Origin of the sequence: Lachnospira hominis (ex Hitch et al. 2025) (assembly GCF_040096395.1) — a bacterium.
Classification (GTDB): Bacteria; Bacillota; Clostridia; order Lachnospirales; family Lachnospiraceae; genus Lachnospira; species Lachnospira hominis.
Genome location: NZ_JBBMES010000004.1, coordinates 172310 through 222418, shown reverse-complemented (window position 1 = coordinate 222418; position 50109 = coordinate 172310). Strand labels below are relative to the sequence as shown.

Genomic DNA, 50109 nt, shown 5'->3' with positions numbered 1-50109 from the left:
TAACCGAAGAGGTTAGGTTTGTAATGAAACGCAACGAGATAGAACGAGAGTTATCTTTAAAGGTAATCGGATGAAAAAAGATATATTTAATGTGCAGTTTTGAGGGAGCAATCCTTTGATAATATTGTTATTAAACCTGTGGTTATTCCATAGGTTTTTTTTATTTGTCTGATTCAGATAAGCTGTTATATATTGAAATTTATAGTCCGAAAGGTGATAGTGATTTAAAAAGTGAAATATTTCACATTATACAATATAAAATATTGATAAAACGCTTGCGTATATTCTATAAAAAGAGTAAAATTATAAATAAGATAATAAATGTGAATATTTAAATAAAGTGGCAGGTGATTTATATGAGAATGTATGATTTGATTTTAAAGAAGAGAGAGGGTGGATGTCTTACTGAATCTGAGATTAATTACATTGTTAAAGGATATACACAGGGGAGTATTCCGGATTACCAAATGTCAGCATTTCTTATGGCCGTTTATTTTAAAGGCCTTTCAGATGAAGAAACTTTTGCATTGACTAAGGCAATGACAGATAGCGGTGAGAAACTGGATTTATCCTGTATACCGGGAGTTAAAGCTGATAAACACAGTACCGGTGGTGTGGGAGATAAAACTACACTTGTGTTGGCACCAATGATAGCATCACTTGGCATTAATATGGCGAAGATGAGCGGGAGAGGATTGGGCAACACAGGCGGTACAATTGATAAACTGGAATCTTTTCCGGGCTTTAATACATCATTGACTAATGAACAATTTATAGAAAATATAAAACATATCGGTATTGCAGTTAATGGACCGACGCTAAGTCTTGCTCCTGCTGATAAGAAAATTTATGCATTGAGGGACGTTACGGCAACTGTAGAAAATGTTTCACTTATTGCAAGCAGTATTATGAGTAAAAAACTTGCAGCTGGTGCAGATATAATTGTACTTGATGTTAAGTCTGGAAGTGGAGCTTTCATGAAAAACGAACATGATGCATTACAACTTGCACATGAGATGGTAAAGATAGGAAAAGCATCAAATAAGCAAACGATTGCGGTTATATCTGATATGAATCAGCCATTAGGATATAATATTGGAAATGCGTTGGAGGTTGTTGAAGCTATTGAAACATTAAAGGGAAAAGGACCAGCTGATTTGCATAATCTTTGCATTGCACTTGGAACACAGATTTTAGAGGCAGCCGGAAAAGCATCGGATGCCGCACAGGCCAAAGATATGCTTGAATCATCACTGACGAATGGCACTGCATATTCAAAATTTAAGGAATTTATCAAGACCCAGGGTGGAGATATAAGTAATATTGACAACCCGATGAAACTTGTAAATGCAAGTTATATTGTGCCTGTAATATCAAATTCTGAGGGGTATGTTGAATCAATCGAATGTGAACAGATAGGAAGAGCATCTATGATTCTTGGTGCAGGAAGAAAGGATAAAGACAGTCCTGTTGATTTATCTGCAGGAATAGTTCTTCATAAAAAAACAGGTGATTTTGTCAATAAAAATGAAGAAATTGCAACTATATATTTTAATAAAAAAGAAGTAAAAAATGATGTTATTAATATTATTTTGAATTCATATAAAATAGTGGATAAAAAGTGTGAAAAACCTGAACTTATTAAGCAGATTATTAAGTAGAATTAGTCTTAATTATACGTTTAATTATGTTGAAATAGTTGTAAAAACTTGTTATAATAAATTAATGAAATGAACGTGAATCGGAGGATTTTAGATATGGAAACTAACATATTAATGGAAAGCGGAACAAATGAATTAGAAGTTTTGGAATTTACAGTTGGCAATAATCATTACGGTATTAATGTAGCGAAGATAAAGGAGATAGTTCCATTTCATGTCGTAACACCTGTACCTAATTCACATCCTAATGTTGAAGGTATTTTTATGCCAAGAGATATGATGATTACAGTTGTAGACCTTGCTAAAGTTATTAATGCAAAGCCTTCGCCAGATATAAAAAAAGATATGTTTATTATAACTAATTTCAATCAGTTGAATGTAGCATTTCACGTTCATACAGTTATTGGTATTCACAGAGTATCATGGGCTGATATAATTACACCGGATAGTACAGTAAGTTCTCAGGACAGTGGTATTGCGACAGGTGTAGTTAAGATTGATAATCAGCTTATTATTATATTGGACTTTGAGAAGATAGTATCAGATATTAGTCCGGAAACTGGTCTTAAAGTATCAGATATAGAAGAATATGAAGGAAGAGAGAGAAGTCAGGCTCATGTTATTTCAGTTGAAGATTCTCCACTTCTTGGTGCAATGATAGGCAATTCTCTTAAAAAGTCTGGTTATGTTAATCTTACAAGATTTGCTAATGGACAAGAAGCATGGGATTACCTTCAGGAAGTTAAGTCAGGTGCAGTACCTAACGATATTGCATGTATAATAACAGATATTGAGATGCCTCAGATGGATGGACATCATCTTACAAAATTAATAAAAACAGATGAGCAGTTAAAGAATATTCCTGTTATTATATTCTCATCTCTTATCAATGAACAGATGAGAGCAAAAGGTGAATTGCTTGGTGCAAATGCACAGTTATCAAAACCTGAAATAGGACAGCTTGTTGGTGAGATTGATAAGCTGATTAATGCTCAGAAATAATAAAAGATATTAGTATTTTATATGCTGTCACATTACTGGTGGCAGCATATTGTATATAAAAAATTGGAGATATAAGTTTGAAAGATTTTAATATAGAAGATTTTATTAATGATTATAATGAAGCACAGATGGTTGTAATAGGAATTGGTTCGCAGCTTACAAGTGATAAGTATGGTGAAATATCTGCAATGAATGAGATAATAACTTTTTTTAATAATTATTTAGATAAAAAGAATTATTTTATTATTACAACAAATAAAGAAAATATTTTTGAAAATACAGAAGTTAATCCTAAAAGAGTATGTGCTCCATTTGCTGACAATGAAGAAAACGGACAGAAACAGTGGGATTTATATAATAAATGGCTGTCGGCAACATTAAATAAGGAACTGCTTATAATTGAACTCGGTGAGGATTTTAATCATCCGAATGTTTTCAGATGGCCATTTGAGAAAATTGTTTTTATTAATCAAAAAAGTAAAATGTATAGAATTAATGATGAATTTTACCAGCTTCCTGAAAATATAGGGGAGAGGGCATGTGGCATTAATAAGAATGCAAAGGATTTTGTTGAAGAATTACGAGATATGCTTTTAAAGTAATTTATTGTTAATTTGATTATTGTATGATACAATTTTAATGTTTAAAATGGCAGTATTTATAGAATGAGGAGAAAATAAATGAGCTTAGATGAAAAACCGGATTTTTCTGAACCAGAACTTTCAGAAGATGATATGAAAAGGCTTTCACAGATGGGGCTTGATAATATTATAGAGCAGGTCACAACAGATACATCATCAGTTGATGATTTGTTTGATGACACGAAGGAAGAAAAAGACAACATTAATAATCAGAATAATAAAGAGAAATCTGACGAAAAAAAAGCTGATGTCAATATGGCTGTTGATACTGTTGATAATGGTGAGACGGTGGCTGACTCAGCAAAAGCATCAAAAAAAGGCAAGAAAAAACAGAAGAAAGAAAAGACAAAGAAAAATAATATTTTTTCTGTTATAAAAAGTGTTTTCTTTGAGAATCTTGATGAAGAAGATGAAGATTTAGATATTGAAAAAAAAGAAAAGTCGTCTAAACAAAAAGTTGTAAAGACAAATAAAACTAAAAAATCTGTTGATGATGTAAGAAAAGATGATGATATCAGACAGTCAGCATCAGAGCCACAGGCAGAGTTACAGCCACAGGCAGAACCACAGCCGGAAAATGAAAGTATCCTTGATGAAAACAGGGCAGACATTGCTGATAATATCAATCAAGATGATGAAAATTCTGTAAATAATGATATTTATGATGATACATCGGAAGATAAGACAGAAAAAAATGATTTGCCGGAAGAACCAGACAGAAGCAAAGATGAGAATGTACAGCTTATCAAGGAAATGTATGGTGACAAAGATAATCTTGACGAAAATATTGCACCTAAAAAGGGGCTTATAGCTAAGCTTAAATATCGTATTGCCCAGTTGAAGAAGAAAAATGCTGAAGAGGATAAACTGGAAGAAGAAGCTGAACTTGCAGATATAGAAGAACAGAAGAAGAAAAAAGAAGAAAAACAGGCGGCAGCAGCAGTTAAAAAAGAAAATGCCAAGAAAGAGAAAGAAGTTAAGGCTGCTGAGAAAAAGAAGGCTAAGGATGCAAAAGCAGCTAAGAAAGCTGCAAAACCTAAGAAAGAGAAAAAGCCAAAGCCGGAACCAAAGCCTGGAGATATATTAAAGATAAAACCTAAGAGCATAATGTTATTTATTACACTTGTTGCAAGTGTGATTGTTCTTATTTCACTTCTTAATACAACAGTAAGCTATACAACAGCAATTTCAAAGGCAAAAACAAATCTTGAAAATGGTGATTATTCAAAAGTTTATGAATCATTATCAGGAATGAAATTAAATAAGAGTGATGAGACATTGTACAGACAGGCAACGCTTATAACATATGTTACAAGACAGTATGAATCATATCAGAATTATATGGAAATGGATATGAAAACGGAGGCAATCAATGCACTTGTAAAAGGACTTGCCAGATATGATACATATTATAATGAAGCGAACAGTCTTGGTGTCGGAAACCAGATGAAAGAAGCACGAGCACAGATTATACAGGCTTTTAACGATACATTTAAAATATCTGAATCAGAAGCAGTATCATTAGTTGCTATGTCTGATAATAATTTTACGCAGTACTATAAAAAAATCGAAGCATACGGAAAGGCAAGATAATAAATGATAGCTATAATCGATTATGACGCGGGCAATTTAAAGAGTGTAGAAAAGGCATTAAAGTATTTAGGTCAGGATGTTATTGTATCAAGAGATTCGAGTGAGATACTTCAGGCTGATAAGGTTATTCTTCCGGGCGTAGGTTCGTTTGGAGATGCAATGAATAATCTTGACCATTTTAATCTTGTTGATACAATAAAAAAAGTAGCCGAAAAGGATACGCCATTTTTAGGAATCTGTCTTGGATTACAGCTTTTATTTGAAAAGAGTGATGAGACACCGGGAGCAGAGGGACTTGGAATTCTTAAAGGAGAGATATTAAGAATTCCACCAAAGGAAGGATTGAAGATTCCTCATATGGGATGGAATTCACTTAATATAAAGCCACAGGCAAGATTGTTTGACGGAATTGCTAATAACTCTTACGTTTATTTTGTACATTCATATTATCTTAAAGCTGAGGATGAAAATATAGTTGCAGCCTCAACTGAATATTCAACACATATTCATGCTTCTGTTGAATCAGGAAATATATTTGCATGTCAGTTCCATCCTGAAAAGAGCAGTGATGTTGGTTTGAGAATTTTGAAGAACTTTGCTTCATTATAATATTAGTAATTATATTGATTGGAGATATAATATATGTTTACAAAGAGAATTATTCCATGTCTGGATTGTAAAAACGGAAGAGTTGTAAAGGGGACTAATTTTGTGGATCTGCGTGATGCAGGAGACCCGGTTGAAGTTGCCCAGATGTATGATAAATCAGGAGCTGATGAACTTGTATTTCTTGATATCACAGCTTCAAGTGACGGAAGAAGTACAACTGTAGATTTGGTAAGAAAGGTTGCTGAAAAGGTATTTATTCCATTTACAGTTGGTGGTGGAATAAGAAGTGTTGATGACTTTAAGGTGCTTTTGAGAGAAGGTGCAGATAAGATTTCAATTAATTCGGCAGCTATTATGAATCCGACACTTATAAGTGAAGCAGCAGACAAGTTTGGAAGCCAGTGTGTTGTGGTTGCAATAGATGCTAAAAAACGCGATAATGGCAGTGGATGGAGTATTTATAAAAACGGTGGCCGTGTTGATATGAATATTGATGCGGTTGAGTGGGCAATGAAAGCTGAAAAGCTTGGTGCCGGTGAGATACTTCTGACAAGTATGGATTGTGATGGAACTAAGGCTGGATATGATATTGAGCTTACAAGAACAATTGCAGAAAATGTATCCATTCCCGTAATTGCCTCAGGCGGAGCAGGTAGTATGGAACATTTTTATGATGCTTTTACTGAAGGAAAAGCAGATGCAGCTTTGGCAGCGTCATTGTTCCATTATAAAGAAATGGAAATAATGGATTTAAAGAAATATCTTGCAAATAGAGATATTCCTATGCGTTTATAGAGGTGTATAAAATATGTCAATGATTAATAATGACTGGCTTGATGCAATAAGCCCGGAATTTTCAAAGGATTATTACAAAAAATTATATACATTTGTAAAGGATGAATATAGTAAAACAATTATATATCCGCCTGCAGAAGATATATTTAATGCATTTCATTTTACACCTTTAAGTAAAGTGAAAGTGCTGCTTCTTGGACAGGATCCATACCATAATGAAAATCAGGCACATGGGTTAAGTTTTTCTGTACTTCCATCACAGCATGATATTCCACCATCATTGCAGAATATATATAAAGAACTGCATGAGGACTGTGGATGTTATATTCCTAATAACGGATATTTGAAAAAGTGGGCAGACCAGGGCGTTTTGCTATTAAATACTGTACTTACAGTACGTGCACATCAGGCCAATTCGCATCAGGGAAGAGGTTGGGAAAATTTTACAGATGCAGTTATTCAGGCTGTTAATGCACAGGACAGACCTATTGTATACATGCTCTGGGGAAGACCGGCACAAAGTAAAATCCCAATGCTTACTAATCCAAAGCATCTTATACTTACAGCACCTCATCCAAGTCCGCTCTCAGCATACAGAGGCTTTTTTGGCTGTAAACATTTCAGCAAAGCTAATGAATTTTTGAAAGCAAATGGAGTAGAGCCGATTGACTGGCAGATAGAAAATATATAGAAATACGTAATAAAATCCCCCGGGTGTCTGATGACACCCGGGGGATTTTTTGAGCGAATTAAACACTCAATATTAGGAGAACAATAATATGAATGAAAACTAGAAAGTTTTATTCATCTGAATCTAATTCGCTGTCTGCTAATGCACCAACAGAAGATACAATTACAACTGTGGCGATAATTGAAACAGCAACTCCAATGATTGGACCAATAAATAACATAAACATTGAATAATCAATCCCCTTTACTAAATAAAATAAAGCTACGTTTTAAAAACTAATCTAATAATAACACTACTTAGATTCTTTTGCAAGATTTTTATTTGCGGTTGCGAGCATAAGCTTGATTCTGTTAAGCTGGTTGACTTCTGAAGCACCCGGGTCGTAGTCAACTGCAATGATATTTGACTCAGGGAAAGCAGCACGAAGCTCTTTAATTACGCCCTTACCAACAATATGGTTAGGAAGACATGCAAATGGCTGACAGCATACAATGTTTCCTGCACCATTATGTATGAGTTCAATCATTTCGCCTGTAAGCAGCCATCCTTCACCGGTCTGGTTGCCGAGTGAAACAAGGTCTTTTGCAAGAGCAGCTGTTTCTTGGATACTTGATGGAGCAGTAAAACGCTTGCTTTCTTTTAATGCTTTTGTAGAGCTCTTTCTGAACCATTCAAGAATTTTAATAACTGAATTGTTCAAAAATGCTGATTTCTTTGAAGCACCGAGGTAATCACGCTTGAAGTTTGCATTTTCGGCACAGTAAAGCAGGAATCCCATAAGGTCAGGAACAACAGCTTCAGCACCTTCACTTTCAAGCAGGTCTACAATGTAATTGTTGGCAGAAGGAAGGAATTTTACAAGGATTTCTCCTACAACACCAACTCTAGGTTTCTTAATATCAAGAAGTTCAATATTATCGAAATCTTTTATTATTGCACGGACGTTTTTATTGTATTCACGCATAGAAACTTTAGGCTGTGTCAGCTGTTCAATTAATACTTTTTTCCATTTCTCATGGAGAGCATTGACAGAACCTGGCACTTTCTCATATGGACGTGTTCTGTATACAACATTCATAAATACATCACCATAAACAATAGCCATCATTGCTTTTTTGAGCATTTTCAGGTCGTATTTAAAACCTGAGTTGACTTCAAGCCCCTGTGCACTGAGTGATATTACAGGAATATAAGATAATCCAGCTTTTGAAAGTGCTCGTCTGATGAAACCGATATAGTTTGATGCACGGCATCCGCCGCCTGTCTGTGTGATGATAATAGCTGTCTTGCTTAAATCATATTTACCTGAGAGAACAGCATTCATAATCTGTCCGACTACCATAAGAGAAGGGTAGCATGCATCATTATTTACATATTTAAGTCCCATATCAACTGATGACTTATTGTCATTGTCAAGAACTTCAAAATTATATCCGCATGATGAGAGTGCAGGACCAAGCAGGTCAAAATGGATTGGTGACATCTGAGGGCAGAGAATAGTATAATTCTTTCTCATTTCAGGTGTGAATTCTACTCTGCTAAATGCAGCACTTTCAATCTTTCTCTGGTAATGTTTCTTTTCACGTACCTTTAAAGCTGCGATGAGTGAACGTACACGGATTCTTGCAGCACCAAGGTTATTAACTTCGTCAATTTTAAGTACAGTATATATTTTACCGGCCTTTGTAAGGATATCATTTACTGCATCTGTTGTAACAGCATCAAGACCGCATCCGAAAGAATTAAGCTGGATAAGATCAAGGTTATCTTTTGTCTTAACATAGCTTGCAGCTGCATAAAGTCTTGAGTGGTACATCCACTGGTCCATAACGATGAGAGGACGGTCAACTTTACCAAGATGGGAGACTGAATCCTCTGTTAAAACAGCAATGCCATATGAATTGATAAGTTCAGGAATACCATGGTTGATTTCAGGGTCAACGTGATATGGACGACCGGCAAGGACGATACCGCGTTTACCGGTTTCATCAAGGTATTTGATAACTTCTTCACCTTTTTTATGTATGTCTTCCTTTGACTGCATAAGTTCATTCCATGCATCTTTAACAGCTGCTTTTACCTGTGATGACGGAATGTTATTGAATTCTTCAGAAAGACGTTTTTCAAGAATTTCAACATTTTCAAAAGAGAGGAATGGATTTCTAAAATCAATATTTTCAGTTTTTAATTCTTCTACATTATTTTTAATGTTTTCAGCATAAGATGTTACAATCGGACAGTTATAATGATTGTTTGTTTTTTCAATTTCTTTGTGTTCATAAGGAACGCATGGGTAGAAGATAAACTTAACACCCTGTTTAATAAGCCATGTTACATGTCCGTGTGCAAGTTTTGCCGGATAACATTCTGATTCTGATGGTATCGACTCAATACCGAGTTCATAAATCTTTCTGCTTGACTGTGGTGAAAGAACGACGCGATATCCTAATTTTGTAAAAAATGTATACCAGAAAGGATAATTTTCATACATGTTAAGCACACGAGGGATGCCGACAGTTCCCCGCGTTGCAGCATCTTCTGCAAGTGGTTCATAATCAAAAAGTCTGTGAAGCTTGTACTCAAAAAGATTTGGCATTTTTTCAGTTGTTTTTTCTTTTCCAAGTCCGCGTTCACAGCGGTTTCCTGTAATGAAACGTCTTCCGCCAGAGAATTTATTAATTGTAAGGTAGCAGTTGTTGGTACATCCCTTACAACGTGTCATTGTTGTGCTGTATGTAAGCTCGTTAATTTTGTCTATAGAAAGCATTGTAGATTCTGAAATTCCGTCATAACGTTCTCTGGCTATTAATGCGGCACCAAATGCACCCATTATACCTGCAATGTCAGGACGGACTGCCTTTACGCCTGTGATTTTTTCAAAGCTTCTAAGGACAGCATCATTGTAGAATGTACCACCCTGAACAACGATATGTTTTCCAAGGTCACCCGGATCAGAAATTTTGATAACTTTGTAAAGTGCATTTTTGATAACAGAGTATGCAAGTCCGGCAGAAATATCAGCAACTTCTGCACCTTCTTTCTGAGCCTGTTTAACTTTTGAGTTCATGAATACAGTACATCTTGTACCGAGGTCAATAGGATGTTTTGCAAAAAGAGCTTCTTTTGCAAAGTCCTGAACAGAGTAATTAAGTGATTTGGCAAATGTCTCAATGAATGAACCACATCCTGACGAACATGCCTCATTTAACTGTACTGAATCAACAGTCTGGTTTTTAATCTTGATACATTTCATATCCTGACCGCCGATATCAATGATACAGTCTACTTCAGGGTCAAAAAATGCGGCAGCATAGAAGTGTGATACTGTCTCAACTTCGCCGTCATCAAGCATAAGTGCTGATTTTATGAGAGCTTCGCCGTATCCTGTAGAACATGACTGTACAATCTTGGCATCTTTAGGGAGCTTTGTATAAATGTCTTTGATGGCACGTATTGTTGTGGCAAGCGGAGAACCATTGTTACTGCTGTAAAATGAGTAGAGGAGTTTACCGTCTTCGCCTACGAGTGCAACTTTTGTGGTTGTAGAACCGGCATCAATACCAAGATAACAGTTGCCACTGTATGATGCGAGGTCAGCAGTAGGAACTTTTGCTTTATTATGTCTTTCTGTAAATGAAGAATAAGCTTCTTTATTTTCAAATAAAGGCTCCATACGTTCAACTTCAAAGTCAAGTTTAATCTTGCCCTGAAGACGTTTTATAATGTCTGAAACATCAACACATATATCTTCTTTGTAATTCATTGCAGAACCGATTGCTGCAAAAAGATGAGAATGTTCTGGGGCAATAATCTGGTCAGGACCAAGATTTAATGTACGTATAAAAGCTTCTCTTAACTCTGATAAGAAGTGAAGAGGACCACCTAAAAATGCAACATTGCCACGGATTGGCTTACCACATGCAAGACCTGATATGGTCTGATTAACAACAGCCTGAAAAATAGAAGCTGACAAATCTTCTTTTGTTGCACCTTCGTTGATAAGAGGCTGGATGTCTGATTTTGCGAAAACTCCACATCTTGCAGCGATAGGATATATAGATTTGTAATTCTTTGCATATTCATTAAGGCCTGAGGCATCAGTCTGTAAAAGAGTAGCCATCTGGTCAATAAAAGAACCTGTACCGCCGGCACAGATACCATTCATACGCTGGTCAACACCATTAGTGAAATATATAATCTTGGCATCTTCTCCACCAAGTTCTATTGCAACATCGCACTGCGGAGCTTCAGCCTGAAGAGCAGTGGAAACGGCAACAACTTCCTGCGTAAAAGGAACTTCAAGATGTTTGGCAAGAGTGAGACCGCCTGAACCTGTAATTACAGGGTGGCAGTTAAAATTACCAACAGAAGCTACAGCTTTTTCAAGAAGCGACTGTAATGTTTCCTGTATATTGGCAAAATGACGTTCATAGTCTGAAAAAATCACTGTATTGTTGTCATCAATAAGGGCAATTTTAACGGTGGTTGAACCTATATCAATTCCAAGTTTATATGAATTCATAAAAATATCAGGCAAAAAGTGCCTGCCTCCTTAATTATAATTTGTCGAATAATGCGATTCGTTTCATTATATTATGAAAAAAAATAAATTTCAACATTATAACCTTATTTTATTGATTTTACATATTATGGCAATGCAAAATTTTAGAGTTTTAATATATTTTTTATAAAAGAACAGTGATGATTCGTTGACAAAAACAGTTTATATATTTATACTAAATTTAATTAGCACAAAGGCGTTGAAAGGGGCTTGTTTAAAGTATGAAATTCTTTGATAAGTTAGAACGTAGATTTGGTAAATATGCCATACCAAATCTTATGTATTATATTATAGGTATATATCTTGTAGGGTTTGTTATAGAATTATTCGCACCTGATGTATATACTTATTATCTTAGTCTTGATGTGGCAAAGGTACTGCATGGTCAGGTATGGAGACTGGTTACGTTTATTTTGCAGCCACCGTCAAGCAGCATTATTTTTATGGTATTTACATTATATTTTTATTATGTAATCGGAACTGTACTTGAGAGAATATGGGGTTCATTTAAGTTTAATGTCTATTATTTCAGCGGAGTAATCCTGCATATTATTGCAGCATTTGTTATTTACATTATATTTGGCTGGTCATTTAACATGTCAACATATTATATTAATCTTGCACTGTTTCTAGCATTTGCGGTCGAACAGGCAGATACGGAAGTCCTTCTGTTTTTTGTACTTCCTATAAAGATGAAGTGGCTTGGATGGCTTGATGGAATTATATTTGCAATAACGATTATTGGCGGATATCTTACACCTGTAATGCCTAAGGCTATATGGAGAGGATTTTATAATGCAGGACTTCTTGCCGGTAATTCATATACATGTTATGTTATGGCAACATGTGCATTAATCTCAATGCTTAATTTTATCATTTTCTTTTTTGCTACAAGAAAGGCACCTGGCAGGACATATACACAGAAGAATTATCGTAAAGCTGAGAAAAGAGCTGATAAGGCAAGAAAAAATGCGGGAAGTTTCAACGAGAGATTTTATAATGCGAACTCTGAAAAAAGCACATGGGATAGTGCCAATAAACCGTATATTAATCCGAGAGGTACAAAGCACAGATGTGCTGTCTGTAACAGGACAGAGCTGGATGGCGATAATCTTACATTCAGATTCTGCACAAAATGTGCAGGCAATCTTGAATATTGTCAGGATCATCTGTATACACATATACATGTTACAGGTGATAATAACAATCAGAATACACAAAAAAATTAAAAAATGTTTTGAAAGAACGGCATAAATATGTTAGTATCAATATAGTACTGAAAAAACAGTATTTTTTCTTATTGCTATTATAAAAGATTTATGCAATAATCTGTATTTGTGTTTAGTATGAGATAAAATTAATTGAATTAAAGTTTATTTTGGAGGTCAGAATGAAAAAAACTAAAATAATTTGTACAATGGGTCCTAATACTAATGACAGAGAACTCATCAAAAGTCTTGCTCTTGCAGGAATGGATGTTGCAAGATTTAACTTCTCTCATGGTGATCATGAAGAGCAGGCAGGACGTTTCGCATTAGTTAAGAGTGTAAGAGAAGAACTCAATATTCCTATTGCTACATTGCTTGATACAAAGGGACCTGAAATAAGAACAGGTGACCTCAAGGACGATAAGAAAGTAACACTTAAAGAAAATCAGAAGTTTACACTTACAACAAGAGACGTACTTGGTGATGAGACAATCGGAAGAATCACATATGCAGGTCTTCCACAGGATGTTTCAAAGGGAAATACAATTCTTATTGATGATGGTCTTATTGAACTTTGTGTAAATAATGTTATAGATGGCACTGATATTGAATGTACAGTAGTAAATGGCGGTGAGCTTGGTTCAAGAAAAGGTGTTAATGTTCCTAATGTAAGTATCCGTCTCCCGGGTATCACAGATAAGGATAAGGATGATATTTTATTTGGTATTGAACAGGGATTTGATTTTATTGCAGCTTCATTTGTAAGAAATGCAGCTTGTATTCAGGAAATCAAGGAACTTCTCTGGTCTCATAATGCAGATATTCCTGTAATTGCTAAGATTGAGAATGCAGAAGGCATTAAGAATCTTGATGAGATTATCAGAGTTGCTGATGGTATCATGGTTGCCCGTGGTGATATGGGTGTTGAAATTCCTGCTGAGCAGGTTCCTCATATCCAGAAGGAAATTATCAAAAAATGTAATGCAGCATATAAGACAGTTATCACAGCTACACAGATGCTTGATTCAATGATTCGTAATCCACGTCCTACAAGAGCCGAGGTTACTGATGTTGCCAATGCTATTTATGATGGTACAGACGTTGTTATGCTTTCAGGTGAGACAGCTAATGGTAAGTATCCTCTTGAAGCATTAAAGATGATGGTTAAGATTGCTGAGACTACAGAGCAGGATTTACCTAAGAAGTATGCAGACTATGCTAAGCTTCATACAAAGAGAGGAGTATCAAGTGCTGTTACTAATGCAACTGTACAGACAGCAGAAAACTTAAATGCAAAAGCAATTGTATGCCCTACAATTTCAGGATTTACAGCAAGACTTGCATCTAAGCTCAAGCCGGATACACAGATTGTTGGATGTTCACCATATGATTCTGTTCTTAGAAAAATGCAGATTTATTGGGGTGTAAAACCTGTTAAAACTGCTATTGAGACTTCTACAGATAAGATTATTGAGCATGCACTTGTCACAGCAGAGAATGCTGGATATATTGGCGAGGGAGATGTTGTCATTGTATCTGCCGGTATAGCAACAAACTCTTCTCCAACATCAAAGAGAGGTCTCACAAATACAATGCGTGTTGTAACAATCTAATTGTTACATCATGAGCATATGTCGTGATGACATTTATGAAAAGTAAATTTTTAAAAATATTTATATGGATTCCTGCTATTATTTGTGCGGTTATGATATTCGGATTTTCGGGACAGAATGGTGAAAATTCGGGAAATCTCAGCCGTAAGGCAGCAGGTATCATAGTTGATATTGCTGACAGCGTACATCTTGTAGATGTACGCTGGAATGGCAGACAGGAACTTATAGACAAGATAGAATTGCCTGTAAGAAAAGCAGCACATATGACTGAATATGCAATATTTGCATGTCTTGTTTATCTGGCATTTACAGTTGATGGTGTCAGTTGGCAGCTCGTCAGATTTATAAGTTTTTTTGCAACGGCAGCATTTGCATGTTCAGATGAATTTCATCAATTATACGTTCCGGGAAGAAACGGCTGCGTTACAGATGTACTGATTGACTGTGTTGGAATATTAATCGGTATTATTATATGTTCCATAGTTGACAGGCGTAAAAAAATGATAATTTAGTATGGCATTTTAGAAAATATTGTAAAACGGGAAGTGGGGAATAAACATATGACACTTTATGATGAATTAGTAGCAAGAGGACTTATAGCCCAGGTTACTGACGAAGAGCTTATAAAAGATTTAATTAACAATGGGAAAGCTACATTTTATATTGGTTTTGACCCAACTGCTGATAGTCTTCATGTAGGTCATTTTATGGCACTCTGTCTTATGAAAAGACTTCAGATGGCAGGTAACAAACCTATTGCACTTGTAGGCGGTGGTACAGCTATGATTGGCGATCCGTCCGGCAGACAGGATATGCGTAAGATGATGACAGAAGAACAGATTCAGCACAATGTTGAATGTTTCAAAAAACAGATGTCAAGATTTATTGATTTTTCAGATGGCAAAGCAATACTTGCTAACAATGCTGACTGGCTTTTAAATCTTAATTATGTTGACTTCTTACGTGAAGTCGGAGCATGTTTTTCTGTTAACAATATGCTTAGAGCAGAATGTTATAAGCAGAGAATGGAAAAAGGACTCAGCTTCCTTGAGTTTAATTATATGATTATGCAGTCATATGACTTCCTTATGCTCTACAAGAAATACGGATGTAATTTACAGTTCGGTGGTGATGATCAGTGGAGTAACATGCTTGGCGGTACAGAACTTATAAGAAAGAAATTAGGAAAGGATGCGTCAGCAATGACAATTACACTTCTTCTCAACTCTGAAGGCAAGAAGATGGGTAAGACACAGTCAGGTGCAGTATGGCTTGACCCTGATAAGACATCACCATACGATTTCTATCAGTATTGGAGAAATGTAGATGATGCAGATGTATTAAAATGTATCAGAATGCTTACATTTATACCACTTGAAGAGATTGAAAAGATGGACAGCTGGGAAGGTGCACAGCTTAACAAAGCAAAAGAAATTCTTGCATATGAACTTACTAAGCTTGTTCATGGAGAAGAAGAAGCAAAGAAGGCAGAAGAGACTGCACGTTCTATATTTACTGGTGGAGATGCACAGAATATGCCTTCAGCTGTAATTTCAAAAGAATCTTTTAAAGATGGAAATATCGATATTATTTCAATTGTTCATCAGGCAGGACTTGCGTCTTCAAGATCAGAAGCAAGAAGAGCTGTTGAGCAGGGCGGCGTAAGCGTTAATGGTGAAAAAGTATCAGCTATTGATGCAGTATTTCCTATGGAATTATTTGAAGATGGCGTAGTTGTTAAAAAAGGCAAGAAGAATTTTAGAAAAGTAACAGTTTAGGATGTCATGAAAATGAAGAAGAATCAAATTGTTCTTATCAGAGTTGTCAGTGTAGCCGTACTTATGGCTGCACTGGCTCTAATTTTAATATTTGGTGCGGGAAGTACTGTTTTTACAAAAATAATAAAAGACCTGAATAATGGTGGCGTTACATCTGATGCTTCAGCTGTTTCTGTTTACAATCTTGTGTATTATAAGGGAATGAATGCTATATATCAGATAATATTTGGAATTGCATTGTTTACAACAATAGTTGGAATTGCAGGTGTGTTTTTTCGCATTAGAGGAACGGATATATGTCTTAATACGGCTATAATTTTTGATGTTGTAACAGGAATATATCTTATACTTGCATACGTTCTTGAAAAAAATAAATTTATGCATAAAGTGTTCGCAAAAATTTATCTTGGAGAGTTTGATACACAGTTTACGGTTGTAAGACTTATAAAACTTCATCTTCTTATTGCAGGAATATTGCTTATACTTGTAAGTCTGCTTGCGTCAGCAATTGTAAAGTCAAGTGGAATACCAAAGATGACTATTTACAAGGCTGAGAGTAATCTTGGATGGCTTCTTATAATACCATTGTTTTTTACATCATTAATATTTGATGTAGCAAGAGAATGGGCAATAAGAATTGCTTCGGGTTACAGTGATGTGTCAGGGCAGCTTTATGATATTTTAAAAGATTATTATTTTGGTGATAAGTTCCTTTTTTCAATGCCAAAGTGGCTTATTGTTTTTGTGGCTTCAGTTATAACGCTTTTTATAATGGGAGTGCTTAGAATTCATTTGAAAAGAATATTTGCTGTGATAATGGGAGCTGTTTTTACAGCTGCCGCTCTTATAAGATGCGTTGTTTTCTGGATGAATCCACCCGCAATATTCGGAACACTTTCATATAATGAAAATGTGTGTGATATGACAGACAGAGCAGGGGCAGCATATATGATATGTTTTGTTCTGGATATATTTTTTATTACAATTCTGGCAGTATTATGTATAATATGTGCACAGAAAAAGTTTTTTGAATTAAAAAATATACTGATAATCACAATCGGTTATGCAATTATCAGTATAGCTGCTATATTAATTCTTGGTTTTGGCGGCATATCTGCAATCTATGCAGGATGCGGCGTGATTGATGTTATAGCATCATCAGCATTGCTTTATCTCGTCTATAAAAGTTGATGCTATCATTGAGTAGTTTGTATAGTATACAACAAAACCGGGCTTTGAACCGGCAGGTTTTTTAACTTCTTTCTTTAAAACATAATCAACTTCAACTTTATCCTGGCTGTGTCCTTTTGAAAAATGTGCTGCGAGTGCGGCTGCTTCTTCAAAGGTACGGTCAGGAATTTCTTTGCCGTCAGTTTTTAATATGACATGTGAGCCTGCCATATTTTTTGCATGAAACCACCAGTCGCTGCCGTTTGCAAATTTGAAAGTAAGCTCATCATTCTGGAAATTATTTTTGCCTACATATATGTCGAAACCGTCGGATGATATGAAGTGAAGCGGTTTGCTTACAATTTTAATTTTCTTTGATGGTGTCTGATGACGATGTATATATCCTGACTCAATTAATTCTTCCTTGACCTGTGCAAGATCGTCCTCAGATACAGCAATGTCAAGTGATGAGGCGACTGACTCAAGATGTGCTATTTCGGCACGGGTTTCTTTTATCTGTACACTTTCGGCTTCAAAAGTACGTTTCAGTTTATTATATTTATTAAAATATTTTACTGAATTTTCGCGTGGTGTGAGTGTTGGGTCAAGAGGAATTATGATTTCCTCGTTAGTATAATAATTAAGAGCTTTGAATTCCTTGCTGCCTTCCGGAATATTATAGCCGTAGGTGTTTATAAGCTCGCCGTAAACACGGTATTTATCACGTTTTTCAGTATCTTTTAACTGCTTTTCCTGTATGTCGGCTTTTTTAACAGAGCGTTCAAGTGCCGTTGAAACTATTTTCCTTAAATCAGATGATTTCTGGCGGATTCGTGTTACAGCATCTTTTTTTGAGTAAAAATCTCTTAAAAGAGTGCTGACAGAATCATATTTTGTACACTTGTCAAACATTTCAAGCGGAATTGATGAGAATTCTTTTGGTTCATCTCCGATGTATACAATATTTGGAGTGAAAATATTATTTTTAATATTATCCATTATATTGCTGAAAATGTTGAATAAGTGAAGACTTTCATTTTCCTCAAGACAGTTCGCAGGCTTGTCAGAATTGATTGAAGCTTCAAAACATATTTCTTCTGCAGCGACAGGACTGATACCCGTATATGATGAATAAATTGCTTTTGATGTGCTCACAGGGCGTGTAAGTGCTGTGTTTTTAAATTCGTCATAATTCGTATTCAGTGGATTTTTCTTATCTGATGTATTGGGAATAAAATATTTTCGTCCCGGAAGAACTTCTCTTACAGAACTCATCTGTGATGAAACACGCTTGATACTATCAAGGATTGTGTCGCCGTCACAGAATATTATATTGCTGTGTTTGCCCATGAATTCTGTTATAAGATGTTTGCGGCATACATCCCCCATTTCATTCAAGTGTTCAATCTCAATATCAAGAATTCTCTCAAGACCGGGCTGCGTGATGCCTATAATACGTCCGTTTCCGAGATGTTTCCTTAAAAGCATGCAGAAATTAGGGGCAGTCATCGGACTTGGCTTATTATCATCAGTAAGATATATAAGCGGAAGACTTGCATTAGCAGAAATTACAAGTCTGTACTGGCCGTTTTGCGTTTTTATTGTAAGAAGAAGTTCATCAGCTTCCGGCTGTGCAATTTTATATAATCTTCCTCCGATGAGCTTTTCGTTTAGTTCATGTTTTATATTAGAAATGACAATACCATCAAGTGCCATAAAATCCTCCTTGTTTTTCCGAAGGAAAAATCCGAACCTAGTGGTGAGGAGAGGATTTGTCCTCCTTGTTTTTCCGAAGGAAAAATCCAAATGTGCATCTTTGATGCACTATGCCCAGTGGTGAGGAGAGGATTTTCCCTTTGTTTTCTTGCTTATTTTAGCATAAAAATGAACTTGTGTCTTGTACTTTTGCTATATTATTGATATAATTAGCTGATAAGTGATTTTGATGATTAAATATATTATCATAGCGGAAAGGTATGGCTGACACAATGATAAAAAGTATGACCGGCTTTGGCAGATGTGAGCAAAGCGAGGGAACAAGAACAATAACAATTGAAATGAAGTCTGTAAATCACAGATATCTCGAGGCTGGAATAAAGATGCCTAAAAAGCTGAATATTTTTGAAGCACGTATGAGAGAAGTGCTTAAAAAATATGCACAGAGAGGTAAGATAGATATTTTTATTTCATATGAAGATACAGCTGACAGTAATGTTCATTTGAAATATAACAGTGATCTTGCGGCTGAGTATATGAATATACTTGACAGCATGGCTGAACAGTTCGGCAAACAGAATGACATAACAATAACTTCACTCTCAAGATATCCTGAAGTTATTACTATGCAGGAAGAGACGGAAGATGAGGAAGAGTTGTGGGCATTTATAAGTAAAGCTTTGGAAAATGCCTGCTCGCAGTTTGAACAGACAAGAATTCTTGAGGGAACAAATCTTAAAAATGATTTGCAGGATAAACTTAACCATATGGAAGAACTTGTTGATTTTATTGAGAGCAGAAGTCCACAGATTATGAAAGAGTACAGAAGCAAGCTTGAAAATAAAGTTACACAGCTTCTTGGTGATACACAGATAGATGAATCAAGAATAGCAACAGAAGTTATTATATATGCAGACAAGATATGCGTTGATGAAGAGACAGTAAGATTAAGAAGTCATATTTCACATGCACGTAAGTGCCTTGAGGAGACCGGCGGCATAGGAAGAAAGATGGACTTTATCGCACAGGAGATGAACAGGGAGTCTAATACGATTTTGTCAAAGGCAAATGATATAGAGATTTCTAATGCTGCTATAGATTTAAAGACACTTATAGAGAAAGTGCGTGAGCAGATACAGAATATAGAATAATTAATATTGATAAATAACTTGATTGTTTTTCAAAATTCAGATATAATTATTCGTACATATTTTTGACAGAAAAGAGGCTGATTATGAATAATCAAGGCACACTGCTTGTTGTTTCAGGATTTTCCGGAGCAGGTAAAGGCACAGTGATAAAAGAGCTTTTAAAAGAGCATGATAATTATTCTTTATCAATATCTGCAACTACAAGGAAGCCGAGAGAAGGCGAGCAGGATGGCAGAGAATATTTCTTCAAGACAAAAGAGGAGTTTGAAGATATGATTAGCAGGGGCAGATTCCTTGAACATGCCCAGTATGTTAATAATTATTATGGAACTCCAAGAGATTATGTTGAGGAGCAGATAAAAGCAAACAGGAATGTGATTCTTGAGATAGAAAGTGTTGGTGCACTTAATGTTAAGAAGATATTTCCTGAGGCAGTTCTTGTTTTCATAACACCACCTGATGCCGATGAACTTGAGAAGAGACTCAGAGGCAGAGGAACAGAAGATGAAGAGACAATAATTGCAAGATTAAGAAAAGCTGCCAAAGAATCAGAAGGTGTTGAAAAATATGATTATATAGTTATCAATGATACAGTTAAAGAATGTGCTGTATGCATTGATGATATTACGCACAGAAAAGAAGATGTACTTGCAGAGTGCAGTGCGGACAATGCTGATAACATTAAGGTAATTAACCAGATAAGACAAGATTTAAAAAAATATTAATTTAAGGAGAGTTATATATGTTACATCCATCATATTCAGAATTAATGGAAGCTGTAAACAGCAGAGCAGAAGAAGGAGAACAGGCAGTAGTACAGAGCCGCTACTCAATTGTCAAGGCGACAGCAGAGAGAGCAAAGCAGATTATAGATGCAAGATATCTTGAGGAAAAGTATGACAAGATTACAATTCCTGATAAAGACGGTAAGGACAGAGCACCTAAGAAGACTCCGGAAGACAGAAGAAAGATTTTCATGGGTAAAGAGCTCATTGATAATGCAGAAGATATGAAACCATTATCTGTTGCAGTTAAGGAATTATACGAAGGAAAGATTAAGATTGTTGATAATACTTCAGCAGACGAAGATTAATTGATAAAGGCTCAGCCATGCAACAGATTCTGCATGGCTGTTTTTTTCTGAAAAGAGATACAGGAGGCAGTGTTGAGCGGAAAATATATTGAAGAAGATAAAACAATAACATGTTCTGTAAGCAATGACTGTGGCGGATGCTGTTATACAAAAGTTCCATATGATAAAACTTTAAGTTTAAAACAAAAACATGTTACGGAACTTTTTAGAGGTGTTGCAGAATGTGAAAAGATAACAGGAATGTACAGACCAGTCTGTTATCGCAATAAAGTTCATGCTGCAGTTGGAACCAACAGGGACGGCAGAATAATTACAGGTACATATAAAGAAGGCACACATAAAATAATTCCGGTTGACGGATGTATGATAGAAGATGCCCAGTCGGAAAATATTTTAAAAGAATTGAGAAGATTATTTCAGTCATTTAAGTATCAGCCTTATAATGAAGATACGAAACGTGGATTTATAAGACATGTTCTTATCAGAAGAGGATTTTCAACGGATGAGACGATGGTTGTCCTTGTAACAGGACAGGTGCAGTTTCCGTCAAAAAATGCTTTTATAAAAGAATTATTAAAAGCATGCCCGTCTGTGACGACGATAGTTCAGAATATTAATAATATGTCAACAAGCATGGTGCTTGGAAAAAGAAATATTGTCATCTATGGAAAGGGATATATTGAAGATGTACTCTGCTCTAACAGGTTCAGAATAAGTCCTGATTCATTTTACCAGATAAATGTCAAACAGACAGAAAAACTCTATAAAGCAGCGATAAAGGCAGCCGGGATAAATAAAAATGATACAGTTGTTGATGCATATTGCGGAATAGGAACAATTGGAATAACAGCTGCAAAGTATGCAGGAAATGTTATCGGCATAGAACTTAATCCGAAAGCGGTCGAGGATGCACAGGTTAATGCACAGATCAATAATATAAAAAATATAAGATTTTTTGAGGGTGATGCAGGTGATTTCCTTGTTGAATATGCCCGGAATAAAAAAGCAGATGTTGTAATCATGGACCCTCCAAGAAGTGGTTCTGATGAAGCATTTCTTAAATCTCTTATAAAGATAAAGCCAAGAAGCATAGTATATATTTCTTGTAATCCTGATACACAGATAAGAGATGTAAAGATTCTTGAAAAAGGCGGATATAAGGCAGAAAAATGTATGCCATTTGATTTATTTCCATATACGGAGCATATTGAAAATATCTGTGTTTTAAAGAGAGGAAAATAGCAGTGGAAGAGAATAGTAATATACAGGAAGAAGTAAAGACAGAAATAAAACAGGAAAATAATCAAGATGATGAAATAGAAATTCTTGAAGTTGAAGAGGTTAAAGAAAAAAAGGATTTTTCCAATGTTTTGTCTGGGGTTTTTAAAAATAAAAAAACACTTACGGCGGCAGGAATCGTTGCTGTTGTTATAGCAGCAGCCGTTACCTGTGTGGTTATTTCAGTAAATAAAAGAGGCACAAAACAGACGCTGGCTGTTGAAGAGACGACAACACAGGCTGAGACTGTAACGCAGGAACAGACGACAGAAGAACCAAAAAAGCTTGAAAATCTCATGCTTGAAGCAAATGCAGAAGAGAGTTCAATAACAGCTCATTTTGTCAATGAATCAGGAGAAGCTGTGACAGGACATAATTTTGCAGTACGTCTTTTAAGCGGAAGCATTGAAGAAAATCAGGAAAAAGTTGATAAACTTAAAAATGATAAAAAGAGCGGTACAGATAATCTTAAAGAAAGTACGGCAGTACAGACACAGGAAAATGGCAGCCAGTCAGAAGACGTAGTTGCACAGACCGGTGCAACAGAGTATGAAGATGATAATCAGGATGGAGAAGTTGTTATAACTGACCTGAATGAGGGAACATACACGCTTGTTGCAAAGGCATATGAGGGATTCGCACTTCCTGATGCGGCGGAAGTTTCACTTGTAAAATATACAGTTATAGAAAATATTCTTGAAAGTGTTGTATATGAAGATGAAAGCACAATTAAAGAAGATCCGGAGAATGGCAGGGATGATGAGCCGGAAGATGAGCCGGTAACGCCGAATGGCTCAATTGTGATAACACCGCCATCGTATTTGGATGATAATAATGGTGTGGTTTCTCATATAAAAACACAGAATGATTCATATGTTTATGAGACAAAAAATGTAAGCACGGCATTATTTTCCGATTCTGATATTGCATCATATGAAAAAGCAGCATGTTTTATAGAAAATAATGATGAAATAAAAGAATTTGAAGGACTGGTAAAAGAAAGAACAACAGTTTCTGTTACAGATGGTGATAAAAGTGTTATAAGTACATTTCTTGTAAAGAGTGATAAAAAACAGGAATCACAGACAACAGCTGAAAAAGAGACACAAACAGCATCAGACGGGAAATTGTATGATGTATATACTCTTTCACCGGTTCTTGTAAAAGAATATGGCGATGGCTGGCATAATATTGGCGGAAACAGATATTATTACAGGGGTTCACAGCGTGTGACAGGCTGGCAGAATATAGATGGATTGCAATATTATTTTGACGGAAATGGTAAACTTTCATCATGTACAATGATAGATGTTTCGACGTATAATGGAGATATTGACTGGAATGCAGTCAAAGCAGCCGGAGTTGATTATGCAATTATCCGTGTGGGTTACAGAGGATATGGAACTGCAAGACTTGTACAGGACAGGCGTTTTGAACAGAATATGCGTGGTGCAATAAATGCAGGAATCCGTGTCGGTGCATATATTGTCACACAGGCGGTAAATACTGAAGAAGCTGTCGAAGAGGCGAGCTTTATAGTAGAAAAATGCCGTGGATACAATGTGACACTTCCACTTGCAATTGATGTAGAATGGGCAGGAAACAGTTATGAAGAAGGAAGAGCCAATTCAATATCTGCTTCAACAAGAACAGATGTAATAAATGCATTTGCAAGAACAGTAATGAACAGCGGATACACAGCTATGGCATATGCAAATAAAGACTGGTTTGAAAATAAAATATATTCAGGTAATCTGTTTTCATCATGCAAAATATGGCTGGCACAGTACAGAAATACTGAATATACATATGGCGGCCGTGTAAATATGTGGCAGTATACAAGCAAAGGCAGAGTTGACGGAATAAACGGAGACGTTGATATAAGTGCATGGGTATATTGATAAAAGATTTAAAAGAATGGAGATTAATACATGAAAATAATGTTTGTGTCCTTAGGGTGCGATAAAAACCTTGTAGATACAGAAAATATGCTTGGTATTTTAAGAAACAGAGGATTTGAATTTACTGATGATGAATATGAAGCTGATGTAATAGCAGTAAACACATGCTGTTTTATACATGATGCAAAACAGGAAAGCATTGATACAATTCTTGAGATGGCTGAGCATAAAAAAGACGGAAAATGTAAGGCACTTATTGTTTCCGGATGTCTTGCACACCGTTATCATGATGAAATAGAAAAAGAAATCCCTGAGGTCGATGCTCTTCTTGGAACAGCTTCATATGATAAAATTGCAGAAGTTGTATTATCAGTTCTTGAAGGCAAGGGATACAGCTGTATAGATGATGCGGACAGACTTGTAATGACGAAGGATGAAAGAATAATAACTACAGGCGGTTATTATGAATATTTAAAGATTGCAGAAGGATGTGATAAGCATTGCACATACTGCATTATTCCAAAGGTGCGTGGCAATTACAGGAGCTATCCAATGGAATATCTTGTTAAGCAGGCTGAACAACTTGCTGAAAAAGGCGTTAAGGAACTCATACTTGTCGCACAGGAGACAACGGTTTATGGTGTTGACATTTATGGTAAAAAAATGCTTGCAGAGCTTGTAAAAAAACTTGCTGCAATTAAGGATATTGCATGGATAAGAATACTTTACTGCTATCCTGAAGAAATAGATGACGCTCTTATTGAAGTTATCAAAAATGAGCCAAAAGTCTGCCATTATCTGGATATGCCGATACAGCATGCCAGTGACAGCATTTTGAAGAAAATGGGCAGAAGAACAACAAAGCAGGAACTTAAAGATGTAATAAATAAACTCCGTGAAAATATACCTGATATTGCACTCCGCACAACACTTATAACAGGATTTCCCGGCGAAACACAAAAAGACCATGAGGAAATGCTTGATTTTGTTGATGAGATGGAATTTGACAGGCTTGGAGTATTTACATATTCACCTGAAGAGGATACGCCGGCAGCAGTTATGCCAGACCAGATTGATGAAGAAGTGAAAGAGCAAAGAAGAGATGCAGTCATGGAACTACAGCAGGAAGTTTCGCTCGACAAGTCGGAAGAAATGGTAGGAAAAGTTATAGACTGTCTTATAGAAGGCAAGATTGAAGATGATGATACTTATGTAGGCCGTTCATATAAAGATGCACCTAATGTGGATGGATTTGTTTTTGTAAAAACAGATGCTAATCTTATGTCGGGTGATATAGTTAAAGTACGTATTGACGGTGCAATGGAATACGATTTGATAGGTAGTCTGTGCGATTAGGCATGGAAGAATGGAGGAATATATGAATCTGCCAAATAAACTTACAATTCTTAGAACAATATTAATACCTTTTTTTCTGATATTTATATATACAGATTTCTGGGGAAAAGGAAATGCTTATATAGCAGTTGCGATATTTATAATAGCAAGTCTTACTGATTTATTAGATGGAAAAATAGCAAGAAAATATAATCTGGTGACCAATTTCGGTAAATTTATGGATCCGCTTGCAGATAAACTTCTTGTCTGCTCTGCACTTATCGCACTTGTTGACCTTGGAAAACTTGCAGGATGGATTGTCATTGTTATTATAGCAAGAGAATTTATAATAAGCGGATTCAGGCTTGTTGCTTCTGATAATGGAGTTGTTATTGCTGCAAGCTATTGGGGAAAATTCAAGACAACATTTCAGATGATAATGATAATTCTTCTTGTTCTTGATCTGCCATTTAAATATATGAACATAATAAACATGGCAGTTGTATATATTGCACTTGCACTTACAGTGATTTCGCTGATTGATTATATTGCAAAGAATTACAAGGTATTTATTGAAGGTTCATCAAAATAAAACGGAAAGTTTTATCTGAAGGGAGCAGCATTTATGGAATTAAGAAATAATGGTCTTCTTGAAAAGCATGTTGTTGATGTTTTAAAAGAAAAAAAGCTTACTGTAACAACGGCAGAATCATGTACAGGTGGGATGATTTCGTCAAGGATTGTGAATGTTCCGGGAGCTTCGGCAGTGTTGAAACAGGCTTATGTAACATATTGTGATGAAGCAAAACATACAGTGCTTGGTGTAAAAAAAGAAACACTGGAAAAATATTATGCTGTGAGCAGCCAGACTGCATGTGAGATGGCAGAAGGCGGTGCAAAGGCAGCTGGAGCAGATGTATGCGTGTCTGTTACAGGCGTAGCAGGACCGGATACAGAGGATGGAAAACCGGTTGGCTGTGTTTTTATCGGCTGTTTTTATAACGGAAATGTTACTGTTAAGGAATATTCATTTAAAGGAAACCGTATGGAAATACGTTCACAGGCAGCAGATGAGGCTTTAAAACTTGTTCTTAATGTTGTAAAATAAATTGCCTGATGATAAAGTATCAGTGATTGGTATGTTTTTACTAATTGCTGATATTTTTAATTTATTATTTAAAAAATAACTTTACAAATAAAATATAGCATGATATACTCATACTATAAATTAATATTAATTATGTAAATGAGAACAAATATTCGCTTTATACTTGACATCAGCTGGACAATAATATATTATATATTTTACGAACAGGTGTTCATGATGTGCATGTATAAGAATATGTGCTAAGGAGAGGAGAAGTATGGTTAAAGAAGAAAAGATTAAGGCACTTGATGCCGCACTTGCAAATATTGAAAAACAGTTTGGTAAAGGCTCAGTTATGAAGCTTGGTGAGTCTAATTATAATCTTAATGTAGAGACAGTTCCAACAGGTTCATTAAGCCTTGATATAGCACTTGGACTCGGCGGTGTTCCAAAGGGAAGAATTGTTGAGATATATGGTCCTGAATCAAGTGGTAAGACAACAGTTGCACTTCATATGGTTGCAGAAGTACAGAAACGTGGCGGTATAGCGGGATTTATAGATGCAGAGCATGCCCTTGACCCTGTATATGCCAAGAACATAGGTGTTGATATTGATAATCTTTATATATCACAGCCTGACAGTGGTGAACAGGCACTTGAGATAACAGAGACAATGGTGCGTTCAGGAGCTGTTGATATTATTATTGTCGATTCTGTTGCAGCACTTGTTCCTAAGGCAGAGATAGACGGCGATATGGGCGATTCACATGTTGGTCTTCAGGCAAGACTTATGTCACAGGCGTTAAGAAAGCTTACACCGGTTGTAAGCAAGAGCAACTGTATTGTTATATTTATCAACCAGCTTCGTGAAAAAGTTGGAGTTATGTTTGGTAATCCCGAGACAACAACAGGCGGTCGGGCTTTGAAGTTTTATTCATCAGTAAGAATGGATGTAAGAAGAATTGAGACGCTCAAGCAGGGTGGCGAAGTTATTGGTAACAGAACAAGAGTTAAGGTTGTAAAGAATAAAGTGGCACCACCATTTAAGGAAGCAGAGTTTGATATTATGTTTGGCAAGGGAATATCTGTTGAGGGTGATATACTGGATCTTGCAGTAAGTATAGGACTTGTACAGAAGAGTGGTGCATGGTTTGCATATAATAATGAAAAGATTGGACAGGGACGTGAGAATGCCAAGAATTATCTTGCTGAACATCCTGAAATTATGGAAGAACTTGACAAAAAAGTAAGGGAACATTATTTTAGCAAAGATAACGAAGAATCAGCAGAGAATGCAGAGCAGAGCACGTCTGAAGATGCAAAAGGGGCACCGGCAAAGAAAAAGGCAGCAGCTAAAGAAGAATAATTAGTATGGAATATTTCGTTACATCAATAAAAGAGATTACTTCAAAAAGAAGAGCTGTATATGTTGATTATGAACATGTTTTTGCATTGTATGCCGGAGAGTTAAGGAAGTTTGGCATTAAAGAGCAGTCCTATATAAGTGAAGATGTATATGACGAGATAATGACAGTTTTATCTAAACGTGCAGTTATCAGGGGGATGAATCTGTTAAAGAATAAAGATTATACGAGAGCAGAATTTATTAAAAAACTGAAAGACGGATATTATCCTGATAAAGCAGTTGATGCTGCATTGGAATATATTGACAGATATGGTTATATAGATGATGACAGATATGCAAGAAATTATGTAGCATTTAAAGCTCCTGTCAAAAGCAGGCGTATAATAGAACAGAAGCTTAAAGAGAAAGGCGTTTCCGCTGATATAATTGCATGTGTATGTGATGAGTATTACAGTGATAATGGTGAGTGTGAACTGAATCAGGTTGTTAGTCTTATTGAAAAGAGAACATCTAAGACAGATATAAGCAGAATGGATTACAATGAAAGACAGAAGCTTATGGCATATCTTTACCGACGTGGATTTAACTTTGATATTATTAATAAGGCTATTGATAAAGTATGTGATAATTGCATGTGAAACTTATCGGACAAGCGTAAATTTCTTGACAATAAAGCAAAATGAGTATAATATTAATATGTTGTATTGCTTGTACAATGAAAACTAAATAAGGAGGTGCTCCTGTGCTGGTTATTATCGCTATAATTGCAACATTGGTTATAGTCGCACCTATTACATGGTTTATTTCTGGTAAAGTTATCCAGAAGGCAAATGATGCCAAGATTGGTAATGCCAATGAAAGAGCCAGAGAAATAATAGATGAAGCATTAAAAACAGCCGAGACAACTAAGAAAGAAGCACTCTTGGAAATTAAAGAAGAATCTTTGAAAAACAAGAATGAACTTGAAAAGGAGACCAAAGAAAGAAGAGCTGAAGTACAGAAGTATGAAAGAAGAGTTCTTTCTAAGGAAGAATCCCTTGACAAGAAAATTGAAGCTGTCGAAAAGCGTGACTTGAGCATTACCAAGAAAGAAGAAGAACTTGGTAAAATGAAGCAAAAAGTTGATGAACTTGAACAGAAGAGACAACAGGAACTTGAAAGAATCTCAGGTTTAACCTCCGAACAGGCAAAAGAATATCTATTAAAGACTGTTGAAGATGATGTAAAACATGAAACTGCTGTAATGATTAAAGCATATGAAAGCAGAGCAAAAGAAGAAGCAGATAAGAAAGCAAAGGATTATGTGGTAACAGCTATCCAGAGATGTGCCGCAGATCATGTTGCAGAGACTACAATTTCTGTAGTACAGCTTCCTAATGACGAGATGAAGGGTAGAATTATCGGTCGTGAAGGCCGTAATATCCGTACTCTTGAGACACTTACAGGTGTGGAACTTATTATTGATGATACTCCTGAAGCTGTCGTTTTGTCAGGCTTTGATCCAATCAGACGTGAAATCGCAAGAATAGCGCTTGAGAAACTCATTGTTGACGGACGTATTCATCCGGCAAGAATTGAAGAGATGGTTGAGAAGGCTCAGAAAGAAGTAGAAGTTTTAATTAAAGAAGAAGGTGAAGCCGCAACTCTTGAAGTTGGTGTTCATGGTATTCATCCGGAGCTTGTAAGACTCCTTGGAAGAATGCGTTTCAGAACAAGTTATGGTCAGAATGCGTTAAAACATTCAATTGAAGTAGCACAGCTTTCCGGCCTTTTGGCAGGAGAGATTGGTTGTGATATCAAGCTTGCAAAACGTGCAGGATTGCTTCATGATATTGGTAAATCAATTGACCATGAAATAGAAGGTTCTCACGTTCAAATCGGTGTTGATTTATGTAGAAAGTATAAAGAATCGCCGACTGTTATTAATGCAGTAGCATCACATCATGGTGACGTCGAGCCAGAGAGCTTAATTGCTTGTATTGTTCAGGCTGCTGATACAATTTCAGCTGCAAGACCAGGTGCAAGACGTGAGACGTTAGAAACTTACACAAACAGACTTAAACAATTAGAAGATATTACCAATTCCTTTAAGGGAGTTGAGAAATCATTTGCCATTCAGGCTGGTAGAGAGATTCGAGTTATGGTCATTCCTGAAGTTGTTAGTGATTCGGATATGGTACTTATGGCAAGAGATATTTCAAAACAGATTGAGAGTCAGATGGAATATCCAGGACAGATTAAGGTCAGCGTTATTCGTGAGTCACGAGTTGTTGATTATGCCAAATAGAATGATTAGAGTTCATAGAACACCTGTGGGTATTGCCCGCAGGTGTTTTTTTGTGTGCATATGTCAGCCGGAAAAAGTATATGTAAAACAAGAGCCTGTTACTAAAATTAAGCCAAATGCAAAAATGACTTAATAATATAAAAAAAATACAAAGATAAATTAAAATTTTTAGTTTTACTATTGCCTTTTTTGACGATTTATTGTATCATATCCAAAGTTTAATAAAAAGCAGGAGGTTTGGCTATGCAATATTGCGAAATGAGCAAAGAAGAATTATTAAAACTTAAAGAAGAATTGGACGAGAGATATAAAGAGGCACAGTCTAAAGGCCTTAGTCTTAATATGTCAAGAGGTAAGCCGTCAGCAACACAGCTTAATGTTACTATGGATATGCTTGATACTATTAACAGTTCTTCAGATATGAAGTCAGAAGATGGAACAGATTGCAGAAACTACGGTGTTCTCGATGGTATTCCGGAAGCTAAGAAGCTTATGGCAGATATAATGGGAACAACTCCTGAACATGTGATAATATATGGCAATGCAAGTCTTAATATTATGTATGACCAGGTTTCAAGAGCATATACACATGGTTTGCTTGGAAATACTCCATGGTGCAAGCTTGATAAGGTTAAATTCCTTTGTCCTGTACCTGGTTATGACAGACATTTTGCTATTACCGAACATTTTGGTATCGAAATGATTAACATTCCAATGTCAGAAAATGGTCCTGATATGGATATGATAGAAAAATATGTAAATAATGATGAATCTGTTAAAGGTATATGGTGTGTTCCTAAGTATTCAAACCCTCAGGGCTACACATATTCAGATGAGACAGTTAAGAGATTTGCAGCATTAAAGCCGGCTGCAAAAGATTTCAGAATATTCTGGGATAATGCATATGTAATTCACCATCTTTATGAAGATAAGCAGGATGAAATTCTTGATATTATATCAGAATGTGAAAAAGCAGGAAATCCTGATATGGTATTTGAATTTGCTTCAACATCAAAAGTAAGCTTTCCTGGTTCGGGAATGGCTGCACTTGCTTCATCTGAGGCGAATGTTGCTGATATTAAGAAACAGCTTACAATACAGACAATCGGTCATGATAAGATTAATCAGTTAAGACATGTAAGATATTTTAAGAATCTTGAAGGCGTAAAGGCTCATATGATGAAGCATGCTGCACAGATGAGACCAAAATTTGAGGCAACACTTAAAGTCCTTAAAGAAGAACTTACTGGACTTGGTATCGGTACATGGTCAGAGCCACGCGGTGGTTACTTTATTTCATTTGATGCTATGGAGGGCTGTGCAAAGGCAATCGTTGCAAAATGTAAAGATGCCGGAGTTGTACTTACAAATGCAGGTGCAACATTCCCATATGGAAAAGACCCTAAAGACAGCAATATCCGTATTGCACCATCATTCCCAACACCTGAGGAGATGGAACTTGCGTCAGATATATTTGTATTATGCGTAAAAATAGTAAGTATTGAAAAAATACTTGAAACAAAGTAAAATAAATTATAAGACAAACCCATTTCAGATATAATATTTGGAATGGGTTTATTTAAAATAAGTAAAAGGATGGAGAAGAGTATGAATACATTTGGATTTATCGGAATGGGTAATATGGGTTATGCTATGCTTAAAGGTGCACTTAATTCATTTTCAAAAGAAGACATAATATTTACATGTCCAAGCAGTGACAGAAGAGAAAAAATAAGTGAAGAGACAGGCGTAAGATTTGCGGAGAGTAATGCTGAATGTGCAAACAATGCAAAATACATAATTCTGGCTGTAAAACCTCAGGTATATGATGTGGTTTTAAAAAATATACATGATATAGTTACAGAGGAAAGTATTGTAATATCGCTCGCACCCGGAATAACAATTACAGATATAAAAAGAAAACTTGGTGACAATATAAGAGTTGTGCGTGCAATGCCAAACACGCCTGCACTTGTCGGAGAGGGAATGACAGGGATAAGCTATAATACAGCAGAATTTTCATTTGAAGAAAGAGATATAATTGAAAAATTCTTTAATTCTTTCGGCAAAGTGGTAACTGTTCCGGAAAATCTTATGAGTGGAGTTGTATGTGCAAGCGGAAGTTCACCTGCATATGTATACATGTTTATAGAAGCACTTGCAGATGGTGCCGTAAAGTATGGAATACCGAGAAAAGATGCTTACAAGCTTGTTGCACAGACTGTACTTGGCTCGGCAAAAATGGTTCTTGAAACTGGTGAACATCCTGGAAAATTAAAGGATAATGTATGCTCACCTGGAGGCACAACAATTAAAGGGGTTGCAGCTCTTGAAGAAAATGGGTTCAGAAATGCACTTATAAAAGCGACAGATGCATGTTTTGAGGCATGTAACGGAGTAAAAAAATAATAAAAACAATAAATTTAGAGAATAGGGAATAAATATGGAACATATAAAAAGAGTCGGAAGAACATTAAAGCATAAAGGCTCAATATTATCATTTTATGAAGATGATATAATGACACCTGACGGAAATGTTGCAAAGTGGGATTTTATCGAGCACAGTGGTGCAGCTGCGGTTATTCCGGTGCTTGATGACGGAAGAATACTTCTTGTGAGACAGTTTCGTAATGCCCTCGACAGAGAGACACTTGAAATTCCAGCAGGTGGAATAAATAAGGGCGAAGAGGCATATGCTGCGGCGATGCGTGAGCTTGAAGAAGAGACAGGATACAAGACAGACAGACTTACGCATCTTGTAAGCCTTGTGACAGCAGTTGCATTCTGTAATGAGATAATAGAAGTTTATACTGCAAAAAATCTCTGTAAAACACAGCAGCATCTTGATGAAGATGAATTTATTGATGTTGAAAGTTACACTGAAGATGAAATAACGGATATGATTTACAGCGGTAAAATACAGGATTCAAAAACTATTGCTGCAATTATGGCATATATAAATAAAACGAAACATACAATGCAATAAATAAAACAAAAAAGGCCATGTTGTGAAGGCATCATTATTAATAAGAAGATACAGGTTTATTTTATTTATTTTTGCCGGGATGATTGTTGGAACGGTATTGTTTAACATATTTATAAAATTAAAAATAACAGACGCAGATTTACTTGGAAATGATTATCTTGCAATATATGATTCGGTGAGAATAAATGGAATAACAGTGTGGAAATATGTGTTAAAATCACGTATGAAATGGTTGGTATTTCTTGTACTTGCAGGAATAACAAAAATAAGAATTCCGATTTATGCATTATTTACAATGGCGGCCGGAGCCGGAAGCGGAATACTTATAAGCATAATGGTTTTAAAATATGGGCTTATGGGTATTGCTGTATTTTTGATTTCAATATTTCCGCAGTTTATCTTTTATGGAATAATGTATGTTCTTATGTTAAAAATATTTATCGAGAGTACGGGATTGGTAGGAATGAGAAAAAATCTTATTATTGCAGGAATTGTAATTGCTATGTTTATAGCAGGTACATATATGGAGGCTTTTTTGAATCCTATAGCATTAAAAAAAATGTATATGCTGATTTTTTAAGATTAAATAAGGCAAAAAAGGCGGCGTTTTTCTTTCCTTTTGGAAAGTTGAAAATGCCGCCTTTTTCTGTCTTTATTTATACAAGCTCTGCTATTTCGTATAAAAGCTTTTCTGATTCGTCCCATCCAAGACATGGGTCAGTGATAGACTTTCCATATACACCGTCGCCGACTTTCTGGCAGCCCGGTTCAATGTAACTTTCAATCATAACACCTTTGATGAGCTTCTTTACGTCTGATGAATGTTTCATGCTGTGAAGGATTTCTTTAGTGATACGAATCTGTTCCTGATATATCTTTCCTGAGTTGCTGTGGTTTGCATCTACAACGCATGCCGGATTCATCAAATCGCGGGCATTATACATATTGACAAGACGCATCAGATCTTCGTAGTGATAGTTAGGAATGTTCTGACCATGTTTATTAACGGCACCACGCAGAATTGTATGTGCGAGTGGATTGCCGGGTGTTGCAACTTCCCAGTTTCTGTAGATAAATGTCTGTTTTGCCTGTGCAGCAACAACAGAATTAAGCATTACAGAAAAATCACCGCTTGTAGGGTTTTTCATTCCGGCAGGAACATCCATGCCGCTTACAGTAAGTCTGTGCTGCTGGTCTTCAACAGAACGGGCACCGACTGCGACATAAGATAGAACATCTGCAAGAAACCAGTAATTCTCAGGGTAGAGCATCTCATCTGCAGGCATAAGTTCTGTTTCTTCCATGACTCTTATGTGCATCTTGCGGATTGCTACAAGCCCTGCAAGCAAATCAGGCTTCTTTTCAGGGTCAGGCTGATGTAACATGCCCTTGTAACCTGTGCCTGTTGTACGTGGCTTATTTGTGTATACACGAGGAATAATAATAACTTTATCCTTGATTTTTTCCTGAACTTTTTTAAGGCGGAGTGTATAATCAAGAACGGCATCTTCGTTATCTGCCGAACATGGACCTATAATTGCAAGAAATTTATCTGATTTTCCAGTTATAACATCAGCGATTTCCTTGTCACGCTCAGCTTTTAATGCAGCTGTTTTTTCAGGGACAGGAAATTCGGCTTTAATCTCCGTAGGAGAAGGAAGTTTTCTTATAAATTCAAAACTCATTTTTTACCTCATTTCTGCGATTTTCGCTTTTGCATCAGCTTAGAATTATAATATAAATATTAAAAAATGTAAACCCGGGCATAAATAATTACTTCTTTATATAAAGAAGTTGTTGTCATATTCCACGTCTGTAAGAAAAAGTGCGTTAGGTGGAAGAGTGACGCCAGCATTGCTGCGTATTCTGCTTTCCATGGCTTGTTTTATATCGTCGTATGTAAACTGTCCGTAGCCTGCCTGTAAAAGAGTTCCTGCTATAATGCGTACCATATTATATAAAAATCCGTTCCCTGTAAAATCAATACGCATAATATCCGTGTTTTCAATTATTGAAATATTAATATTACTGATTGTTCTTACATGGGATTTATCAGGTGATTTGTCAGTTGTAAATGCTGAAAAATCATGTTTTCCTATAAAAATATGGGAGCACTTTTTCATGAATTCAATATCAGGAGAACTGCACATGCTTGGTTTTATATTTAAAGGCGGCATACAAGGAGTGTATACAAATCTGCGAAAAAAAACATCGGGCTTATCAGAAAGACTTACAAAATAAGAATAAGTTTTGCTCAAAGCGTTTTTTCTGCTGTGAAAATCATCACGCACACGGCAGATACTTGTTATTCTTACGGAATCGCACAGTTTGCGGTTTATTTCTTTTGGAAAATTCTTTAAATCAAGATTTTTATTGCAGAAAAAATCAGCGGTCTGGCAGGTGGCATGTACGCCCGAATCGGTACGTCCGCTTGCACGGATATTAATATCTTCACCTGTGAACTTACTTAATTCATAATTCAGAAGTCCCTGAATTGTGATTAACGGATTGTCGGGCTGAAGCTGCCAGCCGTTGAAGGAAGAACCGTCATAGGAAACGGTAATCATATAGTGAAACATCCAAAACTCCTTTTTTGGTAAAATTATCTAAAAACAAATATCTAAAGTAATTATAGAACAAAAATAATAAACGGGCAATAGTATGATTTTACAAAGGTTTGAGAATATAAAGAAAAAATACAAAAAAATTGAAAATTGTATATAATTCACAAAAAATATCAGATTGATATAATGATATTGAAAAATATGTAGAAAAATGTTATTATCTGAAATGTAAAGACTACGTGATTGTGGTGGGATATATTTAACGAATAAGCAGGAGATGCTTATTCTAAACAGCTATAGAACTCTATGCAAATAGGGATTTATATATAAAAATTAAATAAGGAGAGGTTGTGCGTATGGTAATAAGAAAAAGAATGCGTATAGCAGCTGCAGTACTTGTTATGTGTACTATGGCAGGATGTTCATTGTTTCCGGATGGAACAAGAGTAGTTGAAAAAGATGCGGGTGAAAGCATGCAGCAGATTGATTATAACAGCGATCATATAAAGTCAACTGTCAGTGATGTGCTTGAGATTGATGCTGATGTGTACAGAACAGATAAAGAGTTCAAAAGTTATACGATTGATTATTCAGGTGTAGATTCAGAAACAGCAGATAAACATGCGGATGTGTTTGCACAGGATGGTAAAGAATTATCAGATCGTAAAGAAGTATTGGATAAAACGACAGGAAATGTAAGAAATATCATGTATAAGTACAGTGACGGAAGCTCTTATACAGAGACTTTTAGTATGAAAATGTACACATCAAAGGATGCAAGTGACAGAAAGTATAATTTGTATGTGCGGTTAGAAAAAGATAAAAAAGACTATCTGCCATTGGATGAACTTGAAGATTTTTCAAAAGAAGAAGCAGAAAAAAGAGCAAGACAGTATTGTGATAAGCTTGGAATAACCGGTGTAGGTGATGTGATAGAATATTTTGCCATGGATGCTTCGCATATGACAGAGATAATGAACAGGGAAGAGAATGTCCAAGATTTAAAGTATTCCGGTTCGTTAAAGAGTGATAATAAAGAAGAGATAACATGGAATAAAGAAGATGAAGTGTATGATTTTTTGTTTTATAAAAATATTGAGGGAATACCTGTTGCCTGGGCGGGAGCCAAAAGCAATAATGTGAATTATTCCAATCCATGTTATGTAAGAGTGGTAGTGGGAAGAGATGATATTAAGTTAATAGCTGATAATTATACATATAATATTACATGTGGCGGCAGTCCGGAAAATAATCAATTATGTACACTGGAGGATGCTATTACTGCTTTTAATACAGATAATCAATATGCAGGCGGTATAATGAAAATGAAAATAACTGAAATACGGCAGGTATATTGTCCACTGGCGAAAGTTATGGATGATTATTACAGAGGAACAGAGGCGGTTACATATCCGGTATGGCAGATTACATATGAAGTCGAAAGTGCTACGGTAAAAGATGGAACGGCTTACAGAGGTGTTACAAAAAGTATATATATAATGAATACAACTTATAATATCATCAGGAAAATGAGTTCTCAAAGTTAAGTGAGTCACATGCGGTTTATGTGTTAAGTATAATTTATGAGGATAATACGTCAAAGTGTAGGAGGGACTTTATGAGGATAAAATTATGGGGTATGTGCCGCCATGAACTTATGAGAGTTATGTGTTCATGGCGTTTTTATATATCGCTGCTTATATATATAAGTATCGTATTCATAGCAGGGCATATGGATGTTGTAAAAAATTCTGCGGCTGAATCGATGCTTATAGTTGTTACCGGTGTTTCTAATTTTGATGTTGTATTATTTCTGACAGCTTCATTTCCGTTTGCATGCAGCTTTTGCGACGACTGGAATGACAGATATATCAATTCTGTTATTATAAGAAGTAATGTAATAAGTTATGCTGCCGCAAAGATGGTTGTGTGTGCACTGACATCATTTGCGGTGAGTTTTGTAGGGCTTAATGTCAGTACAGGAATATGGGCAATCCGGTACGGATGTGATATTCAGAGAACATATGGGATGGAGATTAGTAAAGGAAGGCAGTTCTATGACATTGCAGCGTCTTCGTTTCCGTATATGGTTATAATTGTTAAGACGGTGTGCTTTTCACTTGCAACGTCGGCATATGCCTCAATCGCATTTGCAATATCGTCAATAATTCCCAATTCTTTTGTAGCTGTAACACTTCCGCTTATGGTTGTGATTATTATCAGAAATTTTTTTGGATTTCTTCCGGGTGCTTTGAAACTTCCGGCTATTCAGGGAGCAAGCGGAGCATATGGAACGAGTACATCTGTTATGCTTATTATGTCATTAATGGTTGTAATTGGATATATTGTTCTTGCCGGTTGTGTGTTTTATAGATTTGTAAAGAGGAGGGTCGGTAATGAAATCATTTAGAATATGTATGCAGAATATAAGGAAATGGGGTTCTAACAGCCGTATAAAGATGTGTCTTATCATGTCGTTTCTTTTTGTTTATTCGTATATTTCCGGAATGTGGAAAATTATACCTCTTGTTGGTGAGAAGATGAATCCATGGATATTTCCGTTTCTTTTCTGCTGGAGATTTATGAAGATTGTATTTATGGCACCTATTGTATTTATTTTTTGTGATGCTCCGTTTATAGACAGCAACCAGTCATATGTTATGTTAAGGACGAGCAGAAAAAAGTGGTGTTTCGGACAGGTATTATACATATATGCAGGCTCTGTTATATACGCATTTGTGCTGTTTTTTTCTACGATAATTATTAATATCGGTCATATAAAGTGGGGAACCTCATGGGGAAAAGTGCTTGGTTCGGCAGGCACGTCTACAGTGCTTAGCACATTGGGAATTAATTATACGACAGTAAAGGTACCGACGATTGTAATAAGATATTATACACCTGCACAGGCTATGTTTTTTTCATTTCTGCTTATGGTATTAAGTTTTATTTTTATCGGACTTCTTATATATACAGTAAATGTTATTACAAAAACTAATGTTGCGGGGACAATAATTGCCGGATTTTTTGTGATATTAACTGCTGTTGTAGATGGAAATCAAAGGCTTATATGGTTTTCTCCTATAAGCTGGAATTCACTTAATAATATTGATGTTGCAGGCATGACGGCAAATCCTTCGATAGGTTATGTACTTGGAATGTATGTGCTGCTGATAGCTGTACTTACATTTTTGGCTGTATTTTTTGGAAGAAAACAGGAAATTATTGTTAGAAATGAGCATTGATGTGCGGAAAGAGAGGTATATATGAGTGATATTATAGAAATTTCACATGTGACAAAGAAATATGGTGCGGCAACAGTATTGAATGATGTAAATATTTCTTTTGAAAAGGGAAAGATACACGGGCTTATAGGTCGTAATGGTTCAGGAAAAACTATGCTTATGAAATGTATATGCGGTTTTGTACCTGTGACGCAGGGCAGTGTTACAGTAAACGGCAAAAAAATCGGAAAAGATATAGATGTTCCGGAAAATCTTGGGGCAATCATTGAAACACCGGGATTTCTTAATAATTACAGCGGTTATAATAATCTTAAATTCCTTGCCGGGATTAATAAAAAAATAGGCAGGGAACAGATTCGTGAGGCTATTTTGTTTGTAGGACTTGACCCTGACAGTAAGAAGCATGTTGGGCGTTATTCGCTTGGAATGAGGCAGAGACTGGGACTTGCACAGGCGATTATGGAAAATCCCGATATACTTCTTCTTGATGAGCCTATGAACGGACTTGATAAACATGGTGTTAAAGAGATGAGAGAGCTTTTTAAGAGTCTTGCACAGCAGGGAAAGACGATTATTATGGCAAATCACAGTGCGGAAGATATTGAAGTTTTGTGTGATACGGTATGTGAAATGGATCTAGGGGTGCTTACAAGGGTGAAGTAGTTGTAATTTTTTTCAAAATGTGTTAAGATATTAGACAATGAAGAAACTTATAAAAAGGAGAATTACAATGGAAGTAAGACCAGGAGCTAATCCGGCAGACGTAAAGAATTACGATACTGACAGATTGAGACATGATTTCCTCGTTCAGGATCTTTTTGTTGCTGACGAGATTAAGACTGTATACAGCCAGATTGACAGAATTATTGTAGGTGCTGCTACACCTGCAGCAAAGACACTTACACTTGAGGCAGGTGCAGAACTCAGAGCTGCATATTTCCTTGAGAGACGTGAGATGGGTATTATCAATATCGGCGGTAACGGTACAGTTACTGTTGACGGCAAGGATTATAAGTTTAAGTACAAAGACGGTATGTACATAGGAATGGGTGCTAAGGAGATTAAGTTCGCAAGTGATGATGCAGCTAATCCGGCTAAGTTCTATTTTAACAGTGCCCCTGCACATAAGACATATCCTACAGTATTTATCGACCCAGCCAAGGATATTCTTCCTGAAAATAAGAAAGAACTCGGATGCCTTGAGAGTGCTAACCACAGAACAATCAACAAGTATATTCTTCCGGGACAGGTTGAGTCATGTCAGCTTGAGATGGGTATGACTTGTCTTGAGCCTGGCAGTGTATGGAATACAATGCCATGTCATACACATGACAGAAGAATGGAAGTATATCTTTACTTTGAGGTACCTGAAGATGCCGTTGTTTTCCATTACATGGGAGAACCTACAGAGACAAGACATATTGTTATGAGAAATGAAGAGGCTGTTATTTCACCTAGCTGGTCAATTCATTCAGCGTCTGCTACACATGCTTACACATTTATCTGGGGCATGGTTGGCGAGAATCAGGATTTCGATGACATGGATGATGTTGATATGAAGGATTTAAGATAATTACTATCTGATAATAATTAATCAACAATCCGGTTTAAACTGGTTCTGAAAAGTCAGATTATATTTTTGGAATGACACCGTATGGTTTCATTTATAGAATTTATTTAAGAAAAGGAGAATGAAAATGTCAGTAAATTTTTCACTTGAAGGTAAGACTGCATTAGTTACAGGTGCTTCTTATGGTATCGGTTTCGCTATTGCTTCAGGCATGGCTAAGGCTGGTGCTACAATCGTATTCAACGATATTAAGCAGGAGTTAGTTGATAAGGGTATTGCTGCATATAAGGAAGCAGGAATTGAAGCTCATGGTTATGTTTGTGACGTAACAAATGAGGATGCTGTTAATGAAATGGTTGCAAAGATTGCAAAGGAAGTTGCTCCTATTGATATTCTTGTAAACAACGCAGGTATCATTAAGAGAATCCCTATGTGTGATATGACAGCTGCTGAATTCAGACAGGTTATCGATGTAGACTTAAATGCACCTTTCATCGTATCTAAGGCTGTTATTCCATCAATGATTGAAAGAGGTCATGGTAAGATTATCAACATCTGTTCTATGATGTCAGAGTTAGGTCGTGAGACAGTTTCTGCTTATGCAGCAGCTAAGGGTGGTCTCAAGATGCTCACAAGAAATATCTGTTCTGAATATGGTCAGTATAATATCCAGTGTAACGGTATCGGACCTGGTTATATCGAGACACCTCAGACAGCTCCATTAAGAGAGCGTCAGCCAGATGGTTCAAGACATCCATTTGACCAGTTTATCTGTGCTAAGACACCTGCTAACAGATGGTTAAAGCCAGAAGAATTAGCTGGTCCAGCTGTATTCCTTGCTTCAGAAGCATCAGATGCAGTTAACGGACATATTCTTTACGTTGATGGTGGTATCCTTGCTTACATCGGCAAGCAGCCACAGTAAGAATAATACAGATAAGTAAATAAAAACATAATATATATTGTTTTATTCCCGGGCAGTTTAAGCTGTCCGGGATTTTTAGACTTTTTGTCAGGATCAGGAGGGCAATATTTTTTAGCATAACTGTCGGTAGACAAATTTTTAACTATCTGATATAATTTATTTTGAAAATTAAAATATTGTGCAGGAATATAATTGTATGCACAGAAATGTGAGGGTTATATGAAGTTAGAAGTAAAAGATATCACCAAATCATTTGGCGATAAACAGGTGCTTCATGGAATTTCTTTTGAAGTTCAAAGCGGAAGAGCACTTGGACTTCTGGGAAGAAATGGTGCCGGTAAGACTACAACTATAAGAATTCTTATGGATGTATTCCGTGCCAATTCAGGAGAAGTTCTTCTTGATGGAGAAAAGTTTAACCAGAGAAAGCATCTTATAGGTTATCTTCCGGAAGAGAGAGGTCTTTATCCTAAGAAGAAAGTAATTGAACAGATGGTTTATCTTGGAAGAATCAGAGGAATATCAAAATCCGAGGCTGTTGCCAATTCAAAAAAATGGCTGAAAAGGCTTGGCGTTCTTGAATATGAAAATGCAAAGCTTGAGACTCTTTCAAAAGGTAACCAGCAGAAAGTGCAGCTTGCATCAACATTGGTATGTGATCCTGATATAGTTATTCTTGATGAGCCGTTCAGTGGTCTTGACCCTGTTAATTCAAGAATTTTACAGGATGTTGTCATGGAACTTATAGGGCAGAATAAGATAGTTATTTTTTCAAGCCACCAGATGAGTTATGTTGAGGAATTCTGTAAGGATATAGTTATTATCAATAAGGGAGATGTTGTGTTATCCGGTGACCTTGACAATATTAAAAGAGAGTTTGGAAAGAATCAGCTTGTTGTATCAGCTGTTGATAAGACATTGGATGACCTTGAAAATATTATTAATGAACATATGTCAGATATTCTTGAGATTACAGGAAGAACAAAGGAAGAATTGATTATTAAAAATGTTGCAGATGTGTCAAGAAAGCAGATTCTTTCAAAGTTTATCAGTGAAAATATAGAGATTGAACGATTTGAGACTTATAAGCCGTCTCTTAATGATATTTTTGTTTCAAAAGTTGGTGATGCAGATGAGAAGGAGGCGGCAGAATAATGAAAAAATTCGGAGTTATTTTTCAGTATGAACTGATGAATTACATAAAAAATAAGAGTTATGTAATTACTACTGTTATTATTGCACTTGTTGCCGGTATTATTATGTTTGTGCCAAATTTCATTGACATAGGTTCTGTTACGGGGGAGAACAAAAATAATGTATCCGATGAAAATTCAGGTGCAGATTCTGACAGCACAATACTTGTATATGATAAGAGTGGTATGGTTACTGATATAAGCTTTATACAGAACTTTTATCCTGATGATGCAATAAAAAAGGCTTCAGGAGAGAGTGAACTTGTTGATAAAGTCAAGGCTGATGAAGTATCAGCCGGCTTTGTAGTTAATTCGCTTACAGATTATGATTACTATGTATATAATCAGAGTATGACAGATGATAATCAGGGTGTTTTCACACAGGTGATGACAGTGTTGAATCAGATAGTATATTGCCAGAAAAACGGTATAGATTATGCTTCATTAACACAGGCATTTAATCCGCACATTGACTGCCACGAAAATATTCTTGGCAAAGACATGGGAAGCAATTACTGGTACTGTTATGGACTTGTGATGATTATTTTTATGATTATTATTATGTATGGCTCTATGGTTGCGACTTCGGTAACGCAGGAGAAGAGCAACAGAACAATGGAAGTGCTCGTTACAAGTGTTGATACTAATCTTTTATTCTTTGCGAAGGTACTTGCAGGTGCAGTAGCAGCACTTATTCAGTCAGCTGTTATGCTTGGAACTGTTCTTATTTCTTATAAGATTAATCAGGATAAATGGGGCGGCATGCTTAATATGATTCTCGATATTCCGACAAATGTGCTTGTTGTGTTTGCACTTTTTGGAATAGGCGGATTTTTATTCTACACATTTATATATGGTGCAATGGGTGCACTTGTATCAAAGACAGAAGATATAAATAAGAGTGCAGGCGGCGTGCAGATGGTAATTATGATTGTTTACTTTATTACACTTGCATCTTTGACGAATGTTGATGGAATTATGATAAAAGTTACATCATTTCTGCCTGTAAGTTCTTACAGTGCCATGTTTGCGAGAGTGGCAATGGGCTCTGTAAATACATGGGAAATCGTAGTATCATTTATTATACTTGTAGCAAGTATTGTTGTTGTAGGAATAATAGGTGCGAAGATATACAGAATGGGTACATTAAGATATGGTAATCCAATAAAACTTTCCAATGCATTTAAATCAATAAAAGAAAACTAAGATAAAAAGAACAGGCTGTGTATGATGGTATAAAAGTCATGCACAGCCTGTTGGAATATACGGATATTAAATTTTTAATTAAAGCTTTACGAGTGTTCCGCCTTTAACTTCAATACATTCTTCATCATTTTTCATAAGCCATGCAGAAGCAGCAGAAGGATTGTATACAAAACTGTTGTCAGCTGCAAACTGAAGGCGGTTGAATATGTCGTTATAATCGACAATTTCTATATTGGTTGCATACCAGATGTCGTCCTGACCTGATATCATTTCACAGAATTCTTCGATTATATTCCAGTTATCATTTCTGTCAAATTCAAAACTGTGTCCCCATACATACATCATGTAAAGATATTGCTTTTTCTTTAGGGACATGAATTTTTTACCGAATTCTTTGAGATGATGGTTGTGGTGGCATGTAGGGAGCCAACGCATGTAATCATCAGGCATTCCGAATCCGTTTTCATCACCCAGAAGGATAGGAGCTTCTGCAAACTTTGCATTTGTTTCAGCACTGCAGACTGTTGAGTATTTATCGGCAGCAATTCTGCCATATACGATACCGGCATTTCGTGCAATGTCTACACATCTGTCGTCGCATGAACCGTTAGGATAAGCGATTCCTCTTACGGGATAACCAAATACTTTTTCAATTTCCATTTTATCATCATATATTTCATGAAATATTTCAGGTGACGGGCATCTTGCGATAGTAGGGTGTGTTACTGTGTGTACGGCAACTTCATGACCGGCATATAAAGAAGTCCATTCTTCTTTCGGAATACGGTTTTTCATATCAGTAAGACCTGAATTCAGATTAAATGTTGCTTTTATTCCATATTTATTAAAAATCTTGACAAGACGTCTGTCCTGAACCTTTCCATCATCATAGCTCAAAGTAAGAACTTTATGCTTTCCTCCCGGAAAAGCTTTATATATTTTGTTCATTTATACAATCTGCCTTTCTGTATGCAATTGATAACTTTTATAAAAACTGAATAATATTATAGTATAATTGTCATGATTTGTCGATAAATATTAGACGTTTTAGCAATTGTTTCAAGTAAAATACATAATTTTTTTCCTTAATAGTATTTGCAGCTGTGATTGGCAGACTGTAAATTTTTTCATTATTAATATATGCACACACTTCGCCTACGGTTTCGCCTGAAATGACAGGAGCTGAAAGTGTCTGCATATGTATTGATACATTTACTTTATCATCGTGTGATAAAAGTGCAGTGAAACCATTATTGTTCTCGATTTTTAAATGAAGTACCGATGGATTACCATTTTCAATGATTACATCATCGGGCTGCATGTCTTTGGAGACGATTTCTGACGGATAGTACGTATTTCTTGCGTAATCCAGAAGTTTCCGTGTATCTTTCCATTTATATGTTTTATTATTGGGCCAGCCGCATGCCATGAGTGCAACAATAAATGTACGTCCGTCACACCTGTATGCACATACATAACAGTAGCCTGCATCTCCTGTAAAACCGGTTTTTCCTGAAATTACATTATCATACATGTCTAAAAAGGCATTGGAGTTAGAAACACTGTATGAATTATATGTTTTAAGATTGTTATCAGAAGTTTTTAATGATGATGTAAAAGTGTGGTTTTTGGATTGTGTTATATTAAGAAAATCCCGATTTTTAATGCAATATGCCATTATTGTCGCGAGGTCTCTGGCTGTTGTTGAATGTATTCCATTTTCATCTTCGCTGTCAAGGCCGTTCGGGGTTATAAAATATGTATCATGACAGCCAAGTTCTGCGGCTTTCCGGTTCATTGCCGATGCAAAAAGAAGGACAAGCATTCTGGACTGTTCGTCGGTGTTGGTTTCCGGACTCATACTGTCTTTGTCATCTCCATCGTATAGATAATGCAGAGCGATATTTTCGGCGATTATTACAGCTGTATCATTGTGTGATTTTAACATGAGTGAATACAGCAGGTCATTTATAGAAAAAATCTCACCTTTTACAGCATTAAGCTGTACATCAGGCATTGATGCGGCATATGCTGATGTTGTGCACAAAATATTTTCTTTTGCATATTCAAGTGCAACTATGCATGTCATTATCTTTGTAGTACTTGCCATTGGGGCTTTTTCATTTTCATTTTTGCCATATAAAACACGTCCGGTATCGCCATCCAGAAGTACGGCATATTTTGCAAAGATTGAATCAGGAGGTTCTTTGGCGTATGAGGCCGTTGTAAAAAGGTTAAAAAAATGTACAGTCATAATTGAAATTATAACTGTATATAATAAAAATTTTTTGAAAATATTGATTTTTTTCTTTGTCATATTAAAAAATCTGATATAATGATTATTATAATATTTATGCAGTAAATATAAATAAAATACAAAATTTTTATATAATGCGGAAAGGAGTTTTATATGAGTTATATAGAATTTAATAATGTAAAAAAGATATATAAAATGGGTGATGTTAAGATAAAGGCACTTGCAGGGGCATCTTTTACTATAGAAAAAGGTGAATTTGCAGTTATTGCAGGACCGAGTGGTGCGGGAAAAAGCACAATTCTTAATCTGCTTGGTGGAATGGATACAGCTACGACGGGTGAGATTATAGTTGACGGACAGCATGTTAATGAAATGGATGCAAAGCAGCTTACAGCATATAGAAGATATGATATAGGATTTGTTTTCCAGTTCTATAATCTTGTGCAGAATCTTACTGCAAGGGAAAATGTAGAACTTGCGGCACAGATTTGCAAAGATCCGCTTGACATTGATAAGACACTTGACGCAGTCGGTCTTTCAGACAGAAAGAAAAATTTCCCGGCCCAGCTTTCGGGTGGTGAGCAGCAGAGGGTTGCAATAGCAAGAGCACTGGCAAAAAATCCAAAGATTCTTCTCTGCGATGAGCCTACAGGTGCACTTGATTACCAGACAGGCAAAGCTGTGCTGAAGCTTTTACAGGATACTTGTATTAAACATGGTGTTACGGTTGTTGTCATTACACATAATCTTGCCCTCACACCTATGGGAAATAAGGTTATCCGCGTTAAAAACGGAGTTATATCAGACGTTACAGTCAATGAAAATCCGGTGCCGATAGATGAAATAGAATGGTAATATTTACATATTTTGGAGGATTTATACATGGGTAAGACAGTTATAAAGGATACTTTCAGGGAGATAAAAGGCTCTTTTGGAAGATTTTTTGCCATATTTGCCATAGTGGCTATTGGCGTGTCATTTTTTGCAGGCATAACGGCATCGTCATCTGATATGAGATATTCGTCAGACAGCTATTATGATGAATATAATCTTTTTGATTTAAGACTTCTTTCGGATGCCGGTTTTACGGATGATGATATTAAGGCAATTCGTGAAACTGATGGCGTAAAAGGCGTCTTTGCAGCACATGAGGCTGATGTGCTTACTACAATCGGCAATGCACAGGTAACAGTGAGAGTGATGGGTGTTCCTGAAAAAAATCGTGCAGATGACAATGAAGATTATATTAACAGGCTGCGTCTTAAAGAGGGCAGGCTCCCTGAGAGTGACGGAGAATGTGTGGTTCGGTATTCTGATTTTTATGACGGAAAAGTTGATATTGGTGATACAATTACTCTTCGCTCCGGAGATGAAAAGGATATATCTGATACGCTGAAATTCAATGAATATAAGGTTGTGGGACTTGTATACACGCCGTATTATGCAAGTTATGATATCGGACAGAGTTCGACAGGAAGCGGAAAAGTAAATATATGTATTATGGTAAATGACGACTGTTTTGCAGGAGATTATTATACAGAAACATTTGTGACAGTAGATGGTGCAAAGCAGCTTAATACGTATAAAGATAAATATTTCAGCTGCGTCGATGATGTCAAGGTAAGGCTTGGAAATACAGGTACAAAGCAGATTGAAGCAAGAAGAAGTGATATAAAAAATAATATAGAAAATGAAAGACAGGCCGCATTAAATAAAGTATACGATTCTGTGCGTGAGTCTGTGAGGGAACAGATTTATTCGCAGTACCGTGCATATTATCCGGGGATAGACATAACATCCATGGCAGAGCCGCTTGTTGAACCGGCTGTAAATCAGGCTATTGCCAATCTTGATTTATCTGAAATCAATGATAAGTTTGACAAGGCAGAAAATGAAGCTCTTGGCAGTGAATGGAAATGGTATGTGCTTGACAGAAATTCACATTATTCATTCAGGGATTATAAGTCTAGTGCAGACAGAATGGATGCGATAGCGGTAGTATTTCCGGCATTTTTTATTCTTGTTGCGGCACTTGTGTGCCTTACAACTATGACAAGAATGGTTGATGAACAGAGAGGCCTTATAGGTACTTATAAAGCACTTGGATATGGCAAAGCTGCAATAGCCATGAAGTTTGTGCTGTATTCGTTTATGGCATCGCTTTCAGGAGGAATAATCGGATGTATATTCGGTCTGAAAGTATTTCCTCTGATTATATATAACAGCTGGAATATTATTTATTATATGCCAAAAATAAAATATGCTAATCATATTATTCTTTCGATTATTGCAATTGCATCTATGGCAGCAGTTATTGTGGCTGCTACGCTTGCAGCATGTATGAGTGAACTTTCGGAGGTTCCGTCAACGCTTATGAGACCGAAATCACCGAAAAAAGGCAAGAAGATTTTGCTTGAGCATATTGGAATTATATGGAAACATCTGTCATTTTCAGGAAAAGTGACTGCAAGAAATATATTCCGGTATAAAAAGAGATTCTTTATGACAGTTGTCGGAATTGCAGGCGGGTGTGCACTCATGCTTGCCGGATTTGCGATAAAGGACAGTGTTTCTGCACTTATACAGAAGCAGTTTGTACAGATTATAAAGTATGATGCGACAATAAGTTACAGTGATGAATCGGTGCTTGATACAGTTAAAGCTGATGACAGAATCGATGATTATGATACTATACATACATATCTTTCGGATGTCGGAAATGCAGAAGTGATTGAGGATGAAGACAAGCAGCAAAAAGAAGATATAACAATAGATGTTGTGGAAAATGCGGATGAATTTGAAAAATTTATTCTGTTAAGGAAGCGTAATACAAATGTTACGTACAAGCTGGATAATGATGGTGTATGTATTACAGAACAGCTTGCAGGAACGCTTGGTGTAAGGGCAGGTGATACTATATATCTTTCATCCGATTCAGGAGTAAGAAAGCCGGCTGTTGTATCACATGTGGTTGAAATGTATACAAACAGTTATATATTTATGACAGCCGGTTATTATGAAAAAGTTTTTGGAGAAGAATATTTACCGAATGCAATTCTTGTAACCCTGACGCAGAAAAATGATGATCTGCAGAATGAAGTCGGAAGTGATTATCTTTCAATGGATAATGTAAAAGGAATAACATTCTGTTCTTCTAATATAGAAAAGTTTAATAATATGATTTCATCAATTAATCTTGTTACATATGTATTGATATTATCGGCAGCAGCTCTTACGTTTGTAGTTTTGTATAATCTTATTAATGTGAATGTTTCTGAGCGTATACGCGAAATTGCAACGATTAAGGTACTTGGATTTTTTGACAAAGAAGTTGCATCGTATGTTTATCGTGAAAATATTGTTATATCAATAATAGGTTCGCTTGCAGGACTTATACTTGGAAGAGGACTTCATCTGTATATAATGAAAACAATTGAGATGGATAATGTAATGTTCGGCGATGCAGTGCGTCCTGTATCATATGTATATTCATTTGTGCTTACGATGATTTTTGCATTGTTTGTCAATCTTGTTATGTATAACAGACTAAGGAAAGTACCTATGGTTGAATCATTAAAATCAGTTGAATAACGTGATTATTTTAAATACATATTTGGGACCTGCCTT

The 50109-nt window shown here is 36.1% G+C and carries 44 protein-coding genes; 38 read left to right on the top strand and 6 right to left on the bottom strand.

The genetic code is table 11. The features are described from left to right. The first annotated feature begins 356 nt into the window (after positions 1-356). The 8 genes from WMO38_RS06095 to WMO38_RS06060 all read left to right on the top strand — a co-directional run bounded on the left by WMO38_RS06095 (position 357) and on the right by WMO38_RS06060 (position 7225). On the top strand, positions 357-1661 hold the full coding sequence (locus WMO38_RS06095) for a pyrimidine-nucleoside phosphorylase (protein ID WP_349161894.1): 1305 nt from the start codon (positions 357-359) through the stop codon (positions 1659-1661). A gap of 96 nt (positions 1662-1757) precedes the next feature. Further along, a complete protein-coding gene (locus tag WMO38_RS06090) occupies positions 1758-2663 on the top strand; it encodes a chemotaxis protein (RefSeq protein WP_186836773.1) in 906 nt (301 codons plus the stop codon). 77 nt (positions 2664-2740) lie between these two features. Beyond that, positions 2741-3265: a hypothetical protein gene (locus WMO38_RS06085; protein WP_186836774.1), complete on the top strand. Its 525-nt coding sequence runs from the start codon at positions 2741-2743 to the stop codon at positions 3263-3265. 78 nt (positions 3266-3343) lie between these two features. Next, positions 3344-4897 carry a hypothetical protein gene (locus WMO38_RS06080; protein ID WP_349161893.1) on the top strand — a complete coding sequence of 518 codons (1554 nt, stop codon included), beginning with the start codon at positions 3344-3346 and terminating at the stop codon, positions 4895-4897. Between the two features lie 3 nt (positions 4898-4900). Continuing rightward, positions 4901-5506 carry an imidazole glycerol phosphate synthase subunit HisH gene (hisH, locus tag WMO38_RS06075; protein ID WP_186836843.1) on the top strand — a complete coding sequence of 202 codons (606 nt, stop codon included), beginning with the start codon at positions 4901-4903 and terminating at the stop codon, positions 5504-5506. Positions 5507-5539: 33 nt separating this feature from the next. Continuing rightward, positions 5540-6301, top strand: a complete 762-nt coding sequence (hisF, locus tag WMO38_RS06070; RefSeq protein WP_021866618.1) for an imidazole glycerol phosphate synthase subunit HisF — start codon at positions 5540-5542, stop codon at positions 6299-6301. A 13-nt stretch (positions 6302-6314) separates the two neighbouring features. Beyond that, a complete protein-coding gene (locus tag WMO38_RS06065) occupies positions 6315-6992 on the top strand; it encodes a uracil-DNA glycosylase (protein ID WP_349161892.1) in 678 nt (225 codons plus the stop codon). A 92-nt stretch (positions 6993-7084) separates the two neighbouring features. Continuing rightward, positions 7085-7225 carry a hypothetical protein gene (locus WMO38_RS06060; RefSeq protein WP_021866620.1) on the top strand — a complete coding sequence of 47 codons (141 nt, stop codon included), beginning with the start codon at positions 7085-7087 and terminating at the stop codon, positions 7223-7225. Between the two features lie 59 nt (positions 7226-7284). On the opposite strand, the gene WMO38_RS06055 is transcribed toward WMO38_RS06060, so the two are convergent. Next, positions 7285-11514, bottom strand: a complete 4230-nt coding sequence (locus WMO38_RS06055; protein ID WP_349161896.1) for an acyl-CoA dehydratase activase-related protein — start codon at positions 11512-11514, stop codon at positions 7285-7287. 260 nt (positions 11515-11774) lie between these two features. Here WMO38_RS06055 and WMO38_RS06050 point away from each other — a divergent pair, with 260 nt between their 5' ends. The 5 genes from WMO38_RS06050 to WMO38_RS06030 all read left to right on the top strand — a co-directional run bounded on the left by WMO38_RS06050 (position 11775) and on the right by WMO38_RS06030 (position 17343). Next, positions 11775-12782 carry a rhomboid family intramembrane serine protease gene (locus WMO38_RS06050; protein WP_349161891.1) on the top strand — a complete coding sequence of 336 codons (1008 nt, stop codon included), beginning with the start codon at positions 11775-11777 and terminating at the stop codon, positions 12780-12782. Between the two features lie 161 nt (positions 12783-12943). Further along, positions 12944-14374 (top strand): pyruvate kinase, encoded by a 1431-nt coding sequence (pyk, locus tag WMO38_RS06045; RefSeq protein WP_349161890.1) that lies wholly within the window; start codon positions 12944-12946, stop codon positions 14372-14374. Positions 14375-14409: 35 nt separating this feature from the next. Then, positions 14410-14886 (top strand): VanZ family protein, encoded by a 477-nt coding sequence (locus WMO38_RS06040; RefSeq protein WP_349161889.1) that lies wholly within the window; start codon positions 14410-14412, stop codon positions 14884-14886. A 48-nt stretch (positions 14887-14934) separates the two neighbouring features. Beyond that, on the top strand, positions 14935-16152 hold the full coding sequence (tyrS, locus tag WMO38_RS06035) for a tyrosine--tRNA ligase (RefSeq protein WP_349161888.1): 1218 nt from the start codon (positions 14935-14937) through the stop codon (positions 16150-16152). Between the two features lie 12 nt (positions 16153-16164). Continuing rightward, positions 16165-17343: a hypothetical protein gene (locus WMO38_RS06030; protein ID WP_349161887.1), complete on the top strand. Its 1179-nt coding sequence runs from the start codon at positions 16165-16167 to the stop codon at positions 17341-17343. On the opposite strand, the gene WMO38_RS06025 is transcribed toward WMO38_RS06030, so the two are convergent. Then, the gene (locus tag WMO38_RS06025) at positions 17311-19038 is read right to left on the bottom strand and encodes an Rqc2 family fibronectin-binding protein (protein WP_349161886.1); all 1728 of its coding nucleotides are present in this window, start codon (positions 19036-19038) and stop codon (positions 17311-17313) included. The two genes, WMO38_RS06030 and WMO38_RS06025, sit on opposite strands and share 33 nt — an antisense overlap. Positions 19039-19310: 272 nt before the next feature. Here WMO38_RS06025 and WMO38_RS06020 point away from each other — a divergent pair, with 272 nt between their 5' ends. From WMO38_RS06020 to WMO38_RS05950, 15 genes are all read left to right on the top strand, one after another. Continuing rightward, complete coding sequence (locus WMO38_RS06020; protein ID WP_186836961.1) at positions 19311-20189, top strand: YicC/YloC family endoribonuclease; 879 nt, start codon at positions 19311-19313, stop codon at positions 20187-20189. A gap of 83 nt (positions 20190-20272) precedes the next feature. Continuing rightward, complete coding sequence (gene gmk, locus WMO38_RS06015) at positions 20273-20914, top strand: guanylate kinase (protein WP_021866630.1); 642 nt, start codon at positions 20273-20275, stop codon at positions 20912-20914. A gap of 17 nt (positions 20915-20931) precedes the next feature. Then, entirely contained in the window at positions 20932-21282 is a 351-nt protein-coding gene (locus tag WMO38_RS06010; RefSeq protein WP_021866631.1) for a DNA-directed RNA polymerase subunit omega, read from the top strand. Positions 21283-21351: 69 nt separating this feature from the next. After that, on the top strand, positions 21352-22524 hold the full coding sequence (gene rlmD / locus WMO38_RS06005; RefSeq protein ID WP_435390993.1) for a 23S rRNA (uracil(1939)-C(5))-methyltransferase RlmD: 1173 nt from the start codon (positions 21352-21354) through the stop codon (positions 22522-22524). A gap of 2 nt (positions 22525-22526) precedes the next feature. Next, entirely contained in the window at positions 22527-24461 is a 1935-nt protein-coding gene (locus tag WMO38_RS06000; protein WP_349161885.1) for a glycoside hydrolase family 25 protein, read from the top strand. Between the two features lie 30 nt (positions 24462-24491). Then, positions 24492-25817, top strand: coding sequence for a 30S ribosomal protein S12 methylthiotransferase RimO (gene rimO / locus WMO38_RS05995; protein WP_021866634.1), 1326 nt, complete (start codon positions 24492-24494; stop codon positions 25815-25817). A 22-nt stretch (positions 25818-25839) separates the two neighbouring features. Beyond that, positions 25840-26388: a CDP-diacylglycerol--glycerol-3-phosphate 3-phosphatidyltransferase gene (gene pgsA, locus WMO38_RS05990; protein WP_021866635.1), complete on the top strand. Its 549-nt coding sequence runs from the start codon at positions 25840-25842 to the stop codon at positions 26386-26388. 33 nt (positions 26389-26421) lie between these two features. After that, a complete protein-coding gene (locus tag WMO38_RS05985; protein ID WP_349161884.1) occupies positions 26422-26904 on the top strand; it encodes a CinA family protein in 483 nt (160 codons plus the stop codon). Positions 26905-27160: 256 nt separating this feature from the next. After that, complete coding sequence (gene recA / locus WMO38_RS05980; protein ID WP_349161883.1) at positions 27161-28249, top strand: recombinase RecA; 1089 nt, start codon at positions 27161-27163, stop codon at positions 28247-28249. A 5-nt stretch (positions 28250-28254) separates the two neighbouring features. Beyond that, on the top strand, positions 28255-28887 hold the full coding sequence (locus tag WMO38_RS05975; protein ID WP_021866638.1) for a regulatory protein RecX: 633 nt from the start codon (positions 28255-28257) through the stop codon (positions 28885-28887). Positions 28888-29021: 134 nt separating this feature from the next. Continuing rightward, on the top strand, positions 29022-30536 hold the full coding sequence (rny, locus tag WMO38_RS05970) for a ribonuclease Y (protein WP_420323503.1): 1515 nt from the start codon (positions 29022-29024) through the stop codon (positions 30534-30536). A 243-nt stretch (positions 30537-30779) separates the two neighbouring features. Next, positions 30780-32063: an aspartate aminotransferase type Ic gene (locus tag WMO38_RS05965; protein WP_349161882.1), complete on the top strand. Its 1284-nt coding sequence runs from the start codon at positions 30780-30782 to the stop codon at positions 32061-32063. Positions 32064-32144: 81 nt separating this feature from the next. Then, positions 32145-32945 carry a pyrroline-5-carboxylate reductase gene (gene proC, locus WMO38_RS05960; RefSeq protein WP_186836856.1) on the top strand — a complete coding sequence of 267 codons (801 nt, stop codon included), beginning with the start codon at positions 32145-32147 and terminating at the stop codon, positions 32943-32945. Positions 32946-32979: 34 nt separating this feature from the next. Continuing rightward, a complete protein-coding gene (locus tag WMO38_RS05955; protein ID WP_021866642.1) occupies positions 32980-33522 on the top strand; it encodes an NUDIX hydrolase in 543 nt (180 codons plus the stop codon). A gap of 22 nt (positions 33523-33544) precedes the next feature. Continuing rightward, entirely contained in the window at positions 33545-34102 is a 558-nt protein-coding gene (locus WMO38_RS05950) for a hypothetical protein (RefSeq protein WP_021866643.1), read from the top strand. A 76-nt stretch (positions 34103-34178) separates the two neighbouring features. Here the strand turns inward: WMO38_RS05950 and WMO38_RS05945 are convergent, their stop codons facing one another. Beyond that, positions 34179-35207, bottom strand: a complete 1029-nt coding sequence (locus tag WMO38_RS05945; protein WP_021866644.1) for a 3-deoxy-7-phosphoheptulonate synthase — start codon at positions 35205-35207, stop codon at positions 34179-34181. A 96-nt stretch (positions 35208-35303) separates the two neighbouring features. Further along, positions 35304-36101 (bottom strand): tRNA pseudouridine(38-40) synthase TruA, encoded by a 798-nt coding sequence (gene truA / locus WMO38_RS05940; protein ID WP_349161881.1) that lies wholly within the window; start codon positions 36099-36101, stop codon positions 35304-35306. A 341-nt stretch (positions 36102-36442) separates the two neighbouring features. Here truA and WMO38_RS05935 point away from each other — a divergent pair, with 341 nt between their 5' ends. The 8 genes from WMO38_RS05935 (at position 36443) to WMO38_RS05900 (ending at position 44225) form a co-directional block, all read left to right on the top strand. Next, positions 36443-37633 (top strand): hypothetical protein, encoded by a 1191-nt coding sequence (locus WMO38_RS05935; RefSeq protein WP_349161880.1) that lies wholly within the window; start codon positions 36443-36445, stop codon positions 37631-37633. A 71-nt stretch (positions 37634-37704) separates the two neighbouring features. Beyond that, the gene (locus WMO38_RS05930; protein WP_349161879.1) at positions 37705-38496 is read left to right on the top strand and encodes a hypothetical protein; all 792 of its coding nucleotides are present in this window, start codon (positions 37705-37707) and stop codon (positions 38494-38496) included. Then, a complete protein-coding gene (locus WMO38_RS05925; protein ID WP_021866815.1) occupies positions 38483-39331 on the top strand; it encodes a hypothetical protein in 849 nt (282 codons plus the stop codon). Before WMO38_RS05930 ends, WMO38_RS05925 begins: the two co-directional genes overlap by 14 nt. A gap of 21 nt (positions 39332-39352) precedes the next feature. Further along, positions 39353-39994 carry an ABC transporter ATP-binding protein gene (locus tag WMO38_RS05920; RefSeq protein WP_349161878.1) on the top strand — a complete coding sequence of 214 codons (642 nt, stop codon included), beginning with the start codon at positions 39353-39355 and terminating at the stop codon, positions 39992-39994. A gap of 67 nt (positions 39995-40061) precedes the next feature. Beyond that, positions 40062-40904: a 5-dehydro-4-deoxy-D-glucuronate isomerase gene (kduI, locus tag WMO38_RS05915; protein ID WP_021866813.1), complete on the top strand. Its 843-nt coding sequence runs from the start codon at positions 40062-40064 to the stop codon at positions 40902-40904. A gap of 118 nt (positions 40905-41022) precedes the next feature. Then, entirely contained in the window at positions 41023-41826 is an 804-nt protein-coding gene (locus WMO38_RS05910; protein WP_420323502.1) for a gluconate 5-dehydrogenase, read from the top strand. Between the two features lie 219 nt (positions 41827-42045). Further along, a complete protein-coding gene (locus tag WMO38_RS05905; RefSeq protein WP_021866811.1) occupies positions 42046-42981 on the top strand; it encodes an ABC transporter ATP-binding protein in 936 nt (311 codons plus the stop codon). Next, positions 42981-44225, top strand: a complete 1245-nt coding sequence (locus WMO38_RS05900; protein ID WP_349161877.1) for an ABC transporter permease — start codon at positions 42981-42983, stop codon at positions 44223-44225. Before WMO38_RS05905 ends, WMO38_RS05900 begins: the two co-directional genes overlap by 1 nt. A gap of 78 nt (positions 44226-44303) precedes the next feature. Here the strand turns inward: WMO38_RS05900 and WMO38_RS05895 are convergent, their stop codons facing one another. Together WMO38_RS05895 and WMO38_RS05890 are read right to left on the bottom strand one after the other, a co-directional pair. Beyond that, the gene (locus tag WMO38_RS05895) at positions 44304-45173 is read right to left on the bottom strand and encodes a polysaccharide deacetylase family protein (RefSeq protein ID WP_349161876.1); all 870 of its coding nucleotides are present in this window, start codon (positions 45171-45173) and stop codon (positions 44304-44306) included. 70 nt (positions 45174-45243) lie between these two features. After that, positions 45244-46542 carry a D-alanyl-D-alanine carboxypeptidase family protein gene (locus WMO38_RS05890; RefSeq protein WP_349161875.1) on the bottom strand — a complete coding sequence of 433 codons (1299 nt, stop codon included), beginning with the start codon at positions 46540-46542 and terminating at the stop codon, positions 45244-45246. A 93-nt stretch (positions 46543-46635) separates the two neighbouring features. Here WMO38_RS05890 and WMO38_RS05885 point away from each other — a divergent pair, with 93 nt between their 5' ends. Together WMO38_RS05885 and WMO38_RS05880 are read left to right on the top strand one after the other, a co-directional pair. Continuing rightward, positions 46636-47337: an ABC transporter ATP-binding protein gene (locus tag WMO38_RS05885; protein ID WP_021866807.1), complete on the top strand. Its 702-nt coding sequence runs from the start codon at positions 46636-46638 to the stop codon at positions 47335-47337. A 27-nt stretch (positions 47338-47364) separates the two neighbouring features. Then, on the top strand, positions 47365-50073 hold the full coding sequence (locus tag WMO38_RS05880; protein WP_349161874.1) for an FtsX-like permease family protein: 2709 nt from the start codon (positions 47365-47367) through the stop codon (positions 50071-50073). Positions 50074-50109: the final 36 nt, after the last annotated feature.

Coding starts and splice junctions, on each gene's coding strand:
- WMO38_RS06095 (WP_349161894.1), top strand. CDS start 357: ATGAGAATGTATGATTTGATTTTAAAGAAGAGAGAGGGTGGATGTCTT.
- WMO38_RS06090 (WP_186836773.1), top strand. CDS start 1,758: ATGGAAACTAACATATTAATGGAAAGCGGAACAAATGAATTAGAAGTT.
- WMO38_RS06080 (WP_349161893.1), top strand. CDS start 3,344: ATGAGCTTAGATGAAAAACCGGATTTTTCTGAACCAGAACTTTCAGAA.
- hisH (WP_186836843.1), top strand. CDS start 4,901: ATGATAGCTATAATCGATTATGACGCGGGCAATTTAAAGAGTGTAGAA.
- hisF (WP_021866618.1), top strand. CDS start 5,540: ATGTTTACAAAGAGAATTATTCCATGTCTGGATTGTAAAAACGGAAGA.
- WMO38_RS06065 (WP_349161892.1), top strand. CDS start 6,315: ATGTCAATGATTAATAATGACTGGCTTGATGCAATAAGCCCGGAATTT.
- WMO38_RS06060 (WP_021866620.1), top strand. CDS start 7,085: ATGAAAACTAGAAAGTTTTATTCATCTGAATCTAATTCGCTGTCTGCT.
- WMO38_RS06055 (WP_349161896.1), bottom strand. CDS start 11,514: ATGAATTCATATAAACTTGGAATTGATATAGGTTCAACCACCGTTAAA.
- WMO38_RS06050 (WP_349161891.1), top strand. CDS start 11,775: ATGAAATTCTTTGATAAGTTAGAACGTAGATTTGGTAAATATGCCATA.
- pyk (WP_349161890.1), top strand. CDS start 12,944: ATGAAAAAAACTAAAATAATTTGTACAATGGGTCCTAATACTAATGAC.
- WMO38_RS06040 (WP_349161889.1), top strand. CDS start 14,410: ATGAAAAGTAAATTTTTAAAAATATTTATATGGATTCCTGCTATTATT.
- tyrS (WP_349161888.1), top strand. CDS start 14,935: ATGACACTTTATGATGAATTAGTAGCAAGAGGACTTATAGCCCAGGTT.
- WMO38_RS06030 (WP_349161887.1), top strand. CDS start 16,165: ATGAAGAAGAATCAAATTGTTCTTATCAGAGTTGTCAGTGTAGCCGTA.
- WMO38_RS06025 (WP_349161886.1), bottom strand. CDS start 19,038: ATGGCACTTGATGGTATTGTCATTTCTAATATAAAACATGAACTAAAC.
- WMO38_RS06020 (WP_186836961.1), top strand. CDS start 19,311: ATGATAAAAAGTATGACCGGCTTTGGCAGATGTGAGCAAAGCGAGGGA.
- gmk (WP_021866630.1), top strand. CDS start 20,273: ATGAATAATCAAGGCACACTGCTTGTTGTTTCAGGATTTTCCGGAGCA.
- WMO38_RS06010 (WP_021866631.1), top strand. CDS start 20,932: ATGTTACATCCATCATATTCAGAATTAATGGAAGCTGTAAACAGCAGA.
- rimO (WP_021866634.1), top strand. CDS start 24,492: ATGAAAATAATGTTTGTGTCCTTAGGGTGCGATAAAAACCTTGTAGAT.
- pgsA (WP_021866635.1), top strand. CDS start 25,840: ATGAATCTGCCAAATAAACTTACAATTCTTAGAACAATATTAATACCT.
- WMO38_RS05985 (WP_349161884.1), top strand. CDS start 26,422: ATGGAATTAAGAAATAATGGTCTTCTTGAAAAGCATGTTGTTGATGTT.
- recA (WP_349161883.1), top strand. CDS start 27,161: ATGGTTAAAGAAGAAAAGATTAAGGCACTTGATGCCGCACTTGCAAAT.
- WMO38_RS05975 (WP_021866638.1), top strand. CDS start 28,255: ATGGAATATTTCGTTACATCAATAAAAGAGATTACTTCAAAAAGAAGA.
- WMO38_RS05965 (WP_349161882.1), top strand. CDS start 30,780: ATGCAATATTGCGAAATGAGCAAAGAAGAATTATTAAAACTTAAAGAA.
- proC (WP_186836856.1), top strand. CDS start 32,145: ATGAATACATTTGGATTTATCGGAATGGGTAATATGGGTTATGCTATG.
- WMO38_RS05955 (WP_021866642.1), top strand. CDS start 32,980: ATGGAACATATAAAAAGAGTCGGAAGAACATTAAAGCATAAAGGCTCA.
- WMO38_RS05945 (WP_021866644.1), bottom strand. CDS start 35,207: ATGAGTTTTGAATTTATAAGAAAACTTCCTTCTCCTACGGAGATTAAA.
- truA (WP_349161881.1), bottom strand. CDS start 36,101: ATGTTTCACTATATGATTACCGTTTCCTATGACGGTTCTTCCTTCAAC.
- WMO38_RS05935 (WP_349161880.1), top strand. CDS start 36,443: ATGGTAATAAGAAAAAGAATGCGTATAGCAGCTGCAGTACTTGTTATG.
- WMO38_RS05930 (WP_349161879.1), top strand. CDS start 37,705: ATGAGGATAAAATTATGGGGTATGTGCCGCCATGAACTTATGAGAGTT.
- WMO38_RS05925 (WP_021866815.1), top strand. CDS start 38,483: ATGAAATCATTTAGAATATGTATGCAGAATATAAGGAAATGGGGTTCT.
- WMO38_RS05920 (WP_349161878.1), top strand. CDS start 39,353: ATGAGTGATATTATAGAAATTTCACATGTGACAAAGAAATATGGTGCG.
- kduI (WP_021866813.1), top strand. CDS start 40,062: ATGGAAGTAAGACCAGGAGCTAATCCGGCAGACGTAAAGAATTACGAT.
- WMO38_RS05910 (WP_420323502.1), top strand. CDS start 41,023: ATGAAAATGTCAGTAAATTTTTCACTTGAAGGTAAGACTGCATTAGTT.
- WMO38_RS05905 (WP_021866811.1), top strand. CDS start 42,046: ATGAAGTTAGAAGTAAAAGATATCACCAAATCATTTGGCGATAAACAG.
- WMO38_RS05900 (WP_349161877.1), top strand. CDS start 42,981: ATGAAAAAATTCGGAGTTATTTTTCAGTATGAACTGATGAATTACATA.
- WMO38_RS05895 (WP_349161876.1), bottom strand. CDS start 45,173: ATGAACAAAATATATAAAGCTTTTCCGGGAGGAAAGCATAAAGTTCTT.
- WMO38_RS05890 (WP_349161875.1), bottom strand. CDS start 46,542: ATGACAAAGAAAAAAATCAATATTTTCAAAAAATTTTTATTATATACA.
- WMO38_RS05885 (WP_021866807.1), top strand. CDS start 46,636: ATGAGTTATATAGAATTTAATAATGTAAAAAAGATATATAAAATGGGT.
- WMO38_RS05880 (WP_349161874.1), top strand. CDS start 47,365: ATGGGTAAGACAGTTATAAAGGATACTTTCAGGGAGATAAAAGGCTCT.